This is a genomic window from Sphingomonas sp. (genome assembly GCF_036402235.1).
Classification (GTDB): domain Bacteria; phylum Pseudomonadota; class Alphaproteobacteria; order Sphingomonadales; family Sphingomonadaceae; genus Sphingomonas.
Genome location: NZ_DASWTG010000089.1, coordinates 1 through 57,671, shown reverse-complemented (window position 1 = coordinate 57,671; position 57,671 = coordinate 1). Strand labels below are relative to the sequence as shown.

Below are 57,671 nucleotides of genomic sequence, written 5' to 3'. Positions count from 1 at the left end.
GTTCCCGGCGCATTGCCGCCGCAAAGAGCGCCAGACATGCAGCTAGCCAGAGCAAGTTGAAGACGATGTGCGCGATCCCGGCGCCGCTCACGCCCAGCGCCGGGATCGCCACATAGAGCGTGGCGAAGAAGGCAATGCCCGCCACGATCGCGACGCCGAGGACCTTCGGTTGCAGGCCCATCGTCATCAGCGCCGGCCGCAATGCACTGCCCCCCAGGAACAACAGCGCCGCGATCGACTGAACGATCAGCGGCCCTTGCGCATCCTCGAACTCGGGGCCTGCAATCAACCGGATGGCGATGTCGCCAGCGAAGACCGCGCCGATGACGAACGCGATGCCGACGCCGAGCGTCAGCAGTTCGATTTGCCGGATCGCCGTCGCGAAACCGCGAAGATCGCGCCGCACCCACAGCCGCGCAAGATCGGGAAAGACGACCTGCTGCAGCATCGCACCGGCCTTCATCGCAGCCAGCGTGAACTTGCGCACCAGCTGATAGATGCCGGCGCCGATCGGGCCGGCGACAGCGCCGACCGCCAGAATATCGAGTTCCTGCGTGCTCTTGCGCACCAGCACCGTGCCGTTGGCGGACAGGATGAACGCCCATATCCCTTCAAAGGGACGCGCGCGCGCGCGCAGGCCGGGATGCAGCCGGATCCGATATCCGCGGCGGCGAAGCTCACGCCACGCCATCACCGCCAGCGCCGCGCGCTGCAGACAGGGCACCGCGATCGCGATCGCCAGCAATTCCCAGATCGAGCCGCCGAGAGCCCATGTCAGGGTCACGGCAACCAGCCGCAGCACCGCGAGTGCGGGATCGACCCAGGCGATGACGGCAAAGCGCTCGAACAGGCGAAGGACGCCCGTCGGCGTGGACGAAATGCCGAATGCGACCGCGATGGCGTAGAATCCGGCCATTGCGCGCGCCTCGCCGCCCCAGCCGATCCAGTCCCCGACCAGCGGGATCGCCAGCAACGCGATCGCGCCGGCCGCCAGCGCGCCGACGATGTCGAGCGCGATCCCGAACCCCACCAGCTCGGACAAGCGCTCCTTGTCGTCCGCTTCGAGCGCGGCAGCGCCATAGCGGACCACGGCCTGCCAGGTCTCAAGGCGAATGACCTGATCCATGAACCGCCCATAGGCTTCGACCATGGCGAGCAGGCCGAGCAGCGCCGGGCCCAGCATATGCGCCATCAGCGCCAGCGTCACCATGCCGATCCCGATTGCCACGGCGTTGCCGGAGGCGAGATGCGCGATCTGCCGCAAGGTCCAGGCAATGCGCGAGCGCCCCGCGCCCCCATTCGCCTCCGCCAGTCGTGCGGCTTCCCGGCCCCCGCAATCGATGTCGCGATCATATTCGGGATGGGATGCCTGGGACCGCAAGATTCTCGCTCACCTTGATATCGGTCGCGGGTCTGCCGTTCGCAGAAAGTGATTTCTAGGCGAGCAAGCGGGATAGCCCCACTGGGGTAGTTCACGTCATCCCGGCGAGACCGGGCATGAACTTCCCGCGCCGGCGCATACCCGCAATCGCCCGGTTTCCCCCTTCTGATCAATATCCGCGGATCACAGGCGGCCTAAGCTCATCCGAAGGGCCGCGGTGCCGGGGAGTCGAGCCGATGAATATGCAGGAACGCGCGTTGATGGAGATGCGGCCGTCGGAAATCGCGGTGCCGCAGCACGCGTCGGGTGTCGATTTTCTGCGCGTCCTGCGCCGGCATCAGGGGCGGCTGATCGTCACATTCCTGGTCGTGCTCGCGCTGGCGGCGCTGGCACTGGCATTCATCGAGCCGCGTTATCAGGCGACCGCGGTGATGCGCGTGGACGTCGAGGAGACGGGGCTGCGGGCGGAGGAGGAAACCGCCGCCTCGATCCGCGACGCGGAGCTCCGGCGCGAGCACCAGATCGAGACCCAGATCCAGCTGCTCCAGTCGCGTCCCGTGGCCCGGCAGGTGGTGCGCGACCTCGCGCTGCATGACGATGCCGAGTTCAACCCCGACGCCAACCCCGACAAGAAGACAGGCTGGGACCGTTTCCTCGATCGCCTGCGGTTCTGGAAGGACAGCGAGGTGAAGGCAGATCGATCGCCCGCCGGAACCGTCTCGCCGCAGCTCGTCGAGCGCACCACTGATCGGCTGCTCGAGGTCCTCGATGTCGCGCAGGACGGCCAGTCCAGCTTCATCGACGTGACCGTGACGTCGCGGCATCCCGACAAGGCCGCGCTGATCGCGAACAAGGTCACGCGCGTCTATGTCAAGACCCAGATCGAGGAACGCCAGGCCGCGATCCGGCGGCGCATCCAGACGCTGGGCGAGCGCGTCGACGAACTGCGCGGCCAGCTCGTTTCCACCGAGCAGTCGATCGCATCCTATCGCCGCTCGCGCGGCCTCGACGCCGGCGCGGGCAGCCAGGCCGACGCGGCGCAGATGGCGCGCGCCGCGGCAGAGCTTGCCGCGATCCGGGGGCAACGCGCCGAAAGCGAGCGGCGCAGCGGGTCGGCGGGCCAGATCATGTCTCCGCTGCTTGCGGACCTGCGCAGCCAGCAGGCGACGGCGCAGCGCCGGCTCGGCGAGCTGACGACGCTCTACGGCAACGCACACCCCGACGTCCGCAAGGCACGCGCCGAACTCACCCAGCTCGAAGGCAGCATCAGCCGGGAGTCCGGGCGGGTCGGCGCGCAGCTGGCGAACGAGGCCTCCGCGCAGCGCTCGCGCGAGGCGCAGCTGGCGGGCGACCTGGCATCGCTCCGCAGCCGCTCGCTCGCCGACATCGTCGAGGGCGTGCCGCTCGCCGATCTCGAGCGCAACGCGCAGGCGACGCAGACGGTCTATCTCGCGCTGCTCGGACGGTTGAAGGAGATCACGCGCAACGAGAAGAACGTCAGGGCCGACGCGGCGATCGCATCGCCCGCGCTCGAGCCGACGCAGCCGAGCTTCCCGCGGCGCGCCCAGATCATGGTCGCCGCCGCCGCCGCGGCGCTCATCTTCGGGATGATCATCGTCATGCTGAGCGAAGCGCTCGACACGCAGGTGCGCAGCGCCGCGCAAGTCTGGGCGATCACCGGGCTGGCGACCCTCGGCATGATACCGGAACTCAGGAAGGGGCGCCGCCGGATCCCGACTCATCTGCGCGTGATCGGCAAGCCCTATTCGGTGTTCGCCGAAGCGGTCCGGTCGATCGAGACGCGGCTGGGCCGCAACGCGGCGCGCGCGACGGGCAATGTGGTGCTCGTCACCTCGCCGCTTCCCGACGAAGGCAAGACGAGCGTGTCGATCGGCCTCGCAGCGGCAGCGGTCGCGCGCGGACGCCGCGCCATCGTCGCCGATTTCGACTTGCGCCGGCCGGGCCTTGACGGCCTGATCGACGACACCTCGGACAAGAAGGACCTGCTCGACTATATCCGCGGCGAGGCGGAGATCGACGAGATCATCTTCTCCAGCCGATCGGCGCCGGCGGTGCATGGCGTGAAGGCCAACCGGCCGGCAACGGATCCGGGCGCAGCAATCGCATCGCCGCGCGTCGAAACATTGTTCGCCATCCTCCGCGAGCGCTACGACCTTGTCGTCGTCAATACCCCGCCCGTCCTCGCGGTAAGCGACGCGCAGCAACTGGCGCGCTTCGCGGAACAGAGTCTGCTGGTCCTGCGGTGGGGCCGCACGACGCCGGATCTGCTGCGGTCGGCCCTCCTCCAGTTCGGGGAAACGCTGACCGGCGTCGTCTTCAACCGGGTGCGCTATCGCAAGCATGCCCGGTTCAACTACGGCGACAGCATCCAACAGTATCACCGCTATGCGCGCGATGATCAGCCCTATGCCTTGCTGCGCCATCCGCTCCTGCGGCTGCGCGGCCGCCGTTCGGAGCTGGCCTGAAACGGATCATTCGCGCGATGGCCAGTCGAACAGCAAGAACATCCCATGACGAGGCAAGCCGTTGACCGCTAACCTGCGCGCGATAGGCGGGGGACGGAACCACGGCAGGAGCAGTTCCGACGAATTGCACCTGCTGGTGATCGACCCCCGATCCCTGACCCGGGACTGCCTGGTGGCGGCTCTGGAGAATGCGCGGGGCGTTGCGTCGGTCGTCGCTGCCCGGAGCATCGAGGAAGCGGCGGCGATCCTGGCGCGAATCGACGGCCGCACGGCGGCGCTGCTCAACCTCGCTTCCGACGCATTCGATCACCCCTCCCTTTCGCGAATGATCGCCCCGCTGCAGGAGCGCGCGCCGGGCAGCATCCTGATCCTCACGACGCATATCGATGCCGAGCACGCGCGCACCGCCTTGCGCCTGGGGATTGCCGGCCTGCTGAGCACCGAAATGTCGTTCGATCTGACGGTCGATGCGATCCGGATCGTCAGCCGCGGCTGGATCACCTATCCCCGCTCGGTGCTCGACCCCGAGGTCATCGAAGCGATGACCCGATCGGCAGGCACGCACCGCAGCCACGACGCGATGCTCACCGGACGCCAGCGCCAGGTTCTGGACGGCCTGTCCCGGGGAATGACCAATCGGCAGATCGCGACGAGCCTGATGGTCACCGAGCGCACGGTGAAAGCGCATGTGAAGGAGCTCATGCGCCGCCTCGGTGCGAGCAACCGGACACAGGTGGTCGCGATCGCGAGCGCTCTCCATTAGGTAAGCGGCGAATCCGAACCTGTACTTACGGGGTCAATCTCGCACTATACTGTACTAAAGCACATGAACTTTAGTACATTATAATCTATCCATCTAATCAATTTGAGCCAAACGGAGAGGAATCCGCGCCCAGATTCATTTTTTCTAAATCAGATTTGTAGTAGGCGACCATCATAGGCCACGAATTATTTAATTATTTAGATATTAACCAAAGTTCACGCCTTGGAAATGGTCGCATATAATTGATTGAATACTATAAGTATTCAAGTCACGCGACCATGCCCGATGTCAATTAAAAGGGTCGCGAGCAATGGATCTCATGTCGAAGCGCGGGGCGGGAGTGGCCGTAGCGATCACCGCCGTCGCACTGGCTTCTACCGTCGTCGTCACGGCTCGCGCCAATCCGGTCAAGGTCGGGGCCGCGATTGAGCTGACCGGAAAGTATCGCGTCATGGGCAGCGATCTTCAAACCGGTGCCGGCATGCAACAGGCTGGCGCCACGGGCACCGTCGTCGAAGGGCCGGTGGTGCGTCTGGGCAAGCGGTGGTGGCGGGTCGATTTCGGCCAGGGCGTCGACGGCTGGGTGAACGAAGCGGTTCTGCGGACGACCGGTGTGATCGTGATCACCCCGCCCAGCCCGACGCCCACGCCCACCCCGCTGCCTCCAGTCATGCCGGCCCCCACGCCGCCGCCATCGGCGGGCGTGGCCGGGGCCTTCGCGAACCCCGATAATGGCGCGATCCCCGATCGGGCGCGCCACCCCCTCGCCTTTCCCACCGCGACCGGCTTTGGCAAGCACACCAGCGTCCGCAGCCCCAATGCGGTCGTGTACAAGATCAACACGCTGGACGATGTCGCCAATCCGGGCGACGGCAAGATCAGCTATCGGGAATGCGCGCTCGCGCTGCCGGTGACGAGCCCCTACAACATTCCGGCCAATCGCCCGCGCTACTGCGTCTTCGACGTCGCCGGGGCGATCGTGCTGCAATCGTCGGCGTTCATTACCCAGCCGCAGATCTACATCGCGGGGCAGACATCCCCCGGCGGGATCGAGTTTCGGCTCGGGGCCCAGTATAATCCGGTGGATTCGCTGATCGACACACGCCACGGCGGCAGCAACATGATCCTGCGCCATGTGCGCACGCGCACCGGCCCGCATCTGGGCCGCACATCGGAGAATGGCGACCCGATCCGCATGTCCGGCACGCGCAACCAGATCATCGACCATGTATCGACCATGTTCGGGACCGACGAGAGCCTCGACATGGCGTGCATCGACTGCACGGTGCAATGGTCGATCATCGGGCCGAACATCTGCCGCAATGCCGGGCATACCTCGTCCCTGCATTGCAAGACCTTCTTCCTGAAGCCCGCGTCGCGCGTGACGATCGCGCACAACCTCTCGCAGCATGGCGAGCAGCGCGGGATCAACATCGCCGTCGGAACCAACCCGGCGACGGCCGGCGCCACCGGCCAGGTCGATGTGGTCAACAACGTCCTCTACAACTTCATCGCGGAGGCCGGGCTGGTCTCGAACCAGTTCGGCAGCGTCTATGCCAACTATGTCAATAACGCCTACCTCCGCGGGCCGCGCTACAATGCCAGCGACGGCAACTATCTGATCGGCCTCTATGGAAACGGCGCCCGTTTCCCGTTCGGCTTCAACATCCACGCCACCGGGAACGTCACGCCGCGCACCCGGATCGCCGGCCAGTTCGGATCGACCGCCACGGATCCGTACCAGAACGCCGCAGGCTTCATCGCGCATGTGAGCGCAAGCTCGATCTGCGGCCTGACGAGCAGCGGCGCGCAGGATTGCAGCCGCACCGGCCTCGCCACGGTGCAGAACGCCGCCTATGCGCTGATGCCCGGCCTCGCTGCGCCGACGTTCGATCCGGCCCGCGTCGTCTCGGCCGAGCAGGCGTTTCGCGACGTGCTCACCTTCGCCGGCGCCGACCTGTGCCGCGACGGGGCATGCCGCGACAATGTGGACCAGATGTATGTCGAGGACGTCCGCAGTTGCGACACCGCGCCCTATCTGTTCGCGTCGAACTGGCCGTCGACGGTCGCCGAGGCCGGCGGCTGGGCGCAGATCACGCCGGGCAGCGCCAAGCGCGACAGCGACAATGACGGCATGCCGGACGATTGGGAAAGCCGGTTCACCAACACCAATCCCAATGTCTGGGACGCAAATGCCGACGCGGACGGGGACGGCTATCCGAACATCGAGGAGTATCTGAATGCGCTCGCCCAGGATGACGCCCGATATTACGGCATGGCGGGCTTCGGGACGGGGCGCGTGCCGGCATATAACTGCGCAAGGCCGATGTTCTGACGCACGCTGAGCAGCACTCGCTCGCGGATGCCGCAGAGCGCCTTGTCCATGCAACCATGCGCGCTCAACCGCCTTGCAGGGCATGCACCCGGCACCGGACCGGCCCAGCGGATCGTGGGGCGAATAGGACGCAAGAGCAAGAAGGATAGTACGGAGTAGTACTTATTAACAGATTGGTAACATTCGCTAAAACCACGATCTTTGGCGTGATCGCCCCGCTAGGGTGATTCTGTTTCGAAGGTGGTCGTGCTCAACCCGCTCTTCACCAAGCTCGATTGCAAGATGCCGCTGGCGCCGGAGGAACGGACAGCGCTTGCCGGGCTGGTCCAGAGCAGGGCGCGTCGTCTGCCCGCACGGCAGGATCTGTACGTCGAAGGCGATGCGACATCGCCGATCCGCATCATCCTGGATGGTTGGGCGTGCCGGTACGATCAGTTCGCCGATGGCCGCAGGCAGATCGTCGAGCTGTTCTTGCCCGGCGACATCATGGGTCAGGATTGCCTGTTCGCCGAGCGGCAGGATCATTCCGCCTGCTCGATCTCGGCGCTCTCCTACGCGCTGATCTCGCGGAGCGAGCTCGACGCGGTGGTCCAGCAATTTCCAGCGCTCGGGCAAGCGCTGCTGTGGGATTCCTCGGTCGCCGCGGCGATCCACCGGCAATGGATCCGCTCGCTCGGGCGGTTGAGCGCGACGCAGCGGATCGCGCATCTATTCTGTGAGCTGCTCTATCGCTCCGCCCGCGCCGGCCTCGCCCGCGGCGCGACATTCGATATGCCGATGGGGCAACGCGATCTCGGCGATGCCAGGGGCCTCAGCACCGTGCAGGTCAATCGAACGGTGCAGTTGCTGCGATCGGCGGGATTACTGGAATGGCGGCGCCGCGTCGTGGAGATCGTCGATCTCCCGCGTCTGACCCGGATCGCGATGTTCAGGCCGCAATATCTCGAACTTGGGCAGGTCAGCGAGCAACTCGAAGCGCAGTCGATTCCGCACCCGGAGATCACCCCGCAGCCACCGCCCGACGATCGCGATCTGCCGCTGTTCAGATAGTGGCGACAAGCGGCGCGGCGGCCGATTGCGCATCCGCTGCGAACACGTCGTTATATGCGCAATACCAGTCCACAAAGGCGGCAACCCCCTCTGCGACTCCGGTGTTCGGAACATAGTCGGTCAGCGCGCGCAGCAGCGATGGATCGGCGCGCGTAAGGGGCACGTCCCCCGGCTGCATCGGCAGCATGTTCAGCCGAGCGGGCTTCCCGACACAGGTTTCGACGATGCGGATGAATTCCATGAGCTCGACCGGACGCCCGCCGGCGATGTTCACGGTCCGATAGGGAGCGATCGGCGAAAGGCTGTCGATAACGCCCTTTTCCACGATCCGCATTCCCTGCACCGGCACGGCACCGATCAGCCGGACGATCGCTTCGACCAGATCCTCGACATAGGTGAAGTCCCGCGCCATCCGGCCGTTGCCATAGACGTCGATCGGCCGGCCGGCGAGAATGGCGCTGGTGAATTTGAACAGCGCCATGTCCGGACGCCCCCACGGGCCATAGACGGTAAAGAAGCGGAACATGGTGCTCGGAATGGCGAAGAGATGCGCATAGGCATGCGCCATCGCCTCCATGCCTTTCTTGGTCGCGGCATAGAGGCTCATGGGAAAGTCGGCACGGTCGGTTTCCCCGAACGGAATCTTCTCGTTCGCCCCATAGACCGACGAGGTCGACGCCATCAGCAGGTGCTTCGGCCGGAACATCCGCGCCAGCTCGAGCACAGCCCAGGATCCGGTCAGGTTGCTCGACACATAGGTCTCGGGCTCCTCGATCGAATAGCGCACCCCGGCTTGCGCCGCGAGATGCACGATCACCTCCGGCGGGCGCTTCTCGACAGCGCGCATCAGCGCATCCCGATCCTCCAACGGGGCCTCGATGAAATGGTAGCCGGGGAATGCCTGGAGGATGACATTGCGCTCACGCTTCAACGCCGGGTCATAGTAATCGGTGAGTGCATCATAGCCGACCACCTGATGCCCCTCCGCCAGCAACCGCCGTGCGAGGTGGAAGCCGATGAAGCCGGCGCTGCCCGTGATCAGGAATTGAGTCATTCCATCGCCTCCGATTGCGGCTCGATCTCTGTCGATGCGTAGCGGATCGCGCTCCTCGCGTGCGGGCGCATTGGAGGGTGTGCCTGACCCTTACTGATGATCGTGCCGCGGCGGAAAGCACCGCGCACGGACGCGTGACGCCCTGCTGCGGCGCGACGCCGTCCCCTGCATATCCGGGCGGCGGTTTCCGTGCGTCGCGAGAGCTCGGTCACTACTTCCGGACTACCCAACCTTCGTCACCCGCTCATCGGGCTTTGCAATTCTCAGCGCCACCCGGACCGGCCATTCTGACATGAGATCCGACCCAGCAACGGAAACGCTATGCGCCCCACGCCACCGCTTTCGCCGACGCTCTCGCATCTGGAGCGGCTCGAAGCCGAGAGCATCCATATCATCCGCGAGGTGGTCGCCCAGGCCGAGCGCCCGGTCATGCTGTATTCGGCGGGCAAGGATTCAGCGGTCATGCTTCATCTGGCCTGCAAGGCCTTCTACCCCGCCCCGCCGCCTTTCCCCCTCCTGCACGTCGACACCACCTGGAAGTTCCGGGCGATGTACGACTACCGGGACCGCGCCGCGGCCGGCGCGGGCATGAAGCTGATCGTGCACCGCAACCCGGAGGCGATCGCGCGGGGGATCAATCCGTTCGATCATGGCGACCTCCACACCGAGATATGGAAGACCCGGGGACTGAAGCAGGCGCTCGACGCGCATGGCTTCGACGCGGCCCTGGGCGGCGCCCGGCGCGACGAGGAAAAGAGCCGTGCCAAGGAGCGGATCTTCAGCTTTCGCGATGGGGATCACCGGTGGAATCCGCGCGACCAGCGCCCCGAGCTGTGGCGGCTCTACAATGCCAGGATCGGCAAGGGGCAGAGCCTGCGCGTGTTCCCGCTCTCCAACTGGACCGAGCTGGACGTCTGGCAATATATCCAGGCGGAGCGCATCGACATCGTATCGCTTTATTTCGCGGCGCGCCGGCCGACCGTCGTCCGCGACGGCCTGTTGCTGATGGTCGATGACGATCGCTTCCCCCTCGCGCCGGACGAAGTGCCGGTCGAGCGGTCGATCCGCTTCCGCACGCTGGGCTGCTACCCGCTCACCGGCGCGGTCGAGAGCGATGCGGCAACGCTGGCGGACCTGATCCAGGAGACCATGCTGGCGACGACGAGCGAACGCCAGGGCCGCGCCATCGACCGCGAAGGCGATGCGAGCATGGAGCACAAGAAGCGGGAAGGATATTTCTGATGGCCGAGCCCTATCGGGTGATCGCCTCGAACCTCGAGGATTGCCTCGCCCAGCGCCAAGAACGCTCGCTGTTGCGCTTCCTGACCTGCGGGTCGGTGGACGACGGCAAGTCCACGCTGATCGGCCGCCTGCTCTACGATGCCAAGCTCCTGCTCGAGGACCAGCTCGCCAGCCTCGAAGCGGAGCCGGGCGCCAAGCAGGGCAGGATCGACTTCGCGCTGCTGGTCGACGGCCTCGCCGCCGAGCGCGAGCAGGGCATCACGATCGACGTCGCCTATCGCTTCTTCGCGACCGAGAAGCGCAAGTTCATCGTCGCCGACACGCCCGGACACGAGCAGTATACCCGCAACATGGTCACCGGCGCGTCGACCGCCGACCTTGCCGTGATCCTGATCGACGCGCGCAAGGGCGTGCTGACGCAAACGCGGCGGCACAGCCATATCGTCCACCTGCTCGGCATCCGTCACATCGTGCTGGCGGTGAACAAGATGGACTTGGTCGGCTACGAACAGGGCGCGTTCGATGCGATCGTGAAGGACTATGCCGATTTCGCGCGGCGGATCGGCATTGCCGGCTTCACCGCCATTCCCATCTCCGGGCGCAACGGCGACAATATCGCGGTCCGGTCGAATGCCATGCCATGGTATTCCGGCCGCACGCTGATCGAGCATCTCGAGACCGTCGAAGTCGATGTCGAGGCCGACGCCGCGAAGCCCTTCCGCATGCCGGTGCAGTGGGTCAATCGCGCCAATCAGGATTTTCGGGGTCTGGCCGGGATGATTCCGACAGGGATCGTCCGGCCGGGCGATCGCGTGCGCATTCTCCCTTCCGGGCGGACGACCAGCATCGCGCGGATCGTGACGCTGGACGGCGACCTGGCGCTGGCCCGCGCCGGCCAGTCGGTGACGATCACGCTGGCGGACGACATCGATTGCGCGCGCGGCGACGTCATCGCCGCCGCCGATACGCCTCCACAGGTTTCCGACCAGTTCGAAGCCTCGCTCGTCTGGATGGACGAGGCTCCCCTGCTGCCGGGCCGCCGCTATCTGCTGCAAACGGCGACCACGCTCGTCGGCGCGACGGTGACCCAGATCAAGCACAGGATAGACCTGGAGACGCTCGGCAACGCGCGCGCACGCACCCTTGCCTGCAACCATATCGCAGTGGTCACGCTGCGGCTGGAGCGCGCTATCCCCTTTGCCCCCTATGCCGAATGCCGAACGCTCGGGAGCTTCATCCTGATCGATCGCGCAAGCCATCGCACCCTGGCGGGGGGAACGCTGCTCTTCTCGCTGCGCCGCGCCGACAATGTTCACTGGCAGCCGCTGGAGGTCCACCGCGAGCAGCGCGCCGCGATGAAGGCACAGGCGCCTCGCGTGCTGTGGTTCACGGGCGTTTCCGGGGCGGGCAAGTCGACCATCGCCAATCTGGTCGAGAAGAAGCTGCACGCGCTCGGCTATCACACCTTCCTGCTGGACGGGGACAATATCCGGCACCGGCTGAACGGCGATCTGGGCTTCACCGACGCCGACCGCGTCGAGAATATCCGCCGCGTGGGAGAGGTCGCCGCGCTGATGGCCGATGCCGGGCTGATCGTCCTCGCCGCGTTCATCTCCCCTTTCCGCGCGGAGCGCGAGATGGTGCGCGCAATGGTGCCGGAGGGCGAGTTCGTGGAGATCTTCGTCGATACCCCGCTCGCCGAGGCGGAGACCCGCGACGTGAAAGGCCTCTATCAGAAGGCACGGCGCGGCGAGCTCGCCAACTTCACCGGCATCGACAGCCCCTACGAGGCTCCGCTGGCACCCGAGCTGCGGGTGGATACGACGCGCTGCTCCGCGGACGAGGCCGCCGACCGGATTCTCGCCAAGCTGTTCGCGTGAGCGATCAGGCGCGGGTCTCGCCCATGCCCGCCGCGAAGGCGATGCGCAGCGCGCCGGACAGGCTGCGGGTCTGCAGCTTGGCCATGATGTTGGCGCGGTGAACCTCGACGGTGCGCGGCGAGATGCCGAGATGATAGGCGATCGTCTTGTTCGGATAGCCCTGCGCAAGCCCTTCGAGCACCTCGCGCTCGCGCTCGCTGAGCACGCCGATCACCGCCTCGGCATCGGCCGCACGCTCCATGACCCTGTTTTCTGCGGCAAGCCGCGCGAACGCCCGGCGGATCGCGTCCTCGAGCGCATCGGTCTCGAAGGGCTTTTCGAGAAAATCCACGGCGCCCGCCTTCATCGCTTTCACCGCCATGGCGATATCGCCATGGCCGGTCAGCATGATCACCGGCATCGTCACGCCACGCGCGTTGAGCGCCTGCTGGACCTCCAGCCCATCCATTTCGGGCATCCCGATATCGAGCAGGACGCAACCATTTTCGACATGGCGCACTTCCTTGAGGAACCCGGCGCCTGAATCCCATGTGCGCACGGCATAGCCGGACGTCGCAAGAAAGAAGCTTGCGCCGCGGCGAACGCTCTCCTCGTCGTCGATGACGTGAACCAGCTGTCGGTCAGTCATTCGGGCATCTCCTTGTCGGCGCGGATCAGCGTGAAGTGGAAGCATGCGCCGCCTTCAGGGCGCGGCTCCATCCAGATGCGCCCCCCATTTGCCTCGATGATCGTCCGGCAGATCGAGAGGCCGAGGCCCAGGCCATCGCGCTTGGTGCTGTTGAAGGCGCGAAACAGGTTCTCCGCGATGGCCGGCGCGACCCCCGGCCCGGTGTCGGCCACGGTCACGCGCAGGAAGCCGTCCTCCGCCGGCCTGCTCGATACAGTGAGCAGGCGCACTTGCGACTGGCTCATCGCCTCCATCGCGTTGCGCATCAGGTTGATGAGCACCTGCTGCACCTGGATCTTGTCGACTAGCACCTGGCGCATCGTCCGGTCGAGTTCAAACCGAGCCCGGATGCCTTTCTCGCGCGCGTCGATCAGGGCGAGCTTCGAGGCTTCATCGACCAGCCTGACCACATCCACGACCGATTTCTCGATTTCGCCCCGCGCGACGAATTCGCGCAGGCGGCGGATGATCGCTCCGGCACGCAGCGCCTCCTCATAGGCGCCGTCCAGCCCGCTCTCGATCATGGCCTGATCGTTCGCCTCCCCATCACGCAACAGATTGCGGACCCCGCGGACGAAGGTGGCGACTGCCGTGATCGGCTGGTTCAGCTCATGCGCCAGGGTCGAGGCCATGGTTCCCATCACGCTGACCCGCCCCGCATGGACGAGGTCGGAGCGCAGCTCGTTGACGCGCTGCTCGGCCGCCTGCTTCTCGGTCAGGTCGCGGATGAAGCCGGTGAACACGCGCGCGCCGTCCGAGATCGCCTCGCCAACGGCAAGCTCGATCGGAAACACGGTGCCGTCGCGCCGTTGCCCGGTGACGGTCCTGCCAATGCCGATGACGCGCTTCTCGCCGGTGACGATGTGGCGCCGGATATAGTCGCCATGGCGCTCGGCCTCGTGCGGCGGCATCAGGCAGCTGACGTCCAGCCCGATGGCCTCGGCCTCGGTGAATCCGAACAGCCGCTCGGCGGCGGCGCTGAACCAGAGGATCTTGCCGCCTTCGTTGATGACGACCATCGCGTCGGGAACCGTGGCGAGGATCGAGCGGAGATGCGACGCGCTTGCCGCAAGCTTCTGTTCGGCAGCACGCTGCTCGGTCACATCGCGGATGACCTCGCCAAAGCCCTTGAGCTTGCCTCGCTTGTCGTGCAGCGCGGTGAGCGTGACGTGCGCAAGGAACTCCGAGCCGTTCTTGCGGACGCGCCAGTCTTCCTTCTCGAGCCGCCCGTCCGCGCGGGCGCGGGCAAGGTCGAGCCGGGGGAGGCCCGCTATGCCCGTCGCCTCGGGATAGAATAGTCCGACATGCTGGCCCACGATCTCCGCCTCGTTCCAGCCCATCAGGCGTTCGGCCGCCTTGTTCCAGATCGTCACATTGCCATCGGGGTCGAGCATATAGATGCCGTAGCCGCTCGCGCCGTCGATCAGCAGGTTGAGCTCCTCGGCGAGCTCGTCGGCGCGCGCGGCGCGCAGTTCGGCCCTCCGCTCGGCATCCTTGGCCTCGCGATGAAGCGAACGGACATGCCCCGTGATCCAGATGATCAGGCCCGACGCGATCGCGAAGGCGAACAGGGTCGGCGACCAGAGCGGGCCGGAAAACCAGCCCACGGCCCGTACGGCAACGACCGAGAGCAAGGCAGAGACGATTGCCGGCCCGCGCCCGGCGAAAGCGCCCGTGGCAAGAACAGCAACGCCGAAGAACAGATAATATCCGCGCCCCGGGACCCAGGGGTCGAAGCTCAGGCGCACGAGTGCGGCTGCGGCCACGGCAACGATCGCCAATCCGTAGCCGAACCAGATACGATCGCTGATGGACTTCCCTTCAGCTTTCATGCGGCCCCCGCCGGACGGTGGGGTGCCGGCACGGTCAATGGCCGCGCCTGCGCCGGTTCACTGTCCAGCACCCACCCCATAACATATGTCCGATGACCGGCAAATTCCGTGACGCAGCCACGCTGTCCCGTAATCGGCCATCCAGGCGAGAACCCATGCAAGTCGCTGGCATTGGCGGGATCACCCTTATCCGTCATCCCCGCGCAGCGCCTCGATCAGGCTGGCGTCGGGAAACGGTTTCAGCAGGATCGCCGCAAATCCGGCGCGAAGCGCAGAGCGGCGCAGGCCTTGCGAATAGGAACCGGTGATCAGGACCGCGCGTCCTTTCCATCCATGCGCCCGGAGGAGGGTCAACGCCTCCATCCCATCCGTCTCGGGCAGGATATAGTCGATGACGAGGTGACTAGCGGTGATCGCCAGCGGATCCGCGAGCGCGCGCGCCGCCCGCGAAAAGGCGTGGACCTGATATCCTTGCCCCGTCAGCAGCAGCTGCAGGCTGCGCCGCAGGGCATCGTTGCCTTCGACTAGCAGGAGACGCGGCGCGGAGGGGCGCCGGGCGGTTGCGTTCATACGGCGTCACGCCTTCACTTGCTCGAGCATATGGCTTCCGCGCATTCCCGAATCGGCCGGGCGGACGCCGGCGGGCGATTGGAAGAGAGCCGGTCGTCCGCCTGGATTCATCTGTGCTGCTCCGGTGGCGGCAGGGCCAGCATCGGCGCAGGGGACGCGCGCAGCGTGGTCGGGATGCCCGGACCTCGCACCTCCCCCTTTGCTGACCACTGCGATCGCGGCCTCAATCTAGGGATCGATTCCCGCCGCGCGACTGGGAATAGTACGTAACGGCCCGCACCAACATCTCGCGAGGTCGTTCCGGCCGTCTGTCGAAAAGGGCGGTCTGGCGTGAATTGGATGCGAATCGGATCCTTCAAGACCGGCAGGCACGCTTTCACCCGAACTTGCATGTCAGAGAGCAAATCCCGGAAATTCCTAGTGGAAAGGCCTCGCTTCGCTCGGGCGCCGGCCTACGCGCTCCGGCGGTGCGGACACCATCCTGTCCGTTTGGCCAGCTAGTCCCCCCCGCCTGCGCCACTAGAAGCAAATCCAGTCTGGGGCCTTGGAGAGTTGTGGGTAAATCAATGGCACGATCCGACCTGCAACGGGATCGGCCCGTTCGCTTGCAAGGGGCACTGGTGCTCGCCTTGCTTCTCGGCGGCTGCGACGGCGGAAGTGGCGGCAGCGGCAGCACCGGCGGAGTCGTGACCCCTGCGCCGACCCCTGTCCCTACCCCCTCGCCGACGGCGACCGTCACCTTGACCGCTTCGCCAGCCACGGTTGCCTCCGGCGGATCCACCACGCTCAGCTGGACCAGCTCGGCCGGAGCGAGCGCCTGCACCGCCAGCGGCGGCGCGACGTTCAGCGGTGCCCAGCCGACCAGCGGAAGCGTCACGGTCAATCCGGGCGCGACCACCAACTATGTGCTGAGCTGCACGTTCGGCTCGGGCGCGGTCGCAGCGTCGGCCACCGTGACGGTGCAGGGCTCGCCGCCGGCCGCCGGAGCCGCCGCAGCCTTTGCCAATCCGGACAATGGCGCGATCCCGGACCGCGGCCTGCACCCCCTCGCCTTCCCCACGGCGATCGGCTTTGGCCGCAGCACATCGGTGCGTGCGGCCAATGCCGTCGTGTACAAGATCGATACGCTCGACGATGTCGCCAATCCCAATGACGGCAAGATCAGCTATCGCGAATGCGCGCTCGCGCTCGCCGTCAACACGCCCTACGCGATCCCCGCCGGGCGCCCGCGCTATTGCGTGTTCGACGTGGCGGGCGCGATCATCCTGCAATCGCCCGCGCAGATCACCGTCCCCAAGATCTACATCGCCGGCCAGACTTCGCCGGGCGGGATCGAGTTCCGGCTCGGCGCCAACTACAATCCCGTCGATTCGCTGATCGACACGCGGCGCGGCGGCGATCACATGATCCTGCGTCATGTCCGCACGCGCCTCGGCGAGCACCCCGGGCGCTCGTCGGACAATGGCGATCCGATCCGGCTGCAGGACACCAGCTTCCAGATCATCGACCATGTCTCGACCATGTTCGGCACCGACGAGAGCCTCGATACCGCCTGCAATAACTGTACGGTGCAGTGGTCGATCATAGGCCCCAACATCTGCCTCAACGCCGGGCACAGCTCGTCGCTGCACTGCAAGACTTTCTTCCTGAAACCCGCCAACAACGTGACCATCGCGCACAACCTGTCGCAGCATGGCGAGCAGCGCGGGATCAATGCCGCGGTGGGCACCAATCCGCCGGCCGCGGGCAACACCGGCCAGACCGACATCTTCAACAATGTGCTCTATCACTTCATCGCGGAGAGCGGGCTGCTCTCCAACCAGTTCGGCAGCGTCCATGCCAACTATATCGGCAATGTGAGCCTGCGTGGCCCGCGCTACAATGCGAGCGACGGCAACTATTTGATCGGCCTCTACACGCCGGGCGGCGCATTGAACTTCGGCTTCAACGTCTATGCGCGCGATAATGTGACGCCGCGCACGCGCATCGCCGGCCAGTTCGGATCGACCGTGACCGATCCCTTCGTCAACGCCGCGGGATTCATCACGCATGTCGTGCCGTCGACGATCTGCGCGGTGAACGCGGCGGGGGTCGCGGATTGTTCGCGCACCGGGCTCGATGTGGTGCAGAACAGCAGTTATGCGCTCGCGCCGGGGCGGTCGCTGATGTTCGATCCTGCCGCGATCACCACGCCTGAGCAGGCGATGCGCGACGTGATGGCCTATGCGGGGGCAGACCTCTGCCGCGACGGCGCGTGCCGCGACAATGTCGACGCGCTCTATATCGACGACCTGCGCACCTGCGATAGCGCGCCCTATCTGTTCGCGTCGAGCTGGGCCTCGACCGTGGCGCAGTCGGGCGGCTGGGCGAACCTGACGCAGGGAGCCGGCAAGGCCGACAGCGACAATGACGGCATGCCCGACGATTGGGAGCGCCGCTTCACCAACACCAATCCCAATGTCTGGGACGCCAATGCGGACGCCGATGGCGACGGCTATCCCAATATCGAGGAGTATCTGAACGCGCTGGCGCAGGACGATGTGCGCTATGCCGGCTTTGTCGGGTCGGGCACCGGCCGGGTGCCCGCCTATAATTGCGGCCGGCCGATGTATTGAGCGCCGGGCGATAACATCAAAAGCGCATCATCGCCCGGCTGCATGTTCAGGCACTTCGCAACTGCTTCACCGCATGATCGGCCGCCCGCACGGTCAGCGCCATGAAGGTGAGCGACGGGTTCACGCAGGACACGGATGCCATCTGCGCGCCGTCGGTCACGTACAGGTTGGAGGCGTCGTGCGCCTGGCTCCAGCGATTGAGCACCGACGCGCGCGGGTCGGAGCCCATGCGTGCGCCGCCCATCTCGTGGATGGCGTCGCCCGGCACATGCTCGCGCTGCGAGCTGGTGACGTTGCGCAGACCCGCGGCCTTGAGCATCGCCTCTCCCTGCGCCCGCGCATCCGCCATCATCCGAAGCTCATTCTCGCGGAAGCGGACGTCGAAGCGCATCAGCGGCACGCCGAAGCGGTCGACCTTGTCCGCGTGGAGCGAGACGCTGTTGTCGCGATAGGGAAGGCATTCGCCGAATGCGCCGATGTGAAACCGCCACGGCGCGTACTGCCGCATGCCGTGCTTCATCGACGCGCCGAAGCCGACGGGTGAAGCGGGAGGGCGATGGGCGCCGCCCTGATAGCCGTAGCCGCGCTTGAAGCCGACATCCTCGTCGCGGCCGACATTCCGGAAGCGCGGGATGTAGATACCGCCCGGGCGGCGGCCATATTCGATATATTCGGTCATGCCCGGAATCTCGCCCTCGATTCCGACGCGGAAGATGTGATCCATCACATATTTGCCGAGCGTCCCGCTGGAATCGAAATGGCTGCGGCCGCCACCCTCGGGACGCGAGTTCATCAGGATCTGCGTCGAGGCCATCGCCGATGCGCACAGGAAGACGAGGTCGGCATTGACCACCTCTGCCTGACGGGTCTTGGCATCGATGAAGCGGACGCCGGTCACGCGCTTTTTCACCGGATCATATTCAAGGTTGGTGACGACCGCGTCCGACCGCAGTGTCAGCCGCCCGGTCGCGCGCGCGGCAGGGAGCGTCACCGCCTGAGTCGAGAAATAGGCGCCGAACGCGCAGCCATTGCCGCATTGGGCGCGGAACTGGCACTTGGTACGGTTCTGATCGGGCTTGTCTTCGGTGATGTTGGACAGGCGCGCGTTGATGAGCTTGCGGCCGGGAAATTGCGCCTCGAGCCGCTGTTTGACCCATTTCTCCGCGATGTTCATCGGGACCGGCGGCTGGAACTCGCTGTCGGGAAGCTCAGTCAGATTCTCGCGCGAGCCGGAAACGCCGATATACTTCTCGACATAGCTGTACCACGGCGCGAGGTCGTCATAGCGGATCGGCCAGTCGCCATCGATGCCCTCGCGCTTGTTGGCCTCGAAGTCGTCGGGGCTCCAGCGGAAGCTCCAGCGCCCCCAGATCAGCGATTTGCCGCCGACCGCGCCGGGGCGGATCCAGTAGAATTTGCTGCCTTCGTCAAAGGCATAGGGGTTCAGCCGGTCGTCATTGTAGAAGCGGCGGTTGCTCGGCGAGACATAACCGTGCTTCGCGATGAAATAATCGCTGTCCGTCAACGGCTTGGGCATCATGTTGCGCGCCGGGACCTCATAGGCCGGCTTGCCGTCATAGGGATAGTCCTCGCCATGCTCGACCATCACGCCGCGATCGAGCATGAGGACGCGCAGGCCCTTTTCGGTGAGCTCTTTCGCCGCGAAGCCGCCGCTGACGCCCGACCCGATGACGATTGCATCGAACCTGTTGGTCGAAGCCATAATCTCTTTCTCCTGTCCGGTCAGAAGCGCAGCGCGCGCAGCGTCTGAAAGCTCGTGGTGACGTCGGGAAGGTAGGGCGCGGGCGCCTGATCGTTCTCGACATAGAAATGGCGGACGCCGGCGCCGCCCTTCCGCTTGAACAGCGCGGCAAAATCGATGGTGCCCCGACCCACCGCGACCATGCCGCCATCGGCGCGCATGTCCTTGACGTGATAGGCGTAGAGCCGGCTCGACAGCCGGTCGATCAGCGCACCCGCATCCTCACCGGCTTTCACCGCCCAGAAAAGGTCCAGCTCGATCTTCACGAGCGCGGGGTCGGTCTCCTTGAGCAGCTGGTCGAACAGGCTGACGCCGCCCGGCTTCTCGGTGAACTCGAAGTCATGGTTGTGATAGGCGAAGCCGAGCCCAGCCTTCTTGAGCTGCGCGCCGAAGCGGCCGATATTCGGCAGTGCTGTCTGCCACGCCGCGCCGGTGCGATGTTCGGCCGTCATATAGGGCAGCACGATCGTGTCGGCGCCGAGCGTCCTAGCGAGAGTCACTTGCCGATCGAACTGATTGAGCAGCGCGTCATAGCCGACATGGATCGACGGCGCCTTCAGGCCCAGCCGGTCGAGCGCCTTGCGCAACATGACGGGGTCCATGGCGTCATATCCGCCGCCGCCGAACTCGACCTCGCGATAGCCGATGGCCGCAACCTGCTCGAGCGTCTTGACCGGATCCTTCGCGAAGATCTCACGCAGCGTATAGAGCTGCAAGCCGATCGGCCTGCGCGAGGCCGCGCCGGCCGGGAAACAGGCAAGGGCGGCGGCACCCGTTGCGCCTGCCAACAGGGTTCTGCGTCCGATCATGAAGAGTACACCTTGTTGACCTGAGAATAGAGGAACTCGCCATTATACTCGCCCGGCACCGGGAGGTATTCGCGTTCCTGCGTCATCCCGATCTCGGACGTGTAATAGCCGGCGATGACGAGCTGGCGGAACGGCTCGAAGAAGCCCTTGGCCTCCTCTCCATTCATCGCCAGCGTCAGCAGCGCGTCCTGCTGCTCCGCGGTCGCCTTGGCGGTCGGCACGCCATAGTCGCGCATGCTGCGCGCCTCGATGGCGTCGAGCCCGGCCAGGATCGGCACGCGATCCGCCGGATAGGCCCAGTCGGCCAGCATCTTCTCGATGAAATCCGGCACCCCGGCGGCGATGGCGCCGGGCGTATCGGTCGTCGGGATGACGCGGTCGCTGAGCGCGGACATCGCTGCATGCTGAGCCGGCGTGAACACCCGGGCGCTGGGCGCGCCTTCGGAAATCACGGGGATATCCCCTCGCGGCGCGGTGCCGGCCGCCCGCGCCAGGGGCGCGAAGAGCGCGGCGCCAAACATGCTGGCCACGCCCGCAAGGGCGGTTCTGCGGTCGATCATTTTACGTCTCCAGGAAGATCCTGCGGGATCGCGGCTTCGGGCAGCGGACGCACCCAGATGTTGCGGAACGAGACTGGCGAACCGTGATCCTGCAGCTGCAGCGGCGCCGCATCGCCATGCGGCTGATAGCCGGCGACCTTGCGCCACACCGTGGTGCCGAGCATCGCCTGACGGTTCTGCACCAGCACGCCGTTGAGGAAGACGGTGACATGGGCCGGGCGCAGCAGCTTGCCGTCCGCGGCGAAGCGGGGCCGCTCGAACACGATGTCATAGCTTTGCCACTCGCCCGGCTTGCGCGCGGCGTTCACCAGCGGCGGCTTCCAGCCATAGACGGCACCGACCGTGCCGTCGGCATAGGTCGGGTTCTGATAGCCGTCGAGGATTTGCACCTCGTAGCGCTGCATGAACCAGATGCCGCTGTTGCCGCGGTCCTGCGAGCTATCCTTGGGCGGATTGGGCGAGCGAAATTCGAGATGGAGCTGCACGTCGCCAAAGCTCTGGCGCGAGACGAGATTGTTGTCGCCGCCGCCCGGCGGGCGGGGCGGCACCGTGATCGTGCCATCGGCGACGGCCCAGGGCGCCAGCTGGGCTTGCCAAGCGTCCGCCGCCAGGACGATCGCGTCGGACGGCGCGCCGCCGGGCGTCGCCGCGGGCGTGACAACCGCCGGCGCCGGCCGGTCCGCGTCATGGACGCGCCATTTGCCGTCCGGCAGCATCGGCGTGTCCTTGAAGCCCGGCTTCTCCTGCGCGATCGCGGAAATGCTCGCGATCGCGATCCCTCCTGCGATCAGGAAACCGGCCCTGCGGATGCGCGTCATGCTTCCCCTCCTTGTCGATCGATGCTGCGATAGGCAGCAATCAGGCGATCCTCGCCTGCGCGGCCCGCTATCGAATTGCCGTGCTCCATGCCGATCACGCCGGTATAGCGCTTGGCGCGGAGCCACCGGACGATGTTCGCATAGTTGATCTCGCCGGTCCCCGGCTCCTTGCGCCCGGGATTGTCGCCGAACTGAATATAGGCGATCTCGCTCCAGCAGGTCTCGAGCGTGGGGATCAGGTTCCCCGACTGGATCTGCTCATGATAAAGGTCGGCAAGGATCTTGACCGCCGGGCTGTTGACGCCCCGCGCCACGGCATAGCCCTGGGCGATCGTCTGCAAGTACACGCCAGGGTGGTTGGTGCGGGTGTTGAGCGGCTCCATCACCATCGTCAGCTTGTGCGGCGCCATGATGTCACCGGCACGCCGCATGACATCGATGATCCGCGCGGTCTGAATATCGACCGGCAGGCGCGAGTCGAGGAATCCCGGCACGACCGTCATTTCCGTTGCATTCAGCCGTTTCGCGACATCGACCGCATTGCGGATGTCGGCGAGAAAGGCGTCGCGCTGCGCGTCGTCATTGCCGCCGAGCAGTGGCCGCGATTGCGCCCATTTTGGCATGCTCGCGACGAATACGCCCATCCGCATGCCGCGCTGGGCAAGTGCCTTGGCCATCCGCTCCTGCTCATCGACCGGGCGGCCCGCCGCTTCATTGTCTTCCCACGCCCGGAAACCCTGGTCGGCGGCGAAGGCGATCTGCTCGATCCGATCCCCCCGGCTCGCGAAGCTGCCTTCGTGCGGCGCATAGGCGAGCGAGAAATGCGCTGCGTTGGACGTAGCACCGCCCGCGAGCGCGGCGGCGGGCAATGCCATGCCTCCAGCGAGCAAGCTGCGGCGCGCGATCGGCATCATTTCGCGCTCTCGGCCTTGAGAAAGGCGATGATCGCGGCGCGCTTCGCGGGATCGGGCGTACCGATCGGCATCCGCGTTCCGGGCACCTTCTTCGACGGATTGGCGAGGAAGGCGTCCAGCGTCTTCTCATCCCATTTGAGCTTCGAGCCCTTGAGCGCGGCAGAGTAGCTGACGCCGGGCACGGAAGCGGCGGGCCTGCCGATGATCCCGTAGAGATTGGGGCCGAGTCCGTTCTTGCCGCCCTTGTTGGTGGTGTGGCAGGCGCGGCACGCCGCGAACGCTGGCGGTGCCGCGGACGGCTTGCTCTGGGCAAATACAGGCGCGAACGCGGCGCCCGTTGCTGTTAGCGCTACCGCCCCCGCTGCCAGACCTGCAATAAGCTTCATTTGAACTCTCCAACCAACTTCTTGTTTTATCTCGCTATATCCGCGTTATTCGCTGCCGAACACAGTCCACTTCACGTCCGACGCCGCGTTGGCAGCAACCGTCTCGACAAAGCGCATTGTACGCAGCCCGTCGGCAAGGCCGGGGAACCAGCCCTCCGTGCCGGGCACGATGCCCGATGCGGGACCGCCACGCCGGACCGCGGCAGCAAAGGCGCGGTAGATGTTGGCAAAGGCCTCGAGATAGCCTTCTGGATGCCCCGCCGGAGTCCGCGTCAGCCCAACGGTGCGCGGGTCGAGGCCAGGGCCGCCGGTCCGCACGATCTCGGCGGGCCGGTCGAGCCAGCGCAAGGTCAGCGTGTTCGGCTCCATCTGCGACCATTCAAGCCCGCCGAGTTCGCCATAGACCCGAAGCTTGAGGCCATTCTCTTCGCCCGCCGCGACCTGACTGGCCTTGAGCACGCCGCGCGCGCCGCTCTCGAAACGCAGCAGCGCGCTGACATCATCGTCCAGCTGCCGCCCCGGCACATGCGTCGTCAGTTCGGCGCAGACCGCCTGCGTCCGCAAGCCGGAGACATGCTCGGCAAGCTGGAAGGCGTGTGTGCCGATGTCGCCCAGGCATCCGCCGATCCCCGCGCGCGCCGGATCGGTGCGCCATTCGGCCTGCTTGTTGCCATCCCGGTCGATCGGCCGGCTGAGCCAGCCCTGGAGATACTCCGCCTGCACCAGCCGGATCGCGCCGAAATCGCCGCGCGCAACCCGAGTGCGCGCCTCCTCGACCAGCGGGTAGCCGGCATAGGTGAAGGCCAGCGCGAACAGCCGCCCGCTCGCCTTCGCGGCGCGCTCGATCGCCTCGGCCTCGGCGACGCTCATCGCCATCGGCTTTTCGCAGAGCACGTGGAAGCCTGCGTCGAGCGCGGCGATCGCCACCGGCGCATGAAGATGGTTGGGGGTCACGATCGCGATCGCGTCGACCCGCTCCTCCGGCGGCAGCGCGCGTTCGCCTTCCACCAGTTCCTCGAACGTTGCGTAGACGCGCGCCGGATCTAGCCCGAGCGCTTCGCCGGTCCGCGCATTGCGTCCGGCATCGGTGCTGAACGCGCCGGCGGTCATCCGCCACTCGCCGTCGATCGCCGCGGCGATGCGATGGACCGCGCCGATGAACGCGCCCTCGCCGCCGCCCACCATGCCGAGCCGAAGAGGCTGTCGCGCCATCGCTCAGAGCCCCATCAGCGCGCGGATCGCGTTCCGGTCCGCACCGCTCGCCGCAAAATCGTCGAACGGCTTCTCGGTCAGGCGAATGATGTGATCGCGGATGAACGGCGCGCCTTCTCGCGCCCCGTCCTCCGGATGCTTGAGCGCGCACTCCCATTCGAGCACGGCCCAGCCGGCATAGCCATATTGCGCCAGCTTGCTGAAGATCCCGACGAAATCGACCTGCCCGTCGCCCAGCGAGCGGAAGCGGCCGGCGCGATCCACCCAGCTCTGATAGCCGCCATAGACGCCCGAGCGCCCGGTCGGATTGAACTCGGCATCCTTCACATGGAAGCACGAGATGCGGTCGTGGTAGCGGTCGATGAAGTCGAGATAGTCGAGCTGCTGCAGCACATAGTGCGACGGGTCGAACAGGATTCGCGCGCGGGGATGGTTATCGACCGCGGCGAGGAAGCGCTCCCACGTCGCGCCGTCATGGATGTCCTCGCCCGGGTGGATCTCATAGGCGCAATCGACGCCCGCTTCCTCGAACACGTCGAGGATGGGAATCCAGCGGCGGGCCAGCTCGGCAAAGGCCTCTTCGACCAGCCCCGCCGGGCGCTGCGGCCAGGGATAGACATAGGGCCAGGCCAGCGCCCCCGAGAAGGTCGCATGGGCCTTCAAGCCAAGATTGCCGCTCGCTTTGGCCGCCAGCTTGACCTGCTCGACCGCCCACGCCTGGCGCTCCGCGGGCTTGCCGTGCAGCTCGGGCGGGGCGAAGCCGTCGAACAGCTGATCGTAAGCCGGATGCACCGCAACCAACTGGCCGTGCAGATGAGTCGAAAGCTCGGTCGGCTCGACGCCGTAGCCGGCGAGCTTGCCGCGCAGATCGTCGCAATAGGCCTTGCTCTCCGCCGCCAGCTTGAGGTCGAACAACCGCGGATCGCAGGGGATCTGGATCCCCTTATAGCCAAGCTCTCCCGCCCATTTGGCCAGCCCGTCGAGCGTGTCGAACGGCGCGGTGTCGCCCATGAACTGGGCGAGGAAGATCGCGGGGCCCTTCATCGCGCTCATGCTGCGACTCCCTTGCTGTCGTCGCGGAACAGAAGCTGGAACAGCACGGTGATGACCACGGCCGCGATCGCCGGATACCACCACATCTGCTGCCAGTCGGCGATCGTCGGGGTCGCCGGCAGCTGCGCATAGAGCAGCCCGCCGATCTGCGATCCCAGCAGCATGCCGACGCCATAGGTGAACAGGGTCAGCATCCCCTGCGCCTGGGCGTTGACGCCCTTGGGCGTGGCGATGGTGCCGGTGTAGATCGCGCCGGCGACGAAGAAGAAGTCGTAGCACACCCCATGCAGCGCCACGCCGAGATAGATCGCCCAGAGCGAGTCCCCGCCGTCGCCGATCGCGAACAGCGCATAGCGCAGCGCCCAAGCCGCCATGCCCACCAGCAGCAGCGGCTTCACGCCGAACCGGCGGTACAGCCAGGGCATTGAGAACATGAACGCCAGCTCGGACATCTGCCCGATCGACATCGTGCCGCCGACATTGGCGATGCCCGCCGCGCCGATATAGGCCGAGGCATAGGCGTAATACATCGCCAGCGGGATCGAGATCAGCGTCGCGCAGATGATGAAGATCAGGAAGGAACGCTGCCGCATCAGGCCGAACGCCTCGACGCACAGCACCTGGCGCACCAGCGATTCCTCGCGCGGCGCATCGGGCTCGACCGCGGGAAGGGTCAGGCTGTAGAGGCCGAGCGCGATCGACACGACCGCAGCGACGCGGAAGATCTCCGGGCTTGCCGAGAGCGCTGCCCAGCCGATGATCAGGCCCGCGACGATCCAGCCCAGCGTGCCGAATGCCCGGACGAAGGGGAAGCGATCGTCGCGCGCGCCGAGGCTCTTGAGCGCGATGGTGTTCGCAAGGCCCACGGTCGGCATGTAGAGGATCATGTAGCCGAGCAGCACCCAGACGAAGGTGTCGCCCGTCTCCGGCTTCACCAGCCCCGGCAGCGCCAGCAGGATCGCGCCGCCCACCAGATGGAGGATCACCATCAGCGCCTTGGGACTGAGATAGCGGGTCGCGGCCATGCCGAGCAGGAAGGAACCGGCGATCGACGCGATGGGGCCGACCGAAAAGGCGTTGGCGATCAGGTTGCCGATCCCGACGGTCTGCATGACGAGGCCAAGCGTGACGGCCCATGCGCCCCACACGAAGAACTGCATGAACATGAGGGCGCTGAGCCGCCCCATCAGCATTCCCGAAACCGGATGCGAAGCGCCATCCAGCGCCCCATTGGCCGTGGCCATGCGACCCCTCCCCTCAATACAGCTCGTCTTCTTGCGACTCAGGCTACGCAGATCGCAGATTGATGTAAAGGATTACATCGAATTTTGTCGACAGGCTGCGCGACACGCGACATGAAGCCCCGATGCCAACGATTATCGACGTCGCCGCGGTCGCGGGCGTCTCGACTGCCACGGTTTCGCGCGTATTGAGTCAGCCCGATCGTGTGGCGGAATCGACCCGCCTGCGCGTGCTCGAGGTCGTTCAGTCGCTGGGCTATGCTCCAAACGTCGCGGCGCGGACGCTGCGCACCTTGCGCGCCGCCAAGATCCTGCTGACCGTGCCCGACATCTCCAACCCGTTCTTCGCGAGCATCATCCGCGGCGCGGAGGAAGCGGCGCGCGACGCGGGCTATGCGGTGGTCGTCGGCGACACCCGCCACGATCCGCAGGTCGAGGATCAATATGCGGAAATGCTGTCGCGCCGCGAAGTGGACGGGCTGATCTTTCTCGGCCACCGCTTGCCGGACAATCTCAGCGCGCTCCTGACGCGGCCGGGCATCGCGGCACCGGTCGTCAACGGTTGCGAATACAGCCCTGATCTCGGCGTCCCGAGCGTGCATATCGACAATGCCGCGGCGAGCGGCGACGCCGTCGAGCATCTGATCGAGCTCGGCCATCGCGATATCGGCATCATCACCGGGCCGCTCATCAGCCCGATCAGCAGCGATCGTCTTTCGGGCGCCATGGAGGCAGCCGAGCGGCACGGCCTGAAGGATCGTCTGCAGATCCGGAACGGCGACTATTCGGCGAAGCTGGCGTTCGAGTTGGCGGGGAACCTGCTCGAGCAGAACGTCACCGCGATCTTCTGCTTCAGCGACGAGATGGCGATGGGCGCGATCAGCGCGATCGGCGCGGCCGGACTCACCTGCCCCGGGCATATCTCCGTCGTCGGCTTCGACGATCTTCCGACCGCCCGCTTCTTCCAGCCCGCGCTCACTACGATTGCTCAGCCCAAAGGGCTGATCGGCCAACGAACCGTCGAGCTGCTGGTCGAGATCCTGCGCGATCCGGAAAGTCCGATCCGGCAGATCACCCTGCCCCACGAGCTCATCGTCCGCGACAGCACCAAGGCGGTCAGTCCCTAGCTGCCGCTATCTTCTCGAGACGCGCCTGAATCTCACTTTCGGACAGCCAGCGTCCCCGCACCATCACGCCGGCGCGGCGCTCGACATTGGCCAGTTTCTCGAGCGGATTGCCGGTCAGCAGAATCAGGTCGGCGCGCTGCCCCGGTGCGATCGTGCCGAAGCGTGCCTTCGAGCCGAAATAGCGCGCCGCCTCACGCGTTCCGGTCGAGAGCACCTGATAGGGCGTGAGCCCCGCCGCCTGCATCATCCGCATCTCGTGATGGATCGAGAAGCCGGGCACGTTGAAGAATTGCGGCGCGTCCGAGCCGAGCGCGACCGGTGCGCCCGCGGCGTGAAGATCGCGCACCAGACGGCGGCGGAGTTCGACCAGCCGCCGCGTCGCATCCGGCTGGAAATCGGGGCGCGCAGCGAAGTCTCGCTTCGCCTTAACCCAGCCATCCAACACGCGCTTGGGCATGTAGCGCATTTCCGGTCGGGCGATCATCGTCTCGGGCGCCTCGGGCGAAGCCAGATGCTCGACCAGACTCAGCGTCGGGACGTTCCAGGTGCCGGCTGCGATCGTTCGCCGCACGGCATCGGGGATGCGGCGTTCATCGATGAATTGCACCCAGCCGCTGCCAAAGAAGCCGGCCGGGCGTCCCGCAGTATCGGTGCCTTCCGGGACCAGGAACTCGACATAGCGATCGAGATGGTCGATCGAGGCCTGCCTGCTCCCAAGCGCGTCGTTGAGCCGGACGCCATCGGGAATGTGGCCGCCGAACGGCATGCCGATTCGGTTCGCGGTCTCCGCCATCGCGAGATAGGCGTCCCGGGGCACGCTGCCGATCTTGATCAGGTCATATCCGGCCGCGCGATAATCGCGCACCGCCTGACGCGCCTTGTCGGGCGTCCCGGCCACCGTCGGGCTCAGCCAGGGACTCGCAGCATAGAGCGTCGGGCCAGGCACTTCCCCCGCGGCGATGCGATCGCGCAGGGCGAGGTGCGATGCATTTCCGGCCATGTTGCGGACGGTCGTGACGCCATTCGCGACATAGAGAAACAGCATAGCGTCGCGATAGGCCGGATCCTCGGCCCCGGGCACATGGCCGTGCATCTCGGCGAGGCCCGGCATCAGCCAGCGTCCCTGGCCTTCGATCCGGCGGGCGCCCGCCGGAACGTGTGCGGCGGCCGCCGGCGTCACGGAGACGATCTGCCCACCCCGCACCACCACGGTCTGGTTCGCGAGAACCCGTTCACGATCCATCGGCACGACGTTGACCCCGATAAAGGCGATCGTCTGGCCAGGCGCCTGCGTGTCCGCTCCCGCTCCTCTTGCCGCAAGGAATGCAGCCGCGATCAGCAGCGCGCACAGGAGGATCAATGGAACGCGCGCATATAAAGAGGCGATGCGGAGCATGGAACGCCCTCCTTTTCGGCGGACACGGCGAGCTGGCCAACCGCTTCCGCCTGATACCACCTGGAGGACAAGTTGTCAGGTCCGGGAGCCAGTCGTCAGACACGGACCGGAACGACCTCACCTATATGGAGAGGGCGGCGCCGGAGCCCGCGACGCCATAACGCACCTCGTCCAGCACGCCCTCGCGTTTGGCGACGATGGCGGGCACGAGGATCTGACCCGCCACGTTGACCGCTGTCCGCCCCATGTCGAGGATCGGGTCGATCGCGAGCAGCAGCCCGACGCCTTCGAGCGGCAGTCCGAGCGTCGAAAGCGTAAGCGTCAGCATCACTGTCGCGCCGGTCAGCCCTGCCGTCGCCGCCGATCCGATCACCGAGACGAAGGCGATCAGCGCATAGCTCGCCGGCGTCAGCGCCAGCCCGTAGAATTGCGCGACGAAGATCGCGGCGATCGCGGGATAGATCGCCGCGCAGCCATCCATCTTGGTGGTCGCGCCCAGCGGCACCGCGAAGGCGGCATAGGACCGCGGCACGCCGAGCCGCTCGGCCGCCGCTTCGGTCACCGGCAGCGTGCCGATCGACGAGCGCGAGACGAAGCCGAGCTGGATCGCAGGCCATGCGCCCGCGAAGAAACGCGACGGGCTGAGTCCGTTCGCCGCGAGCAGCAGCGGATAGACCAAAGCGATCACCAGCAGCAGGCCAAGATAGACGGCTCCTGCGAACGCGCCGAGCGCCGACAGCGCGTCCCAGCCGTAGCGCGCGACCGCATCGCCGATCAGCGCGGCGCTGCCGATCGGGGTCAGCGCGATCACCCACAGCAGCAGACGGCGGAAGAGCGCGAGCGCCGAAGCGTTGAAGGCGAGGAACGGCTCGCCCTTCTCGCCGATCCGCACCGCCGCCGCGCCCACCGCGATCGCGGCGACGATGATCTGCAGCACGTTGAACGACAAAGCGGTGGTGGCGTGGCCATCGATCACCGTGGTCGCGGCGGTGATACCGAGGAAGTTCGCGGGCACCAGCCCCTTGAGGAAATCGAGCCACGAACCGGTCGTCGCAGGCAACCTTGCCGCGGCCGGGTCAATCCCGGCATGCAGCCCCGGCTGGATGACGAGACCGAGCACGACCCCGATCGTAACGGCGATCAACGCGGTGATCGCGAACCACAACAGCGTCCGCCACGCCAGCCGCGCGGCGTTATCCAGATCGCGCAGCGCGGCGATCGAAGCGACGATCGCGGTGAAGACTAGGGGCGGCACCAGCGCCTTCAGTAGCTGGACGAAAATCTGCCCGATGGTGCGCAGTCCTTCCCCCAGCACTGCGCTCGCGATCTGATCGGGGCCGAGCGCCCGCGCGGCGAGCCCGAGCAGCAGCCCAAGCGCCATGCCCGCGAGCACCTGCACCCCGAACGACGGCAGCCGCCGCCGGGCATCGGCTGCCGTCACATTGCTCACCAGCTCAACCCGACGCGAGCGTAGAGGTAGCGACCACCGAAGCCGAAGGGCGAGTAATAGGGGAAGGCGACCACGCCGGTGGTGTTCTGGGCCGCCAGCGCCGCATCGGGATAGACGTCGAACAGATTGTTGACGCCGATCGCGAACTGGCCGCCCTTGACCGGCTGGTAGCGCAGCTCGAGGTCGGTGACGACGTGGCGGCCGGTGTTGATGTCGGCGGTCGGGGTCGTACCGGGCTGGTTGACGTTTCCATAGTAAGTGGCGCGCGCGGTGACGCCGATGCCGTCGAGCGACCAGTCGAGCGACCCGCTGACCTTCTCGCCCGGCGTGCCTTCCTCCAGCGTGAGGACGCGGCTGCGCGCGAACAGCACAGGGGCGGGGTTGATCGTCGCGGTCGAGGTCGGCACCCGCGTCACCTTGGTCTGGTTCACGTTGCCGGCCAGCGTGAGGTCGAACTTGCCGGCGCTTTCGGTCGGGATGCGGTAGTGCGCGACCACGTCGATCCCGCGGACGCGCGAGCGCAGCCCATTGATGAAGAAGCGCGCGGCCTGCACATTGAAGGGCGCCAGGATCGCCGCAACCTGCGGGCTGAAGCTCGCCTGGATATTCTCCGACAAGCCAAGCTGGTCGCGCAGCCGGATCTGATAGGCGTCGACCGTCAGGTCGAATCCGCCGCTTCGGATCACCGTGCCGAGCGAGAAGTTGGTCGACTTCTCCGGCTCAAGCGGCTTGCCGCCCAGCGCCGCCGCGACCGGGCTGACCGACGGGAAGGTGCCGGTGAGGATCGGGGTGCCGTTCTGGACCACCGACGCGACTGATGTGAAATATTGCTGCTGCAGGCTCGGCGCGCGGAAGCCGGTCGATGCGGTGCCGCGCAGCGCCAGCCAGGGCGTCACGTCGTAACGCAGCGAGACCTTGCCGTTCGCGGTCTCGCCAAAGTCCGAATAATGTTCGACCCGGCCGGCCAGCCCGATCAGGAACGCATCGGTCAGCTGCGCCTCCAGGTCGAGATAGGCGCTGGCCGCACGGCGGCTGCGCTCGATCTCGTTGAGCGGGGAGAAGCCGCCAAAGCCCTGTGCGCCCGGGGCCTGTCCCGGCACCGCGCCGCTGGCGGGATAGCCGTACGACGCCAGTTCGCCGGCCTCGATCTTGTAGCCCTCACGCCGTCCCTCGACGCCGAAGGCGACGTTGAGCGATCCCAGCACGTCGAAGGTCCGCGCCACGTCGATGCCCGCGACCCACTGATCATAGGCGATCGCGCCGTCGTAGAAATTCGTGGGCGAGGCGTTGCCATAGGCATAGTTCGCCGAATCGCGCGTGTAGAAGTCGATCTCGTTGCGGCCGTAGCTGACGTTGAGATCGACGTTCCAGCCGCCCAGTTCGCCCTTCAAGCCGAGTGCGGTGTTGAGGTTGCGCGACTTGGTATTGATGATCGGGAGGAAGCCGTCGGGCCAGATGCCCGATACGGCGCCCGCCGCCGCAGGCAGGCGTGGAAAGGCTGCGCTGCGGCTGTCGCGGTCCTGATACCCTGCCCAGCCATAGAGGCTCCAGGTATCGGAGATGCTGGTGCCGGCGTTGACGAAGCCGGTGAACTGCTCGACGCGCGGGTCGCCGAAGCGGCCGGTGATGCGCGTGGGCGTCACGCGCGGATCAAAGTCGGCGCGGTTGGTCGCCTCACGCTTCAGATACTCGCCCGAGACGGTGACGAAGCCGTCCGAGCCGAAGCCGAAGCCCTGCCAGGCGCTGGCGGTGATCGATGGCTCGCCGGTGGTGCTGCGCGATCCGCGCGCCGTCTCGATATCGGTATTGTAGAAGCCATAGGTCAGCGTCGCGCCGCCGCCCGACCGCGCCGCGCGCAACCGCAGGTTGATGACCCCCGCGATCGCATCCGATCCGTATTGCGCCGACGCACCGTCGCGCAGCACCTCGACCCGGTCGAGCGCCGCGGTGGGTATCGTGTTGAGGTCGACCGCCGCGGAACCGCGGCCCACTGACCCGTTGGTGTTGAGCAAAGCCGAGCTGTTGGCGCGCACGCCGTTGACCAGCACCAGCGTCTGATCGGGCTGCAGCCCGCGCAGCGTCGCGGGGCGGATCGCGTCGGTGCCATCGACTGCTGAAGGTCGCGGGAAGTCGATCGAGGGCGCCACTGCTGCGAGCGCCGCCCCCAGTTCGGTCGTCCCCTGATTGCGCAGCGTGTTGCCGCCCAGCACGTCGACCGGCGAGGCGGTGTCGAGCCGCGAGCGGCCCTGCGCACGCGTGCCGGTCACGACGATCTCCTCGCCTCCCGCGGCCTGCGGGGATTCTTCCGGCGCGCCCTGGACTTGCTGGGCGGTGGCGAGCGACGGCACGAAAGCCAGCGCGGCGGCAGTGGCGGCGAGGTGAAGCTTGAGCGGCACGTTACGCATGGAAAACCCCTTTCGATGAGGGGATTCAAATCATATTCCAAGCATGGGAATTGAAGCCTAGAAAACTTGTCGCGATACCAATGCGAGCTTTCCCGGCCCGCCCGCCCTTCTCCTGAACGCAGGGCGTTGCGGCTAAGCCTGCGCCAGCGCCATCAGCTCCTGGGTCACCGCGTTGGTCCAGCCAAAACCGATCTCGGTGCCATATTCGCCGCCGCCGCCAGCGTCGCACCGCTCGACATCATATTTCTCGAGCAGCTGACCCGTGGCAGTGAAATGCGCTTGGATCATCCGGAGCCAGTTCGCGGCGATCTCGGCGGCGAACTCGGCTTGATCGTGCATCTGCAGGCCGGTGATCGCGATCCACTGCAGGGGAGCCCAGCCATTTGGCGCATCCCATTGCTGACCGGTGTGCCTCCGCGTCGCGAGCAATCCGCCCCGCGCCAACAAGCCTCGCAATGCGTCCGCGACCTGGGCAGCGCGCGCATCGCGCGTAACTCCGGTAAACAGGGTGAATGCCGCCGCCCCCGTCAGTTGGTTATGGGGCGCGTGGGTGTCGATATCGTAGTCAGTGTAGCAGTGGAGGGTTTCGTTCCACAGATGGGTCTCGATTGCTTCCCGGCGCAATTCGCTCCTGCGCAGAAATGCTTCGGCTGCCTCCGCTTCGCCGAGCGCAGCCGCGGAAGCCGCGATCGCGTTCTCGAGGCCGAACAGCAATGCATTGAGATCGATCGGCGCAAAGCGGGTGGTGCGGATCGTCTCCAGAGAGCGGCCGTCGCCCAGCCAGCGCGAGCTGAAATCCCAGCCGCTCTCCGCCGCCGCGCGGATATCGCGCCACAGCTCCTCCGCCGGTCGTTCCGGCACCCGCGCGGCAAGCTCGACATCCTCGCGCCAGGATTCGTCGCGGGGGGCGGGGTGGTCGTCCCAGTAGCGATTGAGCAGGGCACCGTGAAGCCGCACGACGCGGCGATGCGCGCCGGTGCCCGTCAATTGCTCCTCGCCCGCCATCCAGAAGCGGTGCTCGGCCTGCATCCAGCGCAGCCGATCCCGCTGCGCAGCCACGGAATCGTCCCGCGAGAGCGCCGCCATCAGATAGAAGACCGGCGGGTGCGACCGGCTGAGATAATAGCTGCGCGTGCCGTTCGGGATATGACCGAAGCGATCGATCAGGCTGCCGAAATTGACGATCATGTCCTCGACCAGATCCTGGCGCCCCGAACGGACCAGCCCCAGCATCGTGAAGTAGCTGTCCCAGTAATAGAGCTCGCGGAACCGCCCGCCGGGAACGACATGGCGGCGCGGCAGCGCGAGGAGCGACGAGCCCGGCGGCGGCGCGACGGGCTCGCGCGTCAGGATCGGCCAGAGCGCGGCGATATGATCGGCGAGCGGGCGGGCATCGGGCGCCGGATAATCCTCAGCCTCGGGAAGGTCGAAATTGTCGCGCACGAACGCCCGCAGCGCGGGATCGTCAAGCGGGGCAAGCGCTGCCCAGTCGTGCATGATCGCACCGGGCGACCGGCGCGGAACCGCGTCGGCAAAGGTCTTGGAATCGGGGAACAGGCCGCGTTCCTGCACGGTCGCGAAGAGGGTGCCGAACAGATCGGAAGGCTGGGGTACGTTCATGCTGCGGCCGCCTGGCGCTTGCGGATGACGGGCAGGGCGATGGCGATCAGCGCGATCGGCACCAAGGTGAAGTAGAAGGCGAGCGCGCCGGGCAGGCTCTGGAACAGCAGGCCGGTGACGAACGATCCGAGCGTTCCGCCCAGCGCGGAGAAGATCACGATCAGCCCCATCATCGCGGCATGGCGGTGACGCGGGAGCGCGCTCAGCGCCACCGAGCAGAGCGTGGGGTAGATCGGCGCGAGAAAGACGCCGAGCAGCGGGAAGAGATAGGCGGCGGCAGGCGCGCTGAGCCAGCCGATGTCGGGGCGCGGCGTGACGCCGCTGGCAAGCGGAAGCGACACGAGGATCAGCACCGCGATGCAGCCGAGGCAGCCGAGCAGGGCAGGCAGCCAGGCGACCCGCCGCAGCACCACGCCCGAGGCGAGGCGGCCGACCGCGAGCGCGCCGACGAAGATGCTGGTCATCTGCACGCTCATCGCGGCGGGCAGGTGCAGCACTTCGTTGTTGAAGGTCGGCAGCCAGGTGCCGACGCTCTGCTCGACCAGAACGTAGAGGAACAGCCCGGCGAGCACCGCGACGCTGGCCGGCAGCAGGGCAAGGCGGAGCATCTCGCCCCAATGCGCCGCGCCCGCGTCCTCGGGGGCGACCGCGCCGCGCTCGTCGAGCGGGGTGACGAGCCACAGCAGCGCCAGCGCAAGGCAGACGCCGCCGAGCACCCAATAGACGCGCAGCCACGCGCTGCCAGTGGTGTCGGCGCCGACGAACCAGCCGAACAGCCACACGCCGACCAGCAGCCCGACCATGAACACGCCTTCGACCAGCCCGGTGATGCTGGCGTGATCGGCGGGATCGCGCGCGAGCAGCCCGATCGAGGAATAGGTCGCGACCTTGGCGATGCCGAAGCTGAGGCCGGTGGCGACGAACAACGCCTGCATCGCGACGAAGCCGGTGGCAAAGGAAGCGAGCAGGCAGGCGGCGCCGATCAGCGCCATCACGCCGATCAGCGCGCGGCGATAGCCGAATGCCGGGACGCGGGTGGCAAGCAGGAAGGAGGCCGCGACGACCGACAGGTCCTTGCACGCCTCAAGCGTCGACCCCATCGGCTTGGTCGCGTCGAAATGGCGGATCGACTGAAGGATCACCACGCCGACGCTGTTCATCAATATGCCGAGCACCGCATAGGTGAGCGCGAGCGCGATGATGACGCGGACGCGGTTCATCGCCGTATCTCCTGGAGGATCGGCCCTCAACTCTTCGGTCATCACGCACCTCCCCGCGGCGCAGGCCCTGCGGCCCGTCGTTTCGATGCACAGGCCTATAAAGTTATGAAATGCATTTCAAGGGCGTTGCCGGGCGTCGGCGTTGCAACCGCTCCAGCGGTCCACCCGCCTCAGGTCTCGCGGATCACCATCTGGGTGGGCAGCAGGGTCGAGCGCGCCCGGGCGCCGTCGATCTGCTGCATCAGCTTCTCGACCAGCAGCGCGCCCGCGACATCGGTCTTCTGGTCGATCGTGGTGATGCTGGGGTTGAAATGCCCCGCGGGCGGGATGTTGTTGTAGCCGACCAGCGAATAATCCTGCGGCGCGGTCAGCCCGCGATCGCGGAAGGCGCCGATCGCGGCCATCGCCGCGGTGTCCGAAAAGGCGAAGACCGCATCGGGGCGCGCGCCGCCCGCGAGATAGGCGGCGACGGTCTCGGCGGTGGCGGTGAAGGCCATCGAGGCGATCGGAAGATACTCGACCGTCACCTCGGGATGGCGCGCGGCCTCCTGGCACAGCCCCTCATAGCGCAGCCGCAACTCCTCGTGCCTTATGTCCCCCACGAACAGCCATCGCGTGCGCCCGCGCTTCCGGAAATACTCGCCCGCCAGCCGCCCGCCGAGCAGATTGTCGCTGCCCACCGCGCAATAGCCCGCATCCTTGGAGACCGCACCCCACACCGCCATCGGAATGCCGCGCCGGGCCAGGCCGCGCAGCATCGCGTCGCGCGTCCCCTGCCCCAGGATGATGAAGCCGTCGGCGCCGCGGGCGCGGTGGAAATCCTCGAACGCGCGCGCGTCGTCGAGGCCGGGCGGGGAGAGCAGCAGCTCCTGGTTGCGGATCGACAGCGCTTCGGACACGCCGGCGAGCAGCTCGAAGATGAAGGGATCGCCGATCGCGCCGTGGCGGTGCGAGGCGAAGTCGAGCATCACCGCGATCGTGCCGGTGCGCGACTGGCGCAGCTTCTTGGCGTTGCGGTTGACGGCGTAGCCATGGGCCTGCGCCACCTCGAGCACACGGGTCCGCGTCTCGCCGGTCACCAGCGGGCTGTCGTTGAGCACGCGCGAGACGGTGGGCATCGACACGTTCGCGAGACGCGCAATGTCGCGCATCGTCGGGCGGCCGCCGCGCGGCTTCGCTGATTCTGGAGGCTCCTCGCTCATCTGCGCCGACCGTAGGCGGGCAAAGGGTGTGCATCAAGCGCGGCGCGGCCACTTTGCAAACTATCTTGAAAAGCATTTCATAATTGCATAGCATCCATCCTCGAAGGGCAAATGTGCCCGGTCATATTCGAAGGGGAGGACACATGCTTCGAAGTGCAATCCTGATGCTGGGCACCGCGCCGCTGGCGCTGATCGCCACCGCCGCGCACGCGCAGACCGCGCCCGATTCGCAGGCCGCCGAGCCCGCCGCGGAGGAGGAGATCGTCGTGGTCGGCACCGCCGGCGGCGGCACGCGCCGCCAGGACGCGGCGTTCGCCGTCACCACGCTGAGCGAGGACGCGATCGACCGCGCCGCCCCCAACAGCACCGCCGACATCCTGCGCACCGTGCCCGGCGTGATGGCCGAGAGCTCGGGTGGCCAGAACGGCGCCAACATCTTCGTGCGCGGCTACCCTTCCGGCGGCGACGCGCAGTTCGTGACCTTCCAGCTCGGCGGCGTGCCGATCTATCCGCCGTCGACGCTGTCGTTCCTCGAGAACTCGCAGCTGATCCGCCTCGACGAGACGGTGAAGCGGGTCGAGGCGGTGCGCGGCGGCACCGGATCGCTCTTCTCGAGCGGGCAGCCGGGCCTGACCGTCAACGTGGTGCCGCGCACCGGCGGCAGCCGGTTCGAGGCGTTCGGCAAGGTGAGCTACACCGACTATGGAGAGATCCGCGGCGACGCCTGGGTCTCCGGCCCGCTCGGCGAGAACACCGGCTTCATGGTCGGCGGCTATTACGCGCAGGGCAACGGCGTCCGCGATCCGCAGTTCCGTGCGGAGAAGGGTGGCCAGATCACCGCGAACATCCGCCACGAGTTCGAGGGGCGCGGATCGGTCGAGATCTATGCGCGCTACCTCAACGACAAGGGCCAGTGGCTGCTGCCGATCCCGGTCGTGTCGAACAATGGCGAGATCAGCGCCTATCCGGGCTTCGACGCCGGCACCGGCACGCTGCCCGGGCGCGAGACGCGCGTGACGACCAACATCGTCGGCCGCACGCTCGACCTTGCCGAAGGGCGCGGCGCCGATGTGATCAACACCGGCATCGCCTTCGACTATGAGATCGCCGATGGCCTGCGCCTGCGCGAGCGGCTGAGCTATCTGGGCGGCAATGCCGACACGATCGGCATGGTCCCGGCCGGGCCGCCCAGCGCGGCCTCCGCGATGGCGGTGACGCTGGGCGGCGCGGGATCGACCGTGTCGACCCTGACCTATGCCAATGGCGGCCAGGCCGTCGCCGGCGGCGCCAGCGCGCAGGTGATGCGCGCGGGCCTGTGGGAAGTGCGCAAGAAGATCTCGTCCTTCGTGTCGGATTCGGCATTCGAGTGGACCGCGGGCAGCAACAAGCTGACCGGCGGCTTCTACTATGCCGACTATAGCTCGCGCGACAAATGGGTGCTGGGCAACCAGGTGCTGCTGACCGCCGAGCCCAATGCGCGGCTGCTCAACATGACGCTGAACGGCGGGCGGACCGCGACGCTCAATGGCTTCACCAGCGGGCCGGGGTTCCAGGTCGATGCCTTCTACAAGGGCAAGGACTATGCCTTCTACGCGGTGGACGAGTTCCAGATCACGCCCGAGCTGCGGATCGACGGCGGCCTGCGCTGGCAGCGCCACGTCGTCGATGCGACGCTGCGCACGCCGCAGGCGGCGACGGTCAATCTCGACGGCAACCCGAACACGCTCTACGACAATGCCGTCAACGTGCTCGGCGGGCCGCGCCAGCTCCACTATGCCGATTCGGCCTGGTCGTGGACCGTCGGCGCCAATTACGACATCACCAGCGAGATCGGCGTGTTCGCGCGCTACAGCCGCGGCAACAGCTTCCCGATGTTCGACAATCTGCGCGAAGGGCTGACGCTGATCGCCGAGGTCGACACCTATGAGGGCGGCCTCAAGATATCGACCCCGATGGTGAGCCTCTACGCGACGCTGTTCCACAACAAGTTCGACGGCCTCGCGACCTCGCGGCTCGTCAACGGCACGACGCCGACCCCAGATGTCGGCGGCGCCAAGGCGACGGGCGTCGAGCTGGAAGGCGCGATCCGCCCGTTCCAGGGCTTCAGCATCACCGCAGCCGGGACCTATCTCGACGCGACCTATGTCGACTTCTTCTCCGGCGGCGGCACGATCGACAACACCGGCAACCGCGTGCAGCGCCAGCCGAAATGGACGTGGCGCGTGACCCCGGCGTACGAGGTCGACCTGGGCGGGGTGAAGCCGGCGCTGTTCGCGACGCTGCAATATACCGGCGACCGCTTCTCGGACCCCGAGAACCTGCAGCTGCTGCCCAATTTCTACCAGCTCGATGCGGGCGTCTCGGTCGAGGTAGGCGAGCATCTGACGCTGGCGGTGACCGGCAACAACCTGACCGACGAGATCGGCCTGACCGAGGGCAACCCGCGCATCATCGGCGGGCAGGGCTCCGGGCCGATCCTCGCTCGACCCATCCTCGGCCGCTCCTTCCGCTTCAGCGCTGCGCTGAAGTTCTGACGGCCACCCCCCTTCCCCGGACCATTTCCCTCTTCAATGGTCCGGGGAACCTTTATTCGGCGCGGCGCCTAGCCGCACGACGAAAGCGGAGACCTGCCGATGCGCCGCCGCACGCTGCTCAAGGGGATGGCAGGCGCTGCTGCTGCGCCCGTCACCACGGTGCGGGCGGCGACGGGGCGGCAACGCAATGTGCTGCTGCTCATCTCGGATGATCAGGGGCTCGATCTCGGCTGCTACGGCACCCCGATCGCGACCCCCCGGCTCGACCGGCTGGCAGGCGAGGGCACGCGCTTCACGCACGCCTTCGCGGCGGTTTCCTCGTGCAGCCCCAGCCGCGCGGTGATCCATACCGGGCTCTACGGCCATCAGAACGGCATGTACGGGCTGCAGCACGACGTGCATCACCAGTCGCTGCTCGACGGGATCGAGACGCTGCCGTCGCTGCTGCGCCGGGCGGGCTATGCCACCGCATTGGTCGGCAAGAAGCATATCGGCCCCGACAGCGCATTCCCGTTCGAGGCGGAGCTGGTGCCCGAGCGTTCGGGCATCCGCGACGTGCGCGAGATGGCGGTGGCGGCGGGGAGCTTCATCCGCTCGACCAATGACCGGCCCTTCTTCGTAACCGTGGCATACAGCGATCCGCACCGCGCCGCGACCGACTATGGCAACGACCGGGCATGGCCGGGGGTGAAGCCGGTCCGCTACGATCCGGCGCGGGTGCATGTCCCCGCGCACCTGCCGGATTTGCCCGCAGTGCGGCAGGATCTCGCCGGATATTATGAATCGCTGAGCCGGCTCGACACCGGGGTCGGGATGCTGCTCGACCTGCTGGCGGAGAGCGGCCGCGCGGACGATACGCTAGTGATCTTCCTCAGCGACAATGGCCGACCGTTCGCCGGCGCCAAGACCAACCTTTACGCCCCGGGGCTGCATCTGCCGCTGATCGTGCGCGCGCCGGGCAGCGCGGCGGCGGTCAACGACGCGATGGTGAGCTGGACCGATATCGCGCCGACGATCCTCGACTGGGCCGGCGTCGCGCCGCCGCGTTATCCGCTATCGGGCTCCTCGCTGATGCCGGTGCTGGGCAAGCCCGGCGATCCCGCGCGCGACGCGGTGTTCGCGAGCCACGAGTTCCACGAGATCAACCAATATTATCCGATGCGCGCCGTCCGGACGCGGACGCACAGCTACATCCTCAACCTCGCCCACCCGCTCGACTATCCCGTCGCGGGCGACGTGGCGGGCTCGCCAAGCTGGCAGGCGATCGCCGCCGATCCCGCGATCCGGCTCGGCAAGCGCAGCCAGGCGGCCTATCTCAGGCGGCCGGCCGAGGAGCTCTACGACCTGACGCGCGACCCGGACGAGCTGGTCAACCTCGCCGCCGACCCGGCGCATGCCGCGGTGCGCGACACGCTCCGCGCTCGCTTGCTGGACATGCGCAAGGCGACGCGCGACCCGTGGCTGACGGGGCAGACCGATCCCTATTCGCACATGGGCAGATGAGAACCGGCGGCGTGGCGGCGGGATGCTGTGTGATAAAATGTTTCCGGACGTTGGCCGCACTAGCGCTTTGCCGGCGCACGCCCTAGTTGGGGCGCTGGCTGCCTGCGTGCGGCGCAATGCTCGCGGCGTGTGCGCTCGGTTCGTACAGATTGGTTGATGACTGCCCCCGTAATCCTGCTCGTCGAAGATGACCCTGCCCTGCGCACGCTCACCGCGCGTGCGCTCCAGCAGAATGGCTATCAGGCGCGGCCCGCGGCGTCGGCGCCCGAAATGTGGGTGGCGTTCGACGCAGGGCCGATCGACTTGGTGCTGCTCGACGTGATGCTCCCCGGCACCAACGGGCTGGACCTGTGCCGCCAGCTCCGGCAGCGCAGCGAAGTCCCGATCATCTTCATCAGCGCCAAGGGCACCGAGACCGACCGCGTCGTCGGCCTCGAGCTCGGCGCCGACGACTATCTCGCCAAGCCATTCAGCACGCGCGAGCTGATCGCGCGCGTGCGCGCCGTGCTGCGTCGCGGGCAGCTCGATCGCCGCCACGGCGATGGCGGGCATGGGCTCGCACGCTTCGCGGGCTGGACGGTGAACTTCCCGCGCCGGGAATTGCTGTCGCCGTCGGGTGCCGTGATCGACCTGACCGGCGCCGAGTTCGACCTGCTCTCGAGCTTCCTCGAGAACCCGCAGCGGGTCATCGCGCGGGAGCGGCTGATCGAGCTGTCGCGAACGCGGCTGGGCGATGCATCGGACCGCAGCATCGACGTGCTCGTCAGCCGGCTGCGGCGCAAGCTCTCGCACAAGGATTCAAGCGCGCCGATCGTCACCGTGCGCGGCGTCGGCTATATGTTCAGCGCGGAAGTCGCGCGCCAGTGACCGAACGGACGCGGCTGTCGTTCGGGTTGCTGGGCCGCGTCTTTGCGATCCTGCTGCTCGCGATCGCGATCGAGTTCGCGGTCAGCACGCTGCTGTACGAGCGCGCGGGCCAGATCCGCGTGCGCGAGGAAGAGGCGCATCGCGTCGCCGAGAACCTCGCCATTGCGAGCAGCCTGATGAACGCGCACCCGCGCGGGCAACGCGCCCAGCTGGCCAAGCGGCTGTCGCGCGAGACGTTCATCGTCAAATGGCACCCGACGCCCGTTCCGCCCGTCCCGCTCGCGGCCGAGCTTGGCGAGATGCGCGCGCAGATCGTCAATTGGGAGCCTGCCCTCGCGCGCAGGGATCTGCATCTGCATCTGAAATCGCCGGGGCACAGCGGCATCGTCATGGGCCAGCTCGACCTCGATGACGGCAGCTGGCTCGAGTTCAAGGCGACGCAGCTCGTTCACCCATCCAAGCTGCGCTTCAACCGCTTCCTGCTCGCGCTCATTCCCGCGGTCGCCCTGATCCTGATCGGCGGCCTGCTGCTGCGCCGCGTGCTCGCGCCGATGCGGATGCTCGCGCGGGCGGCCGAGCGCATCGGCCAGGGCGAGCGAGTCGTGCTCACCGAGATGGGCGTGTCCGAGATCCGCCGCGTGGTGCGCGCCTTCAACGAGATGCAGGCGCGGATACACCAGCTCATCTTCGATCGCACCGAAGCGCTGGCCTCGGTCGGGCATGATCTGCGGACCCCGCTGGCGCGGCTGCAGCTTCGCGCCGAAGGGATCGAGGATCCCGTGCTGCGCACCGCGATCGCCAAGGATGTCGACGAGATGGAGGCGATGGTCGCGTCGCTGCTCGCCTTCTACGGCGGCGACAGCGATCCCGAAAAGCCCGCCCAGACCGATGTCGCGATCCTCGTCCAGACCATCGTCGACGATGCGACCGACATGGGGCACCCCGCCCAGTATAGCGGCCCGGATCACCTCGAGGCGACGCTTCGGCCCGGCGCGCTCAAGCGTGCCGTGGGCAATCTCGTCGAGAATGCGATCAAATATGCCGACGGCGCCCAGGTCAGTCTCGAGGCCACGAACGACCGGATCATCGTGCGGGTGCAGGACAACGGCGTCGGCATCCCGGAAGAAGAGCTGCTCCATGTGCTCGAGCCCTTTGTCAGGCTCGATCTGGCGCGGAGCCGCGACACCTATGGCCTGGGCCTCGGCATTCCGATCGCGCACCGCTTCGCCTTGCGCGAGGGCGGGGTGCTGCGGCTGACCAACCGGCCCAGCGGCGGGCTGCGTGCCGAGCTTGACTTGCCGCGGCACGCGCCGCGACGATAGTTACGATTGAAACTGCTGCAGCGCCGCAGAAACGTTTCATTACAAATTAAACACTTCGTTACAAACACGCCGCAACGCAGCAAAAATGGACGACTAGCTTGACGCAGCGCCTCTCCCCCGGGCGTCAGTCAAGGAGTCCTCCCCGTGAACGATCTCATCGGCCGCGTCTTTTCGTTCGAGAAGCAGGTCTTCCCGAACCAGAGCGCACTTTATGAGCAGCTCGCCAGCAACGGGCAAAGCCCCAAGGCATTGATGATCTCGTGCGCCGATTCGCGCATCGTGCCCGAGCATATCATGCAGGCCCAGCCAGGCGACCTGTTCGTCTGCCGCAACGCCGGCAATATCGTCCCGCCCTTCGCCACCCAGAATGGCGGCGTTTCGTCGACCGTCGAATATGCCGTCGCCGTGCTCGGCGTGCGCGACATCATCGTGTGCGGCCATTCGGACTGCGGCGCGATGAAGGCGCTGGCGATGAAGCAGGACCTGACCGGCATTCCGAACGTCGCCGCCTGGCTGCGCCATTCGCACGCCGCGCACAAGGTGGTGACCGACAGCTATCCCGAGATGGACGATGCGCAGCGCACCCGCGCCGTCTCGCTGGAGAATGTCGTCGCCCAGCTCGCCCATCTGCGCACCCACCCCTCGGTCGCCGCAGGCATCGCGCGCGGCGAGATCGCGCTGCACGGCTGGTTCGTGGATATCCATGCCGGTCTCGTCCTGGGTCTCGACGGGGAGACCGGCCGCTTCGTGCCGCTGCGCGAGGACGCACCGCTGCCCGTCGCGCTTCCGCACGCCCCGCGCCGCGCGGCCGACTTCACCGCGGGGGCGGCGGCATGAACCTCGCCCTCCCCATGCAGGGGAAGACGCTGACGCGCGACTTCACCGCGTCGATCGTCGTCTTCCTCGTCGCGATGCCGCTGTGCATGGGCATCGCGATCGCCTCGGGCGTGCCGCCCGAAAAGGGCCTCATCACCGGCATCATCGGCGGCATCGTCGTCGGCATGTTCGCGGGTTCGCCGCTCCAGGTGAGCGGCCCTGCGGCAGGCCTTGCCGTCATCGTCTTCGAGATCGTCCGCGACCAGGGCCTGTCCGCGCTGGGCCCGATCCTGATCCTGGCCGGCCTCATCCAGGTCGCGGCGGGCGTGTTCAAGCTCGGCGGCTGGTTCCGTGCGATCTCGCCTGCGGTCGTCCATGGCATGCTCGCGGGCATCGGCCTGCTCATCGTCGTGGGGCAGTTCCATGTCCTGTTCGACGCCAAGCCGCTCCCCGGCGGCATCGACAACCTGCTGGCCATGCCTGGCCGCCTTCTCGGCCTCGCGCCGGGCGGTCAGGGCGCGGCGGTCGCAGCCTTCGCCATCGGCATCCTCACCATCGTCGCGATGCTGGGCTGGGAGAAGCTGCGTCCGCAGAGCCTGCGCCTGGTTCCGGGTGCGCTGGTCGGCGTCGTCGCCGCCACGCTGGCGGCCTGGGGCCTCAGCCTCGACGTTATCCGCGTCAACGTCCCCGAGACGATCACCGGCGCCGTCTCGCTGCCCGATGCCGGGATCCTCGCGCAGTTCGCCCAGCCCGCGATCATCCTGACCGCGATCGCGATCGCCTTCATCGCCAGTGCCGAGACATTGCTGTCGGCCGCCGCGGTCGACCGGATGCACAACGGCGTGCGCACCAACTACAACAAGGAACTGCGCGCGCAGGGCATCGGCAACCTGCTGTGCGGCGTGGCCGGCGCGCTCCCGATGACCGGCGTGATCGTGCGCAGCTCCGCCAACGTCCAGGCGGGTGCGGCGACGCGGCTCTCGGCGGTGCTCCACGGCGTGTGGATCCTCGGCTTCGTCGCATTGCTGCCGTGGCTGCTGCGCGAGATCCCGATGGCGGCGCTGGCCGGCGTGCTCGTCGTCACCGGCGCCAAGCTCGTCAGCCTGGTGCATGTCCGCCACCTGCTGCACCGCTACGGGCCGCTGCCCGCGCTGATCTGGGCGGGGACGTTCGTGATGATCGTCGCGACCGACCTGCTGACCGGGGTGCTCGTCGGCCTCGCGCTCTCGCTGATCGAGCTGCTGCCGCATGCGACCAAGCTCAAGCTCGGCATCGACGAGCGCCGCGAGGACGACATGCACGAGATCGTGCTCGACGGCACCGCGACCTTCATCATGCTGCCGAAGCTGACCGCAGCGCTCGATCGCGTGACGGGTCCGGAAGGCCTGCTGCTCAATGTCGAGCGGCTGCGGCATATCGACCATGTCTGTGCCGAGATGCTCGCGGAATGGATCCAGCGCCGCCGCGAGGCGGGGCAGGTCGTCGAGCTGAAGGGCGCGAATGGCCGGCTGGGCCAACTGGTTCCTGCGTGAGCCGCACCGCGCCGGTCGCGATTCCCGCCGAGGCCAGCCGTTCGGCTGCGCCGATCGCGGGGGAACCGATGACGCTCACCAACGGGGATGACGATCCGATCGTCATCCCCGTTTCAATTGGCGGCACGGACGCGCGCGCTATCGCCTGCTGATCGAGGGAAAGCGCGAGCTGGTGCTGGCGGATTACTACTGACGCCCCGCAGTTGCCCCTGATCTGCGAAAATCATCTCTGTCTTGACGGAAACATCGCGCGCCACGCTCTATACGCACGAGAGAGGAGACGAAGCACGGAACGCGAGGCGCTGGCCGAATGGGTGGGACGCGAGATCCTGCCCCACGAACGCGAGCTGCGGACCTGGCTCCGGCGGCGGCTGGTTGCCGCGGCGGATGTGGAGGACGTGGTGCAGGAATGCTATTGCCGGCTCGCGCAGCTTTCCGATGTGTCGCACATCACCCTGCCGCGCGCTTATCTCTTCACCATGGCCCGCAACCTTGCCGAGCAGCAGCGCAAGCGCGCGCGCGTGGTGCGGATCGAGACGATGGCGGATGCGTCCGACATGCAGCTGGAAAGCGACCCCCTGTCCCCCGACCGCTTCGCGACGGCGCGGCAGGAGCTGGGGCGCGTGCAGGCGGCGCTTGCCACGCTCCCCGAGCGCGCGCGGCGCATCTTCATGATGCGCAAGGTCGAGGGCCGCTCGCAGAAAGAGATCGCGCAAGTGCTGGGCGTCAGCGAGGCGGTGGTCGAGAACGAGGCGAGCCGGAGCCTGCGCGCGGTGCTCCGGCTGCTGACCGAGGCGGACGCCGCGCAGGATCTGGGGACGGGAGGCGTCAGCCATGCACGATCCCGTTGAGCAGGCCGCTGCCAGCTGGGCGCTGCGCCACCCGCTCGATCCGTCCGAGCGCAAGGCGCTCGACGCGTGGCTCGCGCAGGATCGCCGGCATGCCGGCGCGCTGCTGCGCGCGCAGGCAGCGCTGAGCGCGATCGATCGCGCGCTGGCTCCCGATCTGGCCGAAACCCAAGCGGAACCGGCCGCCCCGCGCCCGACGCGCCGCTGGATGCTGATGGGCGCAGGCGGCGCGATCGCGGCCACGGTGGCCGGCGCGTTCGGCTGGTCGCAGCTGACGGGCGCACGGGTCACGACCGCGCGCGGCGAGATCCGCCGCCTGCCGCTGGCGGACGGCTCGATCGCCACGATCGACACCAGCAGCGCATTGCGCGTGGTGCTGGCCGACGACAGCCGCCGCATCGCGCTCGACCAGGGGCAGGCCTTCTTCCAGGTCGCCAAGGACCGCAAGCGCCCCTTCATCGTCGATGCCGGAATCGCCCAGGCACGCGCGCTCGGCACCGCCTTTTCCGTGCGGCGCACCGAGGACGGCGTGCAGGTCGCGGTGACCGAAGGGATCGTCGGCGTGTGGGCCGGCGACGACAGCGGCGCGATGACGATCCTGCAGGCCGGGCAGTTCGCCACCTTCCGGCGCGGCGATCCCGCGCCGGTGACCGGCACCGCGCCCGCCGAGATCGAGCGCTCGCTGGCCTGGCGAAGCGGCGAGATCGCGCTGGAGAACGAGGCGCTGGGCACCGCCGTCGCCCAGTTCAACCGCTACAATCGCCAGCAGCTGGTCCTCGCCGATCCTGGCCTCGCCGGCGAGCGGCTGGTCGGCCTGTTCCGCATCGACGATCCGGCGGCCTTCGCGCAGACGCTGGCGGTCTCGCATCCGATCGAGGTCGCGGTCACGCCCGACGAAATCCGCCTGAGCCGAAAAAAGATCGGCTCACCCTGACGGAAAATATCCGGGTCCGACTCTTGCTAGTCGAGAGCGTACCGAAAAGCGGGCGCCCGGCATGGGGAGGATCGGATGAAGGACGTGCGTTCGTATTTGCTGGCATCCGCGGCGCTTGCCTGCGGGCTGGCGCTGCCGGCCGAGGCGGCCGCGCAGGTCCGGCGGTTCGACATCGCTCCTCAGGATGCGCGCACCGGCATCCCGCTCTTCGCCCATCAGGCCGGCGTGCAGATCCTCGCATCGGGAACGATCACCGACGGGGTCCGCGTCAACCGGGTCCGCGGATCGCTGGACGTCTCTGCCGCGCTTCAGATGCTGCTGGCGGGCACCGATCTCGTCCCGGTCAAGGTCGGGAACGCGATCGCGCTGAAGCGGCGGTCGTCCGTGGCGGCGGTCCGCACCACTGCCAGCACCGCGCCGCTCCCGGCCGCCGGCGCCTATGCCGCGGCGCCCCAGGAGCCGGCACAGGACAGCGCCGAGCCCGCGCCGGATGCCGCGCAGGAAGTCGTCGTCACCGGCATCCGCGCCTCGCTGCAGGAATCGATCGCGGTCAAGCGCGCGGCGGATTCGATCGTCGACGTGATCACCGCGCAGGACATCGGCAAGCTGCCCGACCAGAATGTCGCCGAGGCGATGAGCCGCGTGACCGGCGTGCAGATCAGCCGGCGCGAGGGCGACGGATCGAACTTCACGATCCGCGGCATCTCGCAGAACCGGCTCGAGATCAACGGGCGCAACTATATCGGCCCGGGCGGCGGCGGGAACGCGGCGCTGGAATCGGTCAGCCCCGAGATCCTGTCGTCGATCGTCGTCATCAAATCGCCCACCGCCGACATGCCCGAAGGCGCGCTCGGCGCGACGGTCAATCTCAAGACCAAGCGCCCGCTCGAGCTTGACGATCTCGTCATCGCCGGCCGCATCCAGGGCGCGCATGCCGACCAGGCGGACCATGTCGGCTATCGCGGATCGGCGATGGTCTCCAAGAGCTTCGGCGACCGGTTCGGCGTGCTCGCCAGCGTCGCCTATTCGGACACCAGGACGCGCGGCCATTCGTTCGACGCGGGCGGCTGGACGCGCACCGATGCGATCGACGGCAATGGCGACGGGACCGACGATCCCGGGCTGTTCCGGCCGAACCGCTTCATGGCGCGGATCTTCGACCGCGCGGAGCAGCGGCTGACAGTCAACGGCACCGCGCAATGGCGGCCGACCGACACGCTCGAGATCATCCTCGACGCGACGTTCAACCACCTCAAGCGCCAGCGCAACAGCGTCAACTATCAGGTGCTGTTCAACAACAACGACACCGACGCCGTGGTCAACGATCAGGGCACCGTCGTCGCCGGCAATTTTCAGGGCGTGACGGTCCGGCCGCTGATCTATGACGAGCCGACCGACCTCAAATCGACCCTGCTCGGCGGATCGGTGAAATGGGAGAAGGACCGGGCGCGCGTCCGCTTCGATATGTCCTATGCGCACGGCAAGGGCAGCGACGGCGGACCCGGCGCATCCTTCACCTATGTCGTCGTGCCGCGTGCCGGCAATGTCGCCAGCGCGAGCTACGACTTCCGCGGCGGCAATCCCGTGCCCGATCTGTCGATCGACGCCAATTTCAACCCCAACGACCCGACGCAATATCAGCTTCTCTCGGTCTTCGACTATGACGCGGTGACCGAGAATCGCGGCTACGACGCCCGGCTCGACTGGGGCTATGATACCGACTGGGGCATCCTCTCCTCGGTCGAGGCCGGATTCCGCTACGAGCGCGTCGAGCTGCTCGCCGCCGACCCGCAGAACCTGCCGGTCGCGGCGAGCCTGCTCGCGAGAGGAGACCGCAACGGCGACGGCATCCTCACCGTCGATGAGCTGCCGGGGCTGAGCTACAGCACGACCCCTGCCCGCTTCTTTCCCGGCGCGAGCGGCGCCTTCCCGCGCGACCTGCTCGGCGGAAGCCTCGACAAGATCGCCGCGCGCGACGGTTTCGGGCTGGCAACGCCCGATCCCTACGACACGTCGATCACCGTCGGCCCGACCTCGATCAAGGACGTCAAGCAGGACACGCTCGGCGTCTATGTGAAGGGCAATTTCAAGGGCACGATCGGCAGCACGCGCTACAGCGGCAATCTCGGCCTGCGTTATATCGACACGGCGCGCGCGACGACCGGTTTTCTGTCCCCTACGGCCACAACCGTGGTGAAGGCCGATTTCGGCTATTGGCTGCCGAGCGCCAACCTGTCGATCGACTTCAGCGACGATCTCACCCTGCGGCTTGCCGGCGCCAAGGTCGTCGCCCGGCCGGGCCTCAACCAGGTCAGCGCGAGCTTCGTGCCCAACACCGTCTCGATGACCGGATCGCGCGGCAATCCCAATCTGCGCCCGTTCGAGGCGCTCCAGGCCGACGCCACGCTCGAATGGTATTTCGCCCCGGCCAGCTCGCTCACCGGCGCGGTGTTCTACAAGAAGGTCGATTCCTTCACCGTCACCACCGTCACGCGCGAGTTCGTGCCGGGCTTTTCCGAACGCTTCGGGCTGTTCGACATCTCGCAGCCGCAAAATGGCGAGGACGGCACGATCCAGGGCTTCGAGCTTGCCTATCAGCACGCCTTCCGCTTCCTGCCCGCGCCGTTCGACAATCTCGGCGTGCAGCTCAACTACACCTATGTCGACAGCAAGACCCCGCTGATCGACGCGATCACCGGCGAACGGCTGCCCCTGCCCGGCCTGTCGCGCGACAGCTACACGCTGATCGGCTATTATGAGGACGACACCTTCTCGCTCCGCGCGGCCTATACCTATCGCAGCAAATATCTGAACTCGGTGGGCGGCGCGGCGAGCGGCGGCAACACCTATGTCGACGGGCGCGGGCAGCTCGACGCCTCGGCGCAGATCAACCTGACGCCCAATTTCCGCCTGACGGTCGAGGGCATCAACCTCACCAAGGCGATCGACCGCCAGTATCTGGGCGAGCCCGACCGCCTGACCTTCACCGCACGCGAGGATCGCCGGATCTTCTTCGGCATCGCGGCGAATTTTTGAGCGGGAGCGCAGGATGAACCGGAAAATGCCTTGCCGTCTGGCCGCGGCCGCCGCGTGCCTGATGCCTGCCGCGATCGGCTTCTCCGCTCCCGCCGCAGCCCGGCAGGCCGCGCCGATGCAGGCCGACATCGTCATCTATGGCTGCACTTCGGGCGGAGTCATTGCAGCGATCGAGGCGCGGCGGCTGGATCGCTCGGTGCTGTTGGTCTGCCGCGACGATTATCTCGGCGGGATGACCACCAACGGGCTCGGCTGGTCCGATACCGGCCAGCATCGCGCGATCGGCGGGCTCTCGCGCGAATTCTATCGCCGGGTGAAGCGGCATTATGACGATCCGGCGGTGTGGGTCTGGTCGAAGCGGCCCGACCGGGCGACCGAGAATTTCGTCGATGACGATGCGATGTGGCAGTTCGAGCCAAAGGTCGCCGAGCGCATCTTCGAGGACTGGGTGCGCGAGGCCGGGGTGACGGTGGTCCGCAACCAGCCGCTGCGGCGCGACGGCAGGAGCGTCACGCGCAAGGGCAGCCGGATCGTCGGATTCGAATCCAGGAACGGCCGGCGTTTCGCGGGCGCGATGTTCATCGACGCGACCTATGAGGGCGACCTGATGGCCGAGGCCGGGGTTTCCTTCGCCACCGGGCGCGAGGCGAACAGCCAATATGGCGAGACGCTGAACGGCGTTCAGCTCGGCAACACGACCAACCACCAGTTCACGCTCGACATCGACCCCTATCGCGTGCCGGGCGACCCGGCGAGCGGGCTGGTGCCGCGGATCAGCGGCGAGAAGCCCGCGCCCGACGGCAGCGCCGACAAGAAGATCCAGGCCTATACCTTCCGCATGTGCCTGACCGACGTGCCGGCGAACCGCGTCCCCTTCCCCAAGCCGCGCGGCTATGACGCGAGCCAGTACACGCTGCTCAAACGCTATATGGACGCGGGCTATCGCGACTTCTTCCGCAAGTTCGACCGCATCCCGAACGGCAAGACCGACACCAATAACTACGGCGCCTTCTCGTTCGACAACATCGGCAAGAATTACGGCTATCCCACCGGCACCGATGCCGAACGCGCGGCGATCGTCGCGGAGCATGTCACCTATCAGCAGGGGCTGCTCTGGTTCATGGCCAACGACCCGGCCGTCCCGGCCGAGACGCGCGCCGAAATGTCGAAATGGGGGCTGTGCAAGGACGAGTTCGCCGGCAACGGCCACTGGCCGCGCGAATTCTATGTCCGCGAGGCGCGGCGGATGGTCTCCGATTTCGTGATGGCCGAACCGCATCTGCGCGGCGTCAAGCCGACGCCCAAGCCGATCGGCATGGGATCGTACAATATGGATTCGCACAATGTGCAGCGCATCGTCGACGAACGCGGCTTCGCGCGCAACGAAGGGAATATCGAGGTCAACCCCGGCCGCGCCTATCCGATCAGCTACGCGGCGATCATCCCGAAGCGCGACGAGGCGAGCAACCTGCTCGTGCCGGTGGCGCTGTCCGCATCGCACATCGCCTATGGCTCGATCCGGATGGAGCCGGTCTTCATGATCCTCGGCGAATCCGCGGCCGCCGCCGCATCGCTCGCCATCGCCACCGGGCGATCGGTGCAGGATGTCGACTACGACAGCCTGCGTGCCCGGCTGATGGCCAACGGGCAGGTATTGAGCCTGCCCGAAGGCCCGCGCTGAGCGGCGGCTTTTCGGAAGACCAGAGCCGCCACGAGGTCCGATCCTGGATCTCCATGTCGAGCATGCAGGTGGCGCGGATATGCGCCATTACTCCGGCCGGGCAGCGCCCGGGGCATGCCATTTTCGTATGCCTGATGGCCTCCGGCCCGCTCTTCAAGTCCAGCAGCCTCACTACACGCCTCGACATATGCAGGACTCCCATAGGGTCCAGCGTGATTGGGCGACGATCGCGATCCCGCCACAATCCCCGAACGGACATTTCATCGACACCGTTTCCGTTGACGATGGGCCGTCTTTGCCGCGACACTCATCCTCCCCAGAAACGGATATGCACGGCAAAGCCTAGACCAGACCCCGTCCGCGAATTCGTACCACGGGAATAGGAGTCCCGCCCCGCGGCGGCGGTAGCGTCAGGCTCAGCGCGCCGGCCTCACGCCGGAATCGGAGCTCCGGCCCACCAAGCAGGTCCACGCGTTCGATCCGCGCGTCGGGCAGTTCCCCGCTTCCAAGCGATTGGATCGCGCTTGGCCCTTGTGGCCAACCCAGCAAGATCGCGTAGAGCGCACCGTTCCTGGTCGTGAAGCGGATGTCCTGCGCGGTATAGTCGCCGGATTCGCCGAAGGCGCCGGCTTTGGTGTTCGTCGGCCCTTCGCCGAAGACCTTCCATGGGCGCGTTCCATGGATCGCCTCGGCGTTGATCTTCATCCATGCCGAGAGAGCGGCCAGCAATTCCTCCGACTGCGGCGGGAGGCTGCCGTCGGGATATTGCACGACGTTCAGCAGCAGATTGCCATTCTTCGACACGATGTCGGCGAGCATGCCGATCACTTCCCTCGCCGTCTTGAAGCGATCGTTGTGATTGAAGAACCAGTCCCCGTTCGACGTGTCGGTCTGCCAAGGCAACGGGCTGATGCCCTCCAGCACGCCGCGCTCGACGTCCTGCACGCCGGCCTTCGGCAGGAATTCGCCGGGCCCGTGCTTGTGCGCATACACCGCCTCAAGCTTCCCGGAGCGTGCAATGCTGCTGTTGTACAAATGCGCGACCATCGTCCGGCCAACGTCGCCAAACGGGATGCCGCCGTCCGAATAGAGCAGGTCAGGCTGATAGCTGTCGACCAGATCGCGGATGCGGTCGAACCAGTGGCGATGGAATTTCGGGTTCTTCGTGTACCAGGTATCCGCGTGGCCCCGGTACGGCTCGTCCCGGTTGTCGTGGTACAGGTCGGCATAACGCGGGTCGGCGCCGTCATAGTCGGCGTCCATCTTTCCCCAGAATTGGTCGAAAAGGTGATTGGGATACCACCAGCAATAGCTGGCCCCCAGATGCTCGGACACGCCGAAACGTAGGCCCCGACGCTTCGCCGCCGCCTTCCACGCCCCGACAATGTCGCGCTTCGGGCCCATCGCCGCCGCGTTCCAGCGGTGGTGCCTGGAATTCCACAAGTCGAAATTGTCGTGATGGACGCCCATCGACACGAAATACTTCGCACCCGCGGCGGCATATCTGGCCATCAGCGCTTCGGGGTCGAAGCGCTCCGCCTTCCACAGCGGGATGATATCCTTGTACCCGAACTTGGACGGGTGGCCGTAATTCTTGACGTGATAGTCGTAATGCGGGTGCCCGGGCGCGTAGAGATAGCGCGCATACCAGTCGCCCTGACCCGGCACCGACTGCGGCCCCCAGTGCGACCAGATCCCGAACTTCGCGTCCCGGAACCATTCGGGCGTCCGATACGCCTCAAGTGACGCGACGCTCGAATTGAAGGGACCGGGAGCGGTGGAGAGCAAGAGGTCCTGGACTCCGGAGCCACCGCGACTCTCCTTTGCCCGCGCTCCCGCCGACAGTCCCATGGCGGCGGCGAGTGGCGCCAACAGAACCTCTCGCTTGCTGAATCCAGCCATTTTCCTCTCCTGCTTCCCGATATTGTCGTTGGATTCCGGGCCCGGCCGGCGACAAGCATTCACCGCATGCGAGAAAGCATGCGGATGTAGTTCACCTGATAGCCGTTGGAGTTCTCGGCGATCGGCCAGGAATTGAGCGGCCAGCCGTCGTTGAAATCCTTATACGATTTTTGCGGGGGCTGACCATAAGGCGGGCTGGGCCGCTGGCTCTCGCATAGCGGGCTGATCCCCGGGCAGCGCGAATCCCAGTCATATTGCGTGGCATTCGGCCCGCCGACCAGGATGCCCGGCGCCGGGCCATAGGCCGAAGTCTTGGCATCGTCCCATTTCGCCGATCCGTCCGTGAACCAGGCATGGAAGATCTGGTTGGTCGAGTTGGTAGCTCCCAGGCTGTACATGTTGGTGAGATACACCTTGCCGAGCGGGTTCACGCCATGGAGGTAGTGAACATAGCCGGCAGCGGCGCGCATCACTTCCGCTTCGCTACGGCTGCCGATCCCGAACCGGCGGAGATCGAGATAGAGACTGCCCTGGACGCTCTTCACCGAATTGCTGCCCCAGATATAGTCCGGGATGAAGGCCATGTACGGGTCGGCCTTGCCCGTGACCTTGCCCCAGAACCATTCCGATTCCATGCCATTGCCATAGGCATTCCGGACCGCCGTCGCAGTCGATGCTGCGGCGCCCGGCAGGCTGGCGTAATAGAGAAGCGCCAGTTGCATCCCTCCCTCATAGGGTGAGACATAGTTGTTCCAGCGGATCAGGTTCGCCTGGGCGTAATTATTCTCGACGAAGTCGCGATAGACCGCCTTGCCGGTCAGGTCGTAAAGATAGACGGCCGCGATCAGCCTGGCCGTGAAACGGCCCCTGTCGTCGGTTTCCTGCTGGCCCGCACCCAGCCCTTCGGACCCGTTGGCGGCATCATTGTTGCGGAAGGTGGCATTGGGATTGGCCACGGCCCAGTTCCATGCATTCTCGGCGCGGGTCCGCAACGCCGCGGCATAGGCGGAATGCGCCGCGAAACCGCCGAGCACCTTCGCGCCCAGCGCATAGGCCGAAGCTGCGTTGAGGGTGGCCGAGGTGCTGGCCGGGCCGTAATAGCTCGGCCCGGTAGCAGCCGAGGGCGGGCTCGCATGGCTCAGGCCCACGATCGACAGCACCGATCCGTCCGCCTCCTGCATCCGGCCAAGCCAGTCGAGTCCCCATTTTGCCTCATCAACAATGTCGGGAACGGCGTTGCCGGATTCCGGAATATTGTAGTCGTCGGTCCAGACCGGCTGGTTGCCCAGATAGGACTGGAGCAGATCCACGACATAGCCCGCGGTCCAGCTCGTATATTTGTTGAAATCGCCAGCGTCGTACCACCCGCCCGACACGTCCCGTTCGGTCGAGGCGTCGTTCTTGGCGCTGTACAGACGCGCATTGCGGTCCTGGCCCGGACCGACATGCGAGGCGGCGTCGGCCCACCCCGCGCCCGCATTCGCCACCGTCTTTTCCTGTCCGGCGCGCTGATAGAAAAAGGCACGTACCGCTGCCTTCAGCACCGGAGCGTAGACATCGGCGCCGATCTTGAAACGCGGCGACACTTCTCCCCGCTCACGGTCACGAATGAAATATTCGCCTGCCGCCGTGACGCTGCTGAAGTCGAAGTGCCACACCTTGTCGCCGGACGTGGTATCCACAGTGCCGTTGTTCCAGGCTGCGGGTGCGCCTGAATAGACGACGGCCTGGGTGACAGCGTTGACAACTTCATAGCTCGCGCCAGGCGTCAGGGCATCGTTGGCGTCGAAGCCGGTTTGCGGGTCGCGGATCACAGCGATCTTCTGATGGCCAGGAAGGTAGCCGAACTGGTCGACGACAATCGCCGGCCCTAGCGCCATGGTGGATGGGGCCGGCGTCGAAGTTGATGTGGGGGTTGGCGTCGGTCCCTGGACGATTGGCCCTCCCCCGCTGCTTCCGCCTCCACTGCACGCCGCGAGGCTCAACGACAGGGTGCCGACCCCTGCCGTCAGGGCGAGCATTTTTCGCGCGAATCGGAACCTGCTGTGCCTGGGCTTTATGCAACTCTCCTCCCGACGGGCGAGACCATGCGACTCGTCTCCATCTCTGTTTTCGCTTCGCTCATCGTGAACGGCCTGGCTGAGCCAACGAGCCGACACTGAAGGTGCGTTTACTATGATAGCGCTACCATTAGTCCTTTCATTTGGCAAGGGACCTCTTTACAGATCAAGTTATAGTCAGACAAAAAAGGAGAGGTTGCGTGATTACAAATCGTCGTGGACTTTTCGGATTAGCGGCACTTTTCTCCGGCGCAGCGCTCGGAACGCTGAACGCAATGGCGCGGGCGGCGCGCCCGGAGGATGCCGAGCCGCAGGGCATTCGGGCGCCCACGCCTCCGATGGGGTGGAACAGTTGGAACTCATTCGCGACAACGCTGACAGAGGCCCAGGCGATCGAGACCGCCAGGATCATGGCCGGCAAGCTGCTGCCTTTCGGGTACGATGTCTTCACCGTCGATATCCAATGGTACGAGCCGGGCGCCACCGGCTATACCTATCGCCAGGGCGCGGAACCGGCGATGGATGGTCACGGCCGGCTGCTCCCCGCGCCCAATCGCTTTCCTTCCGCTGCCGGCGGCCGTGGCTTCCGGCCCCTGGCCGATCGGGTTCATGCGCTGGGCCTGAAATTCGGCGTGCACCTGATGCGCGGAATTCCCAGGCTCGCCTATGAGCGCGATCTGCCGATCCTCGGCACCAGCTATACGGCGCGCGACATCGCCAATCCCAATTCCGTCTGCACCTGGAACACCGACATGTTCGGCGTGGACATGACCAAAGCAGGGGCACAGGAATACTACAATTCTGTCTTCCGGCTGTTCGCCGAGTGGGGCGTGGATTTCGTCAAGATGGACGACATGAGCCGCCCCTATGGCATCAACTGGCCGGAGATCGAGGCGGCGCAGGCGGCGATCGGCGCGTCGGGCCGCCCGATGATCCTCAGCCTCTCGCCAGGCGAAACCGATCTCGAATGGGGTCCCCATGTGCAGCAGCATGCGCAGATGTGGCGCATCTCCGATGATTTCTGGGACGAATGGAAACTGCTCAAGGAACAGTTCGCGCGGCTCGCGGCGTGGAACATCTATCGCCGGCCTGGCGCCTGGCCCGACGCGGACATGCTACCGCTCGGCGTGCTTGCCATGGGATCGCGCAAGACCAAGTTCACGGCCGAGGAGCAGCAGACCCTGATGACGCTCTGGTCGATCGCACGCTCACCGCTCATCATGGGAGGGGATCTCCGCGCGCTCGACGAGGCCACGCTGAAGCTGCTCACCAACCGCGAGGTGATCGCGGTCAACCAGCATAGCCACAACAATGTCCAGGTCTCGAACGATGGCGAACGGGTCGTCTGGACCGCCGAAGCCGCCGACGGCAAGAGCCGCTATCTCGCGCTGTTCAATATCGGCGACCATCCGCTGGTGATCGAACAGGAATTGAAGGCGATCGGCGCGCCGCGAAAGGCGAAGGCGACGAATTTGTGGACCGGGCGCACCGGCGACGTGGACACCCGGATTTCCCTGGAGCTTCGCGACCATCAATCGGCATTCTTCAAGCTGAGCTGAGGCTCCCGACCCTACCGGCCGGGGGGG

At 66.6% G+C, this 57,671-nt stretch carries 42 protein-coding genes and 1 pseudogene (1 of these 43 running past the window's edge); 21 read left to right on the top strand and 22 right to left on the bottom strand.

The genetic code is table 11. The features are described from left to right. Window positions 1-60, top strand: partial view of a response regulator transcription factor gene (locus VGD28_RS18025; protein WP_331029739.1) — the 3' portion only. The gene continues 693 nt to the left of window position 1, outside the view; 60 of the gene's 753 nt are visible here — the last part of the coding sequence; the start codon falls outside the window, past its left edge; the stop codon is at window positions 58-60. 358 nt (window positions 61-418) lie between these two features. Here VGD28_RS18025 and VGD28_RS18020 read toward each other — a convergent pair. Beyond that, window positions 419-1,264: pseudogene (locus tag VGD28_RS18020) on the bottom strand (oligosaccharide flippase family protein); the annotation flags it as partial. A gap of 353 nt (window positions 1,265-1,617) precedes the next feature. Between VGD28_RS18020 and VGD28_RS18015 the strand changes: the two are divergent. From VGD28_RS18015 to VGD28_RS18000, 4 genes are all read left to right on the top strand, one after another. Next, a complete protein-coding gene (locus VGD28_RS18015) occupies window positions 1,618-3,867 on the top strand; it encodes a polysaccharide biosynthesis tyrosine autokinase (RefSeq protein WP_331029738.1) in 2,250 nt (749 codons plus the stop codon). Between the two features lie 124 nt (window positions 3,868-3,991). Next, window positions 3,992-4,630, top strand: a complete 639-nt coding sequence (locus VGD28_RS18010) for a response regulator transcription factor (RefSeq protein WP_331029737.1) — start codon at window positions 3,992-3,994, stop codon at window positions 4,628-4,630. Window positions 4,631-4,940: 310 nt separating this feature from the next. Next, on the top strand, window positions 4,941-6,965 hold the full coding sequence (locus tag VGD28_RS18005; RefSeq protein ID WP_331029736.1) for a hypothetical protein: 2,025 nt from the start codon (window positions 4,941-4,943) through the stop codon (window positions 6,963-6,965). Window positions 6,966-7,211: 246 nt separating this feature from the next. After that, window positions 7,212-8,015 carry a Crp/Fnr family transcriptional regulator gene (locus VGD28_RS18000; protein WP_331029735.1) on the top strand — a complete coding sequence of 268 codons (804 nt, stop codon included), beginning with the start codon at window positions 7,212-7,214 and terminating at the stop codon, window positions 8,013-8,015. Here the strand turns inward: VGD28_RS18000 and VGD28_RS17995 are convergent. Then, window positions 8,008-9,069, bottom strand: a complete 1,062-nt coding sequence (locus VGD28_RS17995; protein ID WP_331029734.1) for an NAD-dependent epimerase/dehydratase family protein — start codon at window positions 9,067-9,069, stop codon at window positions 8,008-8,010. The genes VGD28_RS18000 and VGD28_RS17995 overlap by 8 nt on opposite strands. 321 nt (window positions 9,070-9,390) lie before the next feature. Between VGD28_RS17995 and cysD the strand changes: the two genes are divergently transcribed. Together cysD and cysN are read left to right on the top strand one after the other, a co-directional pair. Further along, window positions 9,391-10,311 (top strand): sulfate adenylyltransferase subunit CysD, encoded by a 921-nt coding sequence (gene cysD / locus VGD28_RS17990; protein ID WP_331029733.1) that lies wholly within the window; start codon window positions 9,391-9,393, stop codon window positions 10,309-10,311. Continuing rightward, a complete protein-coding gene (gene cysN, locus VGD28_RS17985) occupies window positions 10,311-12,191 on the top strand; it encodes a sulfate adenylyltransferase subunit CysN (protein ID WP_331029732.1) in 1,881 nt (626 codons plus the stop codon). Before cysD ends, cysN begins: the two co-directional genes overlap by 1 nt. A 4-nt stretch (window positions 12,192-12,195) precedes the next feature. On the opposite strand, the gene VGD28_RS17980 is transcribed toward cysN, so the two are convergent. The 3 genes from VGD28_RS17980 to VGD28_RS17970 all read right to left on the bottom strand — a co-directional run bounded on the left by VGD28_RS17980 (window position 12,196) and on the right by VGD28_RS17970 (window position 15,260). Beyond that, entirely contained in the window at window positions 12,196-12,819 is a 624-nt protein-coding gene (locus tag VGD28_RS17980; RefSeq protein ID WP_331029731.1) for a response regulator transcription factor, read from the bottom strand. Then, entirely contained in the window at window positions 12,816-14,690 is a 1,875-nt protein-coding gene (locus VGD28_RS17975; RefSeq protein ID WP_331029730.1) for a PAS domain S-box protein, read from the bottom strand. Before VGD28_RS17975 ends, VGD28_RS17980 begins: the two co-directional genes overlap by 4 nt. Before the next feature lie 186 nt (window positions 14,691-14,876). Beyond that, entirely contained in the window at window positions 14,877-15,260 is a 384-nt protein-coding gene (locus VGD28_RS17970) for a response regulator (protein WP_331029729.1), read from the bottom strand. 620 nt (window positions 15,261-15,880) lie between these two features. Between VGD28_RS17970 and VGD28_RS17965 the strand changes: the two genes are divergently transcribed. Then, window positions 15,881-17,875, top strand: a complete 1,995-nt coding sequence (locus VGD28_RS17965) for a hypothetical protein (protein ID WP_331029728.1) — start codon at window positions 15,881-15,883, stop codon at window positions 17,873-17,875. A 46-nt stretch (window positions 17,876-17,921) separates the two neighbouring features. Here the strand turns inward: VGD28_RS17965 and VGD28_RS17960 are convergent, their stop codons facing one another. From VGD28_RS17960 to VGD28_RS17920, 9 genes are read right to left on the bottom strand one after another with little or no spacing between them, the layout of a single operon-like run. Continuing rightward, window positions 17,922-19,598, bottom strand: a complete 1,677-nt coding sequence (locus tag VGD28_RS17960) for a GMC family oxidoreductase (protein WP_331029727.1) — start codon at window positions 19,596-19,598, stop codon at window positions 17,922-17,924. 20 nt (window positions 19,599-19,618) lie between these two features. Further along, the gene (locus VGD28_RS17955; protein ID WP_331029726.1) at window positions 19,619-20,446 is read right to left on the bottom strand and encodes a sugar phosphate isomerase/epimerase; all 828 of its coding nucleotides are present in this window, start codon (window positions 20,444-20,446) and stop codon (window positions 19,619-19,621) included. Continuing rightward, window positions 20,443-21,006, bottom strand: coding sequence for a gluconate 2-dehydrogenase subunit 3 family protein (locus tag VGD28_RS17950; RefSeq protein WP_331029725.1), 564 nt, complete (start codon window positions 21,004-21,006; stop codon window positions 20,443-20,445). The genes VGD28_RS17955 and VGD28_RS17950 overlap by 4 nt, the downstream gene beginning before the upstream one ends. Then, entirely contained in the window at window positions 21,003-21,824 is an 822-nt protein-coding gene (locus VGD28_RS17945) for a DUF1080 domain-containing protein (RefSeq protein ID WP_331029724.1), read from the bottom strand. Before VGD28_RS17945 ends, VGD28_RS17950 begins: the two co-directional genes overlap by 4 nt. Further along, window positions 21,821-22,738, bottom strand: a complete 918-nt coding sequence (locus tag VGD28_RS17940) for a hydroxypyruvate isomerase family protein (RefSeq protein ID WP_331029723.1) — start codon at window positions 22,736-22,738, stop codon at window positions 21,821-21,823. Before VGD28_RS17940 ends, VGD28_RS17945 begins: the two co-directional genes overlap by 4 nt. Next, window positions 22,735-23,124: a c-type cytochrome gene (locus tag VGD28_RS17935; protein WP_331029722.1), complete on the bottom strand. Its 390-nt coding sequence runs from the start codon at window positions 23,122-23,124 to the stop codon at window positions 22,735-22,737. The genes VGD28_RS17940 and VGD28_RS17935 overlap by 4 nt, the downstream gene beginning before the upstream one ends. A 45-nt stretch (window positions 23,125-23,169) precedes the next feature. Beyond that, window positions 23,170-24,336, bottom strand: coding sequence for a Gfo/Idh/MocA family oxidoreductase (locus tag VGD28_RS17930; RefSeq protein WP_331029721.1), 1,167 nt, complete (start codon window positions 24,334-24,336; stop codon window positions 23,170-23,172). Between the two features lie 3 nt (window positions 24,337-24,339). Continuing rightward, entirely contained in the window at window positions 24,340-25,389 is a 1,050-nt protein-coding gene (locus VGD28_RS17925) for a sugar phosphate isomerase/epimerase (RefSeq protein ID WP_331029720.1), read from the bottom strand. After that, complete coding sequence (locus VGD28_RS17920; protein ID WP_331029719.1) at window positions 25,386-26,633, bottom strand: MFS transporter; 1,248 nt, start codon at window positions 26,631-26,633, stop codon at window positions 25,386-25,388. Before VGD28_RS17920 ends, VGD28_RS17925 begins: the two co-directional genes overlap by 4 nt. Window positions 26,634-26,755: 122 nt before the next feature. Here VGD28_RS17920 and VGD28_RS17915 point away from each other — a divergent pair, with 122 nt between their 5' ends. Then, the gene (locus tag VGD28_RS17915; protein WP_331029718.1) at window positions 26,756-27,757 is read left to right on the top strand and encodes a LacI family DNA-binding transcriptional regulator; all 1,002 of its coding nucleotides are present in this window, start codon (window positions 26,756-26,758) and stop codon (window positions 27,755-27,757) included. Here the strand turns inward: VGD28_RS17915 and VGD28_RS17910 are convergent. The 6 genes from VGD28_RS17910 to VGD28_RS17885 all read right to left on the bottom strand — a co-directional run bounded on the left by VGD28_RS17910 (window position 27,747) and on the right by VGD28_RS17885 (window position 37,050). Further along, a complete protein-coding gene (locus VGD28_RS17910; protein ID WP_331029717.1) occupies window positions 27,747-29,153 on the bottom strand; it encodes an amidohydrolase family protein in 1,407 nt (468 codons plus the stop codon). The two genes, VGD28_RS17915 and VGD28_RS17910, sit on opposite strands and share 11 nt — an antisense overlap. A gap of 121 nt (window positions 29,154-29,274) precedes the next feature. Next, on the bottom strand, window positions 29,275-30,603 hold the full coding sequence (locus tag VGD28_RS17905; protein WP_414714521.1) for a dicarboxylate/amino acid:cation symporter: 1,329 nt from the start codon (window positions 30,601-30,603) through the stop codon (window positions 29,275-29,277). Beyond that, window positions 30,600-33,008: a TonB-dependent receptor gene (locus tag VGD28_RS17900; RefSeq protein ID WP_331029716.1), complete on the bottom strand. Its 2,409-nt coding sequence runs from the start codon at window positions 33,006-33,008 to the stop codon at window positions 30,600-30,602. Before VGD28_RS17900 ends, VGD28_RS17905 begins: the two co-directional genes overlap by 4 nt. A 132-nt stretch (window positions 33,009-33,140) precedes the next feature. Further along, entirely contained in the window at window positions 33,141-34,628 is a 1,488-nt protein-coding gene (treF, locus tag VGD28_RS17895; RefSeq protein ID WP_331029715.1) for an alpha,alpha-trehalase TreF, read from the bottom strand. Further along, window positions 34,625-35,890, bottom strand: a complete 1,266-nt coding sequence (locus VGD28_RS17890) for an MFS transporter (protein WP_331029714.1) — start codon at window positions 35,888-35,890, stop codon at window positions 34,625-34,627. The genes treF and VGD28_RS17890 overlap by 4 nt, the downstream gene beginning before the upstream one ends. 128 nt (window positions 35,891-36,018) lie before the next feature. Then, entirely contained in the window at window positions 36,019-37,050 is a 1,032-nt protein-coding gene (locus VGD28_RS17885) for a LacI family DNA-binding transcriptional regulator (protein ID WP_331029713.1), read from the bottom strand. A gap of 143 nt (window positions 37,051-37,193) precedes the next feature. Between VGD28_RS17885 and VGD28_RS17880 the strand changes: the two genes are divergently transcribed. The 11 genes from VGD28_RS17880 to VGD28_RS17830 all read left to right on the top strand — a co-directional run bounded on the left by VGD28_RS17880 (window position 37,194) and on the right by VGD28_RS17830 (window position 52,123). Continuing rightward, window positions 37,194-39,584 carry a TonB-dependent receptor gene (locus VGD28_RS17880; protein WP_331029712.1) on the top strand — a complete coding sequence of 797 codons (2,391 nt, stop codon included), beginning with the start codon at window positions 37,194-37,196 and terminating at the stop codon, window positions 39,582-39,584. A gap of 99 nt (window positions 39,585-39,683) precedes the next feature. Next, the gene (locus tag VGD28_RS17875; protein WP_331029711.1) at window positions 39,684-41,087 is read left to right on the top strand and encodes a sulfatase; all 1,404 of its coding nucleotides are present in this window, start codon (window positions 39,684-39,686) and stop codon (window positions 41,085-41,087) included. A 156-nt stretch (window positions 41,088-41,243) separates the two neighbouring features. Then, window positions 41,244-41,954, top strand: coding sequence for a response regulator transcription factor (locus VGD28_RS17870; RefSeq protein ID WP_331029710.1), 711 nt, complete (start codon window positions 41,244-41,246; stop codon window positions 41,952-41,954). Then, a complete protein-coding gene (locus tag VGD28_RS17865; protein WP_331029709.1) occupies window positions 41,951-43,276 on the top strand; it encodes an ATP-binding protein in 1,326 nt (441 codons plus the stop codon). Before VGD28_RS17870 ends, VGD28_RS17865 begins: the two co-directional genes overlap by 4 nt. A 144-nt stretch (window positions 43,277-43,420) precedes the next feature. After that, window positions 43,421-44,113 carry a carbonic anhydrase gene (locus VGD28_RS17860; RefSeq protein WP_331029708.1) on the top strand — a complete coding sequence of 231 codons (693 nt, stop codon included), beginning with the start codon at window positions 43,421-43,423 and terminating at the stop codon, window positions 44,111-44,113. Next, the gene (locus tag VGD28_RS17855; RefSeq protein ID WP_331029707.1) at window positions 44,110-45,624 is read left to right on the top strand and encodes a SulP family inorganic anion transporter; all 1,515 of its coding nucleotides are present in this window, start codon (window positions 44,110-44,112) and stop codon (window positions 45,622-45,624) included. Before VGD28_RS17860 ends, VGD28_RS17855 begins: the two co-directional genes overlap by 4 nt. Then, window positions 45,621-45,776, top strand: coding sequence for a hypothetical protein (locus tag VGD28_RS17850; RefSeq protein WP_331029706.1), 156 nt, complete (start codon window positions 45,621-45,623; stop codon window positions 45,774-45,776). Before VGD28_RS17855 ends, VGD28_RS17850 begins: the two co-directional genes overlap by 4 nt. 162 nt (window positions 45,777-45,938) lie before the next feature. Then, window positions 45,939-46,475, top strand: a complete 537-nt coding sequence (locus VGD28_RS17845) for an RNA polymerase sigma factor (RefSeq protein WP_331029705.1) — start codon at window positions 45,939-45,941, stop codon at window positions 46,473-46,475. Continuing rightward, window positions 46,459-47,406, top strand: coding sequence for a FecR family protein (locus tag VGD28_RS17840; protein ID WP_331029704.1), 948 nt, complete (start codon window positions 46,459-46,461; stop codon window positions 47,404-47,406). Before VGD28_RS17845 ends, VGD28_RS17840 begins: the two co-directional genes overlap by 17 nt. Window positions 47,407-47,481: 75 nt before the next feature. Then, window positions 47,482-50,442, top strand: a complete 2,961-nt coding sequence (locus VGD28_RS17835; RefSeq protein ID WP_331029703.1) for a TonB-dependent receptor — start codon at window positions 47,482-47,484, stop codon at window positions 50,440-50,442. 61 nt (window positions 50,443-50,503) lie between these two features. Beyond that, window positions 50,504-52,123, top strand: coding sequence for an FAD-dependent oxidoreductase (locus tag VGD28_RS17830; protein ID WP_331029702.1), 1,620 nt, complete (start codon window positions 50,504-50,506; stop codon window positions 52,121-52,123). Window positions 52,124-52,465: 342 nt separating this feature from the next. Here VGD28_RS17830 and VGD28_RS17825 read toward each other — a convergent pair whose 3' ends face one another. Together VGD28_RS17825 and VGD28_RS17820 are read right to left on the bottom strand one after the other, a co-directional pair. Further along, window positions 52,466-53,911 (bottom strand): alpha-L-fucosidase, encoded by a 1,446-nt coding sequence (locus VGD28_RS17825; protein WP_331029701.1) that lies wholly within the window; start codon window positions 53,909-53,911, stop codon window positions 52,466-52,468. A gap of 173 nt (window positions 53,912-54,084) precedes the next feature. Then, window positions 54,085-55,905: a glycoside hydrolase family 9 protein gene (locus tag VGD28_RS17820; protein WP_331029700.1), complete on the bottom strand. Its 1,821-nt coding sequence runs from the start codon at window positions 55,903-55,905 to the stop codon at window positions 54,085-54,087. 455 nt (window positions 55,906-56,360) lie between these two features. Between VGD28_RS17820 and VGD28_RS17815 the strand changes: the two genes are divergently transcribed. Next, a complete protein-coding gene (locus tag VGD28_RS17815) occupies window positions 56,361-57,644 on the top strand; it encodes a glycoside hydrolase family 27 protein (RefSeq protein ID WP_331029780.1) in 1,284 nt (427 codons plus the stop codon). The last annotated feature ends 27 nt before the right edge of the window (window positions 57,645-57,671 follow it).

What these genes read in the sequence shown, in the direction of transcription:
- VGD28_RS18015 (WP_331029738.1), top strand. Translation starts at nt 1,618, where the DNA reads ATGAATATGCAGGAACGCGCGTTGATGGAGATGCGGCCGTCGGAAATC.
- VGD28_RS18005 (WP_331029736.1), top strand. Translation starts at nt 4,941, where the DNA reads ATGGATCTCATGTCGAAGCGCGGGGCGGGAGTGGCCGTAGCGATCACC.
- VGD28_RS17995 (WP_331029734.1), bottom strand. Translation starts at nt 9,069, where the DNA reads ATGACTCAATTCCTGATCACGGGCAGCGCCGGCTTCATCGGCTTCCAC.
- cysD (WP_331029733.1), top strand. Translation starts at nt 9,391, where the DNA reads ATGCGCCCCACGCCACCGCTTTCGCCGACGCTCTCGCATCTGGAGCGG.
- cysN (WP_331029732.1), top strand. Translation starts at nt 10,311, where the DNA reads ATGGCCGAGCCCTATCGGGTGATCGCCTCGAACCTCGAGGATTGCCTC.
- VGD28_RS17980 (WP_331029731.1), bottom strand. Translation starts at nt 12,819, where the DNA reads ATGACTGACCGACAGCTGGTTCACGTCATCGACGACGAGGAGAGCGTT.
- VGD28_RS17975 (WP_331029730.1), bottom strand. Translation starts at nt 14,690, where the DNA reads ATGAAAGCTGAAGGGAAGTCCATCAGCGATCGTATCTGGTTCGGCTAC.
- VGD28_RS17970 (WP_331029729.1), bottom strand. Translation starts at nt 15,260, where the DNA reads ATGAACGCAACCGCCCGGCGCCCCTCCGCGCCGCGTCTCCTGCTAGTC.
- VGD28_RS17960 (WP_331029727.1), bottom strand. Translation starts at nt 19,598, where the DNA reads ATGGCTTCGACCAACAGGTTCGATGCAATCGTCATCGGGTCGGGCGTC.
- VGD28_RS17955 (WP_331029726.1), bottom strand. Translation starts at nt 20,446, where the DNA reads ATGATCGGACGCAGAACCCTGTTGGCAGGCGCAACGGGTGCCGCCGCC.
- VGD28_RS17950 (WP_331029725.1), bottom strand. Translation starts at nt 21,006, where the DNA reads ATGATCGACCGCAGAACCGCCCTTGCGGGCGTGGCCAGCATGTTTGGC.
- VGD28_RS17945 (WP_331029724.1), bottom strand. Translation starts at nt 21,824, where the DNA reads ATGACGCGCATCCGCAGGGCCGGTTTCCTGATCGCAGGAGGGATCGCG.
- VGD28_RS17940 (WP_331029723.1), bottom strand. Translation starts at nt 22,738, where the DNA reads ATGATGCCGATCGCGCGCCGCAGCTTGCTCGCTGGAGGCATGGCATTG.
- VGD28_RS17935 (WP_331029722.1), bottom strand. Translation starts at nt 23,124, where the DNA reads ATGAAGCTTATTGCAGGTCTGGCAGCGGGGGCGGTAGCGCTAACAGCA.
- VGD28_RS17930 (WP_331029721.1), bottom strand. Translation starts at nt 24,336, where the DNA reads ATGGCGCGACAGCCTCTTCGGCTCGGCATGGTGGGCGGCGGCGAGGGC.
- VGD28_RS17925 (WP_331029720.1), bottom strand. Translation starts at nt 25,389, where the DNA reads ATGAGCGCGATGAAGGGCCCCGCGATCTTCCTCGCCCAGTTCATGGGC.
- VGD28_RS17920 (WP_331029719.1), bottom strand. Translation starts at nt 26,633, where the DNA reads ATGGCCACGGCCAATGGGGCGCTGGATGGCGCTTCGCATCCGGTTTCG.
- VGD28_RS17915 (WP_331029718.1), top strand. Translation starts at nt 26,756, where the DNA reads ATGCCAACGATTATCGACGTCGCCGCGGTCGCGGGCGTCTCGACTGCC.
- VGD28_RS17910 (WP_331029717.1), bottom strand. Translation starts at nt 29,153, where the DNA reads ATGCTCCGCATCGCCTCTTTATATGCGCGCGTTCCATTGATCCTCCTG.
- VGD28_RS17900 (WP_331029716.1), bottom strand. Translation starts at nt 33,008, where the DNA reads ATGCGTAACGTGCCGCTCAAGCTTCACCTCGCCGCCACTGCCGCCGCG.
- treF (WP_331029715.1), bottom strand. Translation starts at nt 34,628, where the DNA reads ATGAACGTACCCCAGCCTTCCGATCTGTTCGGCACCCTCTTCGCGACC.
- VGD28_RS17890 (WP_331029714.1), bottom strand. Translation starts at nt 35,890, where the DNA reads ATGACCGAAGAGTTGAGGGCCGATCCTCCAGGAGATACGGCGATGAAC.
- VGD28_RS17885 (WP_331029713.1), bottom strand. Translation starts at nt 37,050, where the DNA reads ATGAGCGAGGAGCCTCCAGAATCAGCGAAGCCGCGCGGCGGCCGCCCG.
- VGD28_RS17880 (WP_331029712.1), top strand. Translation starts at nt 37,194, where the DNA reads ATGCTTCGAAGTGCAATCCTGATGCTGGGCACCGCGCCGCTGGCGCTG.
- VGD28_RS17875 (WP_331029711.1), top strand. Translation starts at nt 39,684, where the DNA reads ATGCGCCGCCGCACGCTGCTCAAGGGGATGGCAGGCGCTGCTGCTGCG.
- VGD28_RS17870 (WP_331029710.1), top strand. Translation starts at nt 41,244, where the DNA reads ATGACTGCCCCCGTAATCCTGCTCGTCGAAGATGACCCTGCCCTGCGC.
- VGD28_RS17855 (WP_331029707.1), top strand. Translation starts at nt 44,110, where the DNA reads ATGAACCTCGCCCTCCCCATGCAGGGGAAGACGCTGACGCGCGACTTC.
- VGD28_RS17840 (WP_331029704.1), top strand. Translation starts at nt 46,459, where the DNA reads ATGCACGATCCCGTTGAGCAGGCCGCTGCCAGCTGGGCGCTGCGCCAC.
- VGD28_RS17835 (WP_331029703.1), top strand. Translation starts at nt 47,482, where the DNA reads ATGAAGGACGTGCGTTCGTATTTGCTGGCATCCGCGGCGCTTGCCTGC.
- VGD28_RS17830 (WP_331029702.1), top strand. Translation starts at nt 50,504, where the DNA reads ATGCCTGCCGCGATCGGCTTCTCCGCTCCCGCCGCAGCCCGGCAGGCC.
- VGD28_RS17820 (WP_331029700.1), bottom strand. Translation starts at nt 55,905, where the DNA reads ATGGCGCTAGGGCCGGCGATTGTCGTCGACCAGTTCGGCTACCTTCCT.
- VGD28_RS17815 (WP_331029780.1), top strand. Translation starts at nt 56,361, where the DNA reads ATGGCGCGGGCGGCGCGCCCGGAGGATGCCGAGCCGCAGGGCATTCGG.